Here is a 55,618-nt window from a genome sequence, read left to right as displayed (position 1 = left end):
CAGCTCGGCGCCCATGCCCCAGCGGCCGCGGTAGAGCGCGCCGTCGATGACGATGCCGCCGCCGATGCCGGTGCCGAGCGTCAGGCAGACCACGTGCGACTGGCCTCTGCCCGCGCCGAACCTGGTCTCGCCCCACGCCATGGCGTTGGCGTCGTTCTCGATGACGACCGGCAGGCCGACCAGGTCGCTGATCTTCTTCTGCAGCGGCTCCTCGCGCCAGGCGAGGTTCGGGGCGAAGCGGACGACGGACCTGGTCTCGTCCACGAAGCCCGCCGCGCCTACGCCGACGGCCTCGATCGTCCTGTCTCTGGACAGCTCGCGTACGACGTCGGCCACCGTCTCGGCGACCACGTCGGGGCGGTCGGCGGCGGTGGGCCTCAGCGTGTGTTCGACGATCTCGCCATTGTCGTCGACCACGCCGGCGGCCACCTTGGTCCCGCCGATGTCGACACCGATCGTGAGCATGCCCCGTGTCTCCCTAGTTCAGATCTATGTGTTCCACGTCGTCGCGCCCGCCCTCAGGCCGGTCGTCGCGCCGGGTGTCGCGCTGGTCGTCGCGCGGCCTGCTGGTGCGCGGGGCAGGCCTGCTCAGCACGTCGATGGCGCCCCTGAACGCGGCGAACAGCTCGCCGCCCGCCGCCATGAGGTGCCCCGTCACGTCGCCGCCCGACTCGCGTTGCGCCGCGATCGCCCGGCAGACGGGGCAGGCGCGGCAGATGTACTCGTCGTGGGGCTCGGAGACGGCCTCCTCCCAGACGTCGCGCTCCCTGCGCCCGCCGCCGGTGAAGGAGTTGAACACACTCCTGCCGACCTGGCGGGTGGCCCGCCCCTGGATCGAGTCGAACAGCTTGCGCGCCTCGTCGGCGACGGTCCCGAGCGGATCTCTGTCCTGGCTCTCGGTCATCCTGGCCCTCCCTGGCTCGTGGGGTCTCGCTCCTCCATGTTCAACTCCTCAGGTCGCGGATTCGCTCCCCGAGTCGAACGGTAGTGCAGACCCCGCCGCCGCGGGCGGGCTCCCGTCGGTGTGCCAGCGCACGCGCAGCACGCCGTCACGCAGCTCGGCGCCGCTGATCCGCCTGCGGGCCAGCGCCACGGGCAGCGCCAGGATCCTGCGGTACGGCCCGGCGGTGACGATCAGCTCGTCGCCCTTGCGGGCCAGGTCCACGTCGCCGCGATCGGCGCCGGGCAGGGCCAGGGTCAGCTCGTCGGCGCTCATCCGCAGCGGCGGCTCGACGGCGTGCGGGGCGAACGGGTCGGCCTCGCCGTACAGCGCGGCGCCCAGGGCGGCCAGGGCTTCCTTGCCGACGGGCTCGGCCGGCAGGTACGGCACGACGTGGATGGGCAGCGGCGCGAACGACTGCTCGGCCTCCGCCAGCAGCCGCGACTGTGCCTCGACCCAGCCGGCGCGCCACTCGTCGGCGCCGCCGTCGGGGAAGACCCGGTTGGCGATGACGGCGTCGACGCGGTAGCCGTACAGGCTGAGGGAGGTGAGCGTGCGCCTGGCCTCGGAGAGCACCACCGACTCCGGTGTGAGCACGAGGCGCACGGAGGCGTGGTCGCCGGTGAGCAGCTCGCGCACCTCCATCAGGCCGCGGTGGAAGCGCTCGCCCGCGCTCAGCACGTCCTCGCCGGGGGCGCTCACGCGGGCGACGCTGCGCACGAACGGCGCGACCAGCCGCACCAGCTTGCGCCCGACGGGCATCAGCCGGCTGACGTGCCAGTCGAGCGCCTCCGGCATGGCCAGCAGGCGCAGCGTCTCGGCGGTGGGCGCGCAGTCGACGACGATCACGTCCCAGCGGTGCTCGCGGGCGTGCTCGCGCAGCTCCAGCAGGGCGATGAGCTCCTCGGCGCCCGGCAGGACGGTGATCTCCTCGGAGGTGATCTGGTCGAGGCCCAGCTCGGCCAGCACTCCCCTGGCGTAGTCCTGCAGCTCGCCCCAGTGGCGCTCCAGCGTCTTCTGCGTGTCGACCTGGTGCAGGTGCAGGCCCGGCGCGATCTCCCCCGGCTCCGCGCCCAGCGCGTCGGACAGGGAGTGCGCCGTGTCGGTGGAGATGATGAGCGTCTTGAGGCCGCGACCGGCGGCGAGCGTGGCGGTGGCCGCGGCGGCCGTCGTCTTGCCGACGCCGCCCTTGCCGGTGAACAGCAGGACCCGCGGGCTCAACTCAGCGGCCTTCGACGCGCTTCTTGAGGCCCTTGAGCGCGGTGTCCACGATCACCTTCTCCGCCTTGCGCTTGATCAGGCCGATCATGGGCACGCTGAGATCGACCGTCAGCTCGTACGTCACCTCGGTGCCACTGCCCGCGCCGGCCAGCCGGTAACTTCCCCGGAGGTCGGAGACCATCTTTCCCGGCTCGGCCACCTGCCAGTGCACGTCGTCGCCCGCCCAGGTGTAGGCGAGGGCGTAGGTGTCGCTGATCGGGCCGGCGTCCAGGACGAACCGCACCGTCCGCGGCCTGCCCTCGGTGTCGGTGTCGAGGACCTCGGCGCGCTTGACCTGCCCGGCCCACTCCGGGTAGGAGGGGAAGTCCGCGATGACCGCCATCACGTCGGCCTGCGGGGCGCCGATGGTGATGCTCGAAGTGGTGCGATCAGACATGCGACCACCGTAGTGCACAAACCGCCGACCGCGGCGGACCGCTGCACGACGGCGGTCAGATCACCATTCGAGGACGTACGGCACGCCCTTCCCCCGGAAATGGCCCACGTTCACACATTCGGTACGGCCCACGCGGGCCCGCGCACGCAAAGGGTTGTGCACGTGGCCGAACAGGACGTAACGCGGCTGGGTGCGCCTGATCGCCTCCAGCGTCGCCTCGCTGCCGCGCTCGAACCGCCGCGCCACCACGTCGTACAGCAGCTCGGGCAGCGCGGGCGGGATGTGGCAGCACAGCACGTCCACCTCGCCGACCGCCTCCACCTTGGCGGCGTACTCCTCGTCGGTGATCTCGTGCGGGGTGCGGTACGGGGTCTTCAGCCCGCCGCCCACGAAGCCGAAGCGCAGCCCGCCGATCTCCGTCACCTCGCCGTCGAGCACCTGGTGGCCGGGCCTGAGGTAGTCGGCCCACAGGCGGGGCAGGTCGACGTTGCCGTACGTGAGGTAGGCCGGGGTGGGCATGGCGGCGAAGAGGGCGTCGTACTGGGCGCGCACGTTGCGCTCGATGTGCTCGCGCGGATCGCCGTCGAGCGACGCCCACAGCCGCGCCGACATGGCCCTGGCCTCGTCGAACCGCTTGGCCGTGCGCAGCGCGATGAACTCCGCGGCGTTCCGCGCGCCGAACAGGTCGGCGAAGATGCCCTGGGCGTGGTCGTCGTAGTCGACGAACAGGATCAGATCGCCCAGGCAGATCAGCGCGTCGGCGCCCTCCGCCGCGCCGGCCAGAGCGTCGGCTCTGCCGTGGACGTCACTGACGACATGGACCCTCATGGGGAGATCCTAAGCCCGCCCGGATCGGCCGATCTCGGTGCGCGTACGGGCGGGCGACGGCTGCTAGCGTGGGAAATGCCCTTCATAACGCCTCAATGACGGAGCTACCGGCGCGTAACTTAAGGCGGTAACGTCCAGGCGGTCCCCGAAGAGGAGTTGAGTTCGTGCGCGAGTACAGCGTCCCCGTCCTGGTCGACGTGCCCGCCTCCGCTGGCCTGGCCGACACCGTCTTCCGGCGCGCCGAGCAGGAGCCGGGCGCGGTCGTGATGCGCCGCAAGGTCGGCACGGGCTGGCCCGTCGTCACCGCGGCCGAGTTCCGCGACCAGGTGGTCGAGGTGGCCAAGGGGCTCATCGCGGCGGGCGTCGAGCACGGCGACCGGGTCGCGCTCATGTCGCGCACCCGTTACGAGTGGACGCTGGTCGACTACGCCATCTGGGCCGTCGGCGCGGTGACCGTCCCGATCTACGAGACGTCCTCCGTCGAGCAGGTCAGGTGGATCCTGCGCGACAGCGACGCCAAGGCGGCGTTCGTCGAGCTCGACGGGCACGAGGAGGCCGTCAGGGAGGCGGCGCCCGAGCTGAAGTCGCTGTGGCGGGTCGACGGCACGCTGGAGACCGGCGACGTCTCCGCCGCCGACGTCGAGGAGCGCAGGAAGGCCGTCACCTCCGCCGACCTGGCCACCGTCGTCTACACCTCGGGCACCACGGGCCGCCCCAAGGGCTGCCGCATCACCCACGACAACCTGCTGTTCACCGCGCTCAACGTGCTGCGCGGGCCGCTGGAGCCGCTGTTCGCCCGCAAGGACCCGGCCGCGCTGCTGTTCCTGCCGCTGGCGCACATCTTCGCCCGCATGATCCAGGTCGTGCTCATCGAGGCGGGCGCCGTCATGGCACACACCCCGAACATGAAGAACGTCGCCCCCGACCTCCAGGACTTCCAGCCCACGTTCCTTCTGGGCGTGCCGCGCGTGTTCGAGAAGGTCTACAACGGCGCCGAGCAGAAGGCCATCTCGGGCGGCAAGGGCAAGATCTTCGCCCGCGCGGTGGACGTGGCCGTCGCCTGGAGCAAGGCCGAGAGCTCCGGCGGCGCCCCGCTCGGCCTGCGGCTCCAGCGGGCCGTGTTCGACAAGCTCGTGTACGCCAAGCTGCGCGCGGCCACCGGCGGCCGGCTCTCGGCGGCGGTCTGCGGCGGCTCCGCCCTCGGCGACCGGCTCGGCCACTTCTTCCGCGGCGTCGGCATCGAGGTCTTCGAAGGCTACGGCCTCACCGAGACCTCGGCCCCCGTCTCCGTCAACATGCCGGGCGCCAACAAGATCGGCACCGTCGGCAAGCCGCTGCCCGGCGTCACCCTGCACATCTCCGACGACGGCGAGATCCTGGCCAAGGGCCGCAACGTCTTCCCCGGCTACTGGAAGAACGACGAGGCCACCGGCGACGTGATCGACGCCGACGGCTGGTTCCACACCGGCGACATCGGCGAGCTCGACCCCGACGGCTACCTGCGGATCACCGGGCGCAAGAAGGAGATCCTGGTGACGGCGGCGGGCAAGAACGTCGCCCCCGGGCCGCTGGAGGACGCACTGCGGGCGCACCCGCTGGTGTCGCAGGCCATGGTCGTGGGCGACGGGCGGCCGTTCGTCGCGGCCCTGATCACCCTCGACCTTGAGGCCGTCCCCGCGGGGGCCAAGGTGGCGGAGCTGCGCGGCGATCCTCAGGTGCAGGCCGAGATCCAGGGGGCGGTGGATCGGGCCAACCTGACGGTTTCCAAGGCTGAGCAGATCAAGAAGTTCGTGATTCTGGACGCGGACATCACTGAGGAGAGCGGGCATCTCACGCCTACGCTCAAGATCAAGCGGAACCTGGTGATGCGGGACTTCGCCAAGGAGATCGACGACCTCTACGGCGGGCACTGACCCCGAGCGGCAGGCCTTCCGGTTTTCAGGTGGCTTCTGCTTCTTCAGGCGGCCTTCTGCTTCGTCGCCTCTTCCTCCGTGGTCGCCACGAGCGCGGCCAGGCTGTCCCTGGTCGCCTGCAGCTCGGCGAGCTGCTCCTCCAGGCCTGACAGCCGGTCGCGCAGGTGGCCCAGCGTGCAGGCGTCCAGGACCTCGCCCGAGCCGGACGCGCACGGCAGCACGTCCTTGATGACCTTGGTCGGCAGGCCGGCGGCGAGCAGCGTGCGGATGCGGCGGACGACCACGGGGGCGTCCGTGTCGTAGCGGCGGTGGCCGCCCTCGCCGCGGTGCGACGTCAGCAGGCCCTGCTCCTCGTAGTAACGCAGCAGGCGGGGGCTGACCCCGGTCTCGCGCGACAACGCCCCGATCCTCATGCGACGCCCTCCCGGCACAAATCAGCCTTTTACTCTCGGCGATTACCTTACCGCGCGCAGGGTGCGCGACGCCTCCAGAGAATAAGAGGATTATTCCGAATTGGGTCCCATTTGTGCCGCCTGAGCAGGGGAATCTCCTTTCGATTCCCGCTTACAGACGGTCAATTCCGGGGTATTGTCGTCGCAAAGAACGGGACCGGAGATGCGGAAAATCCCCGGTCCCTCGCCTAACGTTAGGGGAACTTTCCATGACCATCAAGGACTCCGGGACTGAGTTCGCCACCAAGATCCACAACGAGCTGGTGCAGATCAGGGCAAACCAGATCGAGCTGGCTCAGGATCTGACCGAGCGCATCAACGACGTCGCCAACCGGGTCAAGAAGCTGGACAGCAGGGTCGAGGCCAGGTTCGACGCGGTCGACAAGCGGTTCGACGGCATCGACAGGCGACTCGACGCGATGGACACGAAGTTCGAAACCAAGTTCGACGCGGTCGACCAGCGGTTCGACGCCCTGGAGTCCTCACACAAATCCATGCTGACCCTCCAGCAGGAGATGCTGGGCGTCCTCGTCTCCATTCAGCGCAACCTCGACGTCAACTAACCCCTCCGAGGGCGGGCCTACACAGGCCCGCCCTCCTCACTCCCACCACCCAGCCGTCGTAGGAGTTCACTGTCAGGCGGGTGGATGCGCTGCGCCCCCCGGATCCAGGCCACGAGCTGCCCGTGACCTGGCGACACCTTCAGAGGACGTCCGGTGAGTGCTCCTGATAGCCGCTCGCCTGAACCCGGAACATCCGCGCATACGTCCCACCGGCAGCCATCAACTCCTCGTGCCCACCCAGCTCCACCACCTCCCCATCCACCAGCACCGCGATCACATCCGCCTCCCGCACAGCGTTCAGCCGGTGCGAGATCAGCAGGCTGGTCCGGTCGGAGCGGTAGCGGCGCATGCGCAGGTGCACGTCGTGCTCGGCCTCGGGATCGAGGCCAGAGCTGGGCTCGTCGAGGATCATGAAGTCGGCGTGGTCGCGCAGGAAGGCCCTGGCCAGCGCCACCCGCTGCCACTGCCCGCCCGACAGCACGACCCCGGTGGGCGGCGGTTTGGACGGCTTGAGCGCCATGATGAAGATCCGGGTCAGCGCCGTGTCGTAGCCCTCGGGCAGGTTCATGATGGCCTCGTCCACGCCGGCGTTGGCCGCGGCGGCGCGGATGCGGTCGAGGTCGTCGAGGGCGGTCAGGTCGCCGACGGCGATGTTGTCGCGGGCGCTGAAGTCGTAGGTCATGTGGTCCTGGAAGACGGCGCCGAGCCGGGCGCGCAGCTCGGACGGTTCGAGGTCGCGCAGGTCAACGCCGTCCCAGTGGATGGAGCCGCGCTCGGGGTCGTAGAAGCGGCACAGCAGTTTGGCGAGTGTGCTCTTGCCCGCGCCGTTGAGTCCGACGACGGCGACGGCCTGCCCGTACGGGATGGTGAGGGTGACGCCGCGCAGCACCCAGGGCAGGTCGGCGGCGTAGCGGAACCACACGTCGCGCAGCTCGACGCCGGTGGTGAGGGGGCGGGCGGGGGCGGGGTGGGCGGCGATGGGGAGGTCGGGTTCGGCGTGCACGATCTCGGCGTAGTGGCCGAACAGCAGCAGCCACTGGAGCGAGCCGGCGATGCCGCCGACGAGCGCGGCCAGCCCGCCTTGCAGCCCCGCGATGGCGGCGATGAACATGGACACGTCGCCGATCGTGATCGTGCCGTCCTTGGCGGCGAGGACGGCCCAGACCAGGCCGGCTCCGGCGACGACGGCGCCGAGCAGTTCGAGTGCCGTCTGGGTGCGCAGGTCCTTGCGGTCCAGGTCCCGTTCGGCGGCGTTGACGGACCTGCGGGCGTCGAGCATGCGTCCTCGCAGGAACGCCCCCAGGCCGAACAGCCGCACCTCCTTGGCGGCTTCGACGCTGCTGAGCAGGTGGGAGTAGAAGAACTCGCGGCGCTGTACGGGTGCGGTGTCCCAGAGCATCCTGGCCCGCCGCCTGGCCAGCGCGAGCTGCGCGACGAGGGCGGGGACGCCGGCGGCCAGCACGACCGCGGCCATCGGCGGGGAGATGACGACGACGGAGGCCAGGAAGCCGCCGAGGGTCAGGGCGGTCCTGGTGAGGTCGAAGGCGCTGTTGACGAGGCTTCTGGCCATCTGGCCGCCCTGCGTGGCCAGGCGGAGCCGGTCGAGGAAGGCGGGGTTCTCGAAGGGGCCGAGGCCGATGAAGCGTCCGACCGCGACGTAGAGGCGGTCGAGGGCGCGCAGCGCGACCTGCCTGCCCATCTCGGCCCCGAGGTAGGCGCTGAGCTGCGGCAGCACGGCCATGGCTGCCCCGACGGCGACCATCGGGACGAGCAGGACCGCCAGCTCGCTCAGCGGGGCGCCGCGGACGAGGTCGTCGAGGACGAGCTTGGTGAGCCAGGCGACGGCGACGGGCAGGCCGGCCTGGACCAGGGTGACGGACGCGTAGCACACCGCCCGGATCGGGCCGGCGCGCCAGACTAACCCGGCGGCTTCGGCGACGCTGCGCCGCGTCGAGCTCATACCGCCAGGCTAGGTCGCGAACCGGTGGAGGCCTGGTTTCGAGCGTTGACAGTCCGAAATGTTGGCTTTTCGATGGGGGAAGGTGAGCGAACTCGGGGGATTCTGACGGGTCCGGCAAGGAGGAACCCACCATGAACCAACGGCCGCCGATCTCACGCCGCCATCTGCTGCTCGGCACCGCCGCCGCGTTCGGCGTCCCGGCGGTCCTGGCCGGATGCGGCTCCGGCGAACCGGCCCCCGCGCCCGGCGGCGGGCCGGGCGCGAAGCTGGGCACGGTCACGATCGGCTCGAACGCCTCCGACGAGATCCCGAAGAAGACCCTCGAGACGGTGGTGAAGAGCTTCGCGCAGGCCACGACCAAGATCAACACGGTCGATCACAACACGTTCCAGGAGAACATCAACCGCTACCTGCGGGGCACGCCCGACGACGTGTTCACCTGGTTCGCGGGTTACCGCATGCAGTTCTTCGCCGAGCAGGGGCTGGCCGTGGACATCTCCGACGTCTGGCAGGAGATCGGCGGGAACTACACGCAGGCGTTCAAGGACCAGTCGACCGGCGTGGACGGAAAGCAGTACTTCATCCCGTTCACCTACTATCCGTGGGCGGTCTTCTACCGCAAGAGCGTCTGGCAGGAGAAGGGCTACGAGCCGCCGGCCACGCTGGACGAGTTCACCGCGCTGGCCAGGAAGATGAAGGCCGACGGGCTGATCCCGATCGCGTTCGCCGACAAGGACGGCTGGCCGGCGATGGGCACGTTCGACATCCTCAACCTGCGGACGAACGGCTACGACTTCCACATCGCGCTCATGGCAGGCAAGGAGTCGTGGACGGATCCGAAGGTCAAGCAGGTGTTCGAGACCTGGCGGGGGCTGATGCAGTACCACCAGCCCGCCGCGCTGGGCCGCACGTGGCAGGAGGCGGGGCAGTCGCTGGCGCAGAAGAAGACCGGGATGTACCTGCTCGGCATGTTCGTCGCCCAGCAGTTCCCCGAGGCCGACCGCGACGACCTCGACTTCTTCACCTTCCCGGAGATCAACCCGACCTACGGGACGGACTCGATCGACGCCCCCATCGACGGCTACATGATCTCCGCCAAGGCCAAGAACGTGGCGGGCGCCAAGGCGCTGCTGAAGCACTTCGCGCAGCCGTCCTCGCAGGACGTCGCCACCGAGCTGGACCCCGGCACGCTGGCGGCGGGCTCGAAGGCCGACACCTCCGGCTACAGCGCGCTGCAGAAGCGCGGCGCGGAGCTGGTGTCGCAGGCCACGCACATCGCGCAGTTCCTCGACCGTGACACGCGGCCCGACTTCGCCTCCACGGTGATGATCCCGTCGCTGCAGTCGTTCGTCAGCGAGCCGGACGAGATCGACCCCCTGCTGGTGAGCATCGAGAAGCAGAAGGCGAACATCTTCCGCTGATGGCCGTCAAGACCCGTCGCTACTCCGCCCGCGACGTGACCGTCCTGGTCATCGGGCTGGGGGTGGCCATCGCCGTCAACGTGAGCGTCATCTGGGGGCCCACGCTGGCCTCCGTCTGGCTGTCCGGCACCGACTGGAACGGGATCGGGCCCATCGAGTGGGTGGGCGGGCGGAACTACCACGACCTGTCGGCCGAGTACCCGCCGTTCTGGTCGGCGGTCCGCAACAACGTGTTGTGGCTGGGCTTCCTGGGGCTGGTCGCGACGCCGTTCGGGCTGTTCTGCGCGGTGCTGCTGGACCGGCGGCTGCGGCTGTCGCGCTTCTACCAGAGCGCCCTCTACATGCCGGTCGTGCTGTCGCTGGCCGTGGTGGGCTTCATCGCCCAGCTCGTCTACTCCTCCGACTACGGCGTGCTGAACGCGGTGACCGGGCTGAGCGTGGACTGGCTGGGCGACAGCTCGATCAACGTCTGGGTCGTCATGGTGGCGGCGGGCTGGCGGCACGCCGGGTACGTCATGATCATCTATCTGGCGGGGCTCAAGGCGGTCGATCCGGCGCTGAAGGAGGCGGCGGCCATCGACGGGGCGAACGAGCGGCAGGCGTTCTTCCGGGTGGTGTTCCCGACGCTGCGGCCGGTCAACGTGATCGTGCTGGTCATCACGGTGATCGAGGCGTTGCGGGCGTTCGACATCGTCTACGCCATCAACAAGGGCAGGAACGGGCTGGAGCTGCTGTCGGTGCTGGTCACCGAGAACATCGTGGGCGAGGCCAGCAGGATCGGGTTCGGCTCGGCGATCGCGGTGATCCTGCTGGTGATCTCGATGGGGTTCATCATCGCGTACCTGTCGCAGATGTTCAGGGAGCAGCGATGACCCTCACCGCTCCCGCCTCCGCTCCCCCCGCCCAGACGCGGCGGGCGCCGTCGCGGCGCCCGGTGCGGCCGCTGCGGGTCCTGCTGCACGCCTTCCTCCTGCTGGTGGCGCTGGGCTGGCTGCTGCCGCTTCTGCTGGCCGTGTACGCGTCGCTGCGCCCGTACGAGGAGACCGCCCGCCTGGGGTACGTCTCGCGGCCCGAGCACCTCACGCTCGACTACTACGCACAGGCGTGGACGCAGGCCGAGCTGCCCCGCTACTACCTCAACACGTTGATCATCGTGCTGCCTGCGGTGGCGGTGGTGCTGCTGCTGGCCTCGTTCACGGCGTTCACGATCGCACGGCTGCGCATCCCGGGCCGCAGGACGCTGCTGATCGTGTTCACGGCGGGCAACCTGCTGCCGCCGCAGGTGCTCATCACGCCCCTGTACACGCTCTACACGCTCGTCCCGCTGCCGGCGTGGCTGTCGGACTCGCAGTCGCTCTACGACTCCTACCTGGGGCTGATCCTCATCCACGTGGCGTTCCAGTTCGGCTTCTGCGTCTTCGTGCTGGCGAACTTCATGAGCACCATCCCCGAGGAGATCAACGAGGCGGCGCTGGTGGACGGGGCGGGGGTGTGGAAGCGGTACTGGCGGCTGACGCTGCCGCTGTGCCGGCCGGTGCTGGCGGCGCTGGCCACGCTGCAGTTCACCTGGATGTACAACGACTTCCTGTGGGCGCTGGTGCTGATGTCGTCGGGCGACAAGCTGCCCGTCACCTCGGCGCTGAACAACCTGCGCGGCCAGTTCTTCACCGACTACAACCTGCTGGCCGCCGGCTCGATGCTGGTGGCGCTGCCGACCCTGATCGTCTTCCAGTTGCTGCACAAGCAGTTCGTGGCCGGGCTCACGCTCGGCTCCACGAAGGGCTAGAGCAGTTGGTGGAAGCGGGCGGCCACCTGGTCCCACGCCCATTCGCGGGTGATCCAGTCGCGGCCGGCCGCGCCCATCTTGCGGCACTTGTCGGGGTCGGTGAGCAGCTCGACGATGGCCTGCGCCACCTCGCCGGCGTCCTCGCCGTTCACGACCAGGCCGGTCTCGCCCGGCCTGACCGCGTCGGGCGCGCCGCCGGACGCGCCCGCCACCACCGGCAGGCCGGTCGCGGACGCCTCCAGGAACACGATCCCGAGCCCCTCCACGTCCACCCCCCTGAGCCGGGTGCGGCACGGCATCGCGAACACGTCCGCCGCCGCGTAGTGGCCCGGCAGCTCCGCCGCCGGCACGGTGCCGGTGAACCTGATCGACTCGTGCCCGGCCGCCAGCCGCTCCAGCTTCTTTCTGTACGGGCCGCCGCCCACCAGCAGCAGCACCGCCTCGGGCACCGAGCGCAGCACCTGGGGCCAGGCCCTGATGAGCTGGTCCTGGCCCTTGCGCGGCACCAGCCGTGACACGCACACGACGACCGGCCGCCCGGCCAGGCCCAGCTCGGCCCCGGCCGTCGCGGGGTGGAACTGGGCGACGTCCACGCCGGGCGCGAGCCGGACGAGCTTGCCCGCCGGGATGACGGAGGCCAGCCGCTGGCGCGTGTACTCGCCCAGGTAGGTCACCACGTCGGCGTGCCCGCCGATCCTGCGCAGCACCGCGCGGAAGCCGGGCGAGCTCGCCCACGACGCCTCGTGGCCGTGGGTGAGCATCACCATCCGCCGCGCGCCCGCCCGGCGCAGGCGCGGCGCGAGCAGCCCCAGCGGCGCCGCCGCGCCGAACACCACGGTCCTGACACCGTGCTCGGCCACCAGCCCGGCCGCCGTGCGCGCGACGGCCGGGGTGGGCAGCATGAGCCGCGTCGGGTGCCGCACGATCCTGAACGGCTGGCGCCGGTCGAACTCCTCGGCGCCCGGCCAGGCGGGGGCGTAGACCGTGACGCCCGGCGTGCGCAGCGCGAGCCCGTGGACGAACGACTGGATGCCGCCCGGCCTGGGCGGGAAGTCGTTCGTCACGATGAGCACGCTGCCGTCGGCCGGGCGCACGGGTGGGGTCACGGCTCGGGGACGCCGTTCAGCTTCGCCCATGCGCGAGCCATCGCGATGCGCTCGGGGCCGGAGGGATGGGAGGCATAGAGGACATATTCCACCGCATCCGGCGACAAGTCGGAAATATTCGTTATGGCGAGCCGTTTCTGCATGGCGATGAACATGGCCGGATCGCCGGTCAGGTCGAGCGCGTGCACGTCCGCCCTGGCCTCGATGTGACGGCTGATCACGTTCTGCGCGGGGCCCATGAACAGCGAGCCGAACGTCATGAGACCCATGACCACGCCGACCGACCGCGGATCGGCGATCGAGGCGATCCCGGTGCGCCGCCGCAGCGGCCTGATGAGCAGGAACAGCGCGATCGCGCCGAAGCCCGCGCCCAGCGCGCCGACCAGCGTGCCGTACAGCACGTCGTCGTGCTTGGCGTGCCCCAGCTCGTGCGCCACGACCAGCTCGACCTCCCGCTGCGGAGCCTGCAGCAGTGTGTCGTAGACGACGATGCGGCGCGTGGCGCCGAAGCCCGACACGTACGCGTTGAGCGCCGTCGTGCGCCGCGAGGCGTCGGCGACCAGCACGTCCTCGACCGGAACGCCGTCACGCTCGGCCATCTCCAGCAGGTTCGTGCGCAGCGGCCCCTCCCGCATGGAGGAGAAGTCGTTGAACAGCGGCTCGAACACCACCGGATACACGAACGACGTCACCACCGTCAGCGCGAACGCGCCCACCGCGGCCGGGATCCACCAGCGCCGCACCTTGCGCGCCAGCGCCACCAGGGCCAGCAGCATGACGCAGAGCAGCACCGCCTCCACGCCGAGGTTCTTCAGCCGGTCGCCCGCCCAGGCGGCCCAGTCCTGCGTGGACAGGCCGAAGTCGCGCAGGATCGTCTCGACCCAGATGCCGAGCGGCCACCTGACCAGCTCGACCAGCGCGGTGATCACCAGCGTGCCGAGGACGACCCGCACCCACCACGGGCCCTTCAGCCTGCCCAGCACCCTGGCGCTGAACGGGGTGGCGACCAGGATGCCCGCGATGATGATCGTGAGGGCCAGCGCGATGTAGCTCGGCAGGGTGGTGGCCGCGTCGAACGCCCGCGCCCTGGCGAGCTGGGCGGCGCTGAAGTCGCGCGCCGGGTCGGGCGGGCCGCCGGACAGGACCTGCCAAGGGGTGCTGAACGCGGTCACGGCCAGGATCACCAGGCCCAGGAGGATCAGCGCGATGGCCGCCGGGCGCGTGGACGCGGCGTCCTCCGATTCCGCCGCCTCCGCCCGGCGCTCGCCCCCGGCCCCGCCTGCCGACGCGACCGTCTCCGGTGCCACCGGCTCCGGGGAGAACGCCGTCTCCGATGCCGCCGCCGTCTCCCGGGGACCGGCGCGCTCGCCGCCTGCCGCGTCCTCGTCCGGATGGCCGGCCGCGCAGACGGCGGCCATCGCCCCGTCCGTCACCTCCTCTTCCCGTGTCGCGTCGCCGATGTCTTCTCGATCGCTCATCTGCCTCCCCTTCACCCGAGCTGATCCCGCACGTACGCGCGCCACCGTGCCGTCAGTATGGCGACGGAGAGCCCCAGCGAGGCGAGCGCCTGATCGACGCCTCTGGCCCGGGCCGCACGGTAGAGCCACACCAGGGTCCCCTCACCGAAGCGGTCAGCGAGGAAGCGACACGCCAGCCAGGCCTCCTGGTACGCCCGGGCGAGCCGGTCCGGGTCGCGCCCGTCCGCCGCGAAAGCCGCAGGTCCGGGCAAAGCGTTCGGCAGCCGTCCGGCGCGCACCTCGGCGGCCAGTTCGGCGGCGGCGGTCTTCACGGGCAGTCCGGCGTCGCGGTAGCCGACGTAGTCGGCGAAACCCTCGTACAGCCAGACGGGCAGCCCTTCCGTGCCGGCCACGACGTGGGTCAGCTCGTGGGTCAGCACCACGTCCCTGCCGATGCGGCTGAGCGTGGCGAACGCCTCCGGCACGACGATCACGCGCCCGCCGTCGGCCACGGCGGCCAGCCCGTCGAGCCGTGCGGCCCCGGCCAGGCGGGCGGCGTCGCGATCCGACTCCGGCAGGACGATCAGGGGGCGTACGGGCCTGCCGAGCACGGCCGAGACCCGCGCGCCCGCGGCGTCGGCCCCGCGCGCCAGCTCGTCGAGCGGTTCGCGCCGGGCGGTTGCAGGGGCCACGACGTTTGCAGGGGCCGCGACGGTTGCGGGGGCCACGACGGTGGCGCGGCCTCCGCGGCTGACGGCCGTGCGCCGCCCCGGCCACAGGTCGCGCAGCTCGGGAGGGAGGATGGGGGCGTCCGGCAGCGGGGTGGCGGCGGCGGGAACGAGGAGCAGGAGGCCCGCCACCACGGCTCGCCGGCTCACCTGCTCGAACACGATGCCCGATCGTAGTGCCCCTGCCCGCGTGCGGGCGCCGGACGTGCGAGAGCCCCGTCCGAATCCAGGAAATACTCCAAGAATCCGGACGGGGCTTCTTCACATGCCGGGACGAACTGCGCCGACGAAGGACGATCGGCGCCATCCGCTCAGCTTGTCGATGCGTACCCGTTCACCTGTCCGCGGCGAGTGGATCATTTTGCCCTTGCCGACGTACATGCCCACGTGGCCGAGCCCGCTGAAGAACATCAGGTCACCGGGCTTCAGGTTGCGCCAGGAGACCTTCTGTCTGGTGCGGGCGAACTGGCTGCTCGCCACGCGCGGGAGCTTGACGCCGGCCTTCTTCCAGGCGAACTGGACGAGACCGGAGCAGTCAAACGAACCAGGCCCTGTGCCTCCGTACCGGTACGGGTCACCGATCTGGTTCTTGGCCACGGCGACGGCCTTGCGGGCCTTCGCTTTCTGCCGGGCGAGCTTGGCGGCCTTTAGCTGGGCCGTCGTGGCCTTCTGGGACGTCTTGGCGGTGGTTCGCGCCTTCACCGTCGTCAGAGTGGCCGCTTCGCTCGTCGTCTCCGCCTGAGCCGTTGGGGCATGGAGGATCAGACCTCCGGCCGTCACGGTCATCGTGAGTGCTACGCCACTCAGGGCAAGGCGGGACAGGCGGGGGTTCTGCAGGGGATTAGACAGGATTGCTCCTTGTGTCTTCCACGAACGCCTACCGGGTTAGCTGACGGATTCGGGCGTGGAAGTCGCCCTACGGCGCGATGGGCGCGCCGATTCACCCCTGATCCCTTGGGGAATTGGGATCGCTGGGTCCCCGGCTCCGTGCTCCTGGCTGCACGGATTCGGCAGGCCGCGTGCCCCGATCGAATGATGTGGGGATGCTCGGGGGAGCGGCCGGCGGATCTTTATCTGTCTCACATCGGGAGGGACCGATGCGGGTTCGCGGCGACATGGCTTGTGCACCGCGACGACGCCAGAAGGTACGCCGAAAGGTCAAGGATCGGCAAAGGGTGAGTCAGGTTGTAAAGATCAGATAGGGAGGTCAGTCAAGACGGAAACCCCTGCTGGAACACCAGGTTCTGTTACCATAATGTGACCCTGCTCACACTTCCGGATCGGCCTGGTTGTCAGGCGTCAATTGTCACCTAAGTCACATTTGACACGGTTTAAACGTGAGCCACGCCACTGGGAGCGCTCCCGCGCATGGAAAAGCCATCTACGATGCCGAATCGTAGATGGCCGGAAATGCGCGCGAGAGCAGGCCGAAACGGGCTCCGCGACTACGGGCGGATGGCTCCGACCAGGGAACGGCCGTAGGCGGAGAGCTTGACGACCTTGACGACGTCGCCGGTCTGCGGCGCGTGGACGATCTGCCCGTTACCCGCGTAGATGCTGACGTGTCCGAGCCCTTCACTGAAGATCAGGTCGCCGGGCTGCAGCGCGTCGAGCGACACCTTGCGGCTGGCCCCCCACGCCCACTGCTGCCACGTCGTCCGCGGCAGCGAGACTCCCGCCGCCGCCCAGGCCGCCTGCGTCAGGCCGGAGCAGTCGAAGCCGCGCGGCCCCGTTCCGCCGTAGATGTACGGCTTGCCCACCTGCGCGTACGCGAACCGCAGCGCCGCGGCGGCGCTGCCGGAGGCCGACCCGGTGTACTTGATGCCCGTGCTGTTGGGGTTGCCGGGGTTGTACGCACCCAGCTTGTCCAGCAGCTTCTTCTGCTGGGCGATCAGCTTGCGGATCTCGGCGCGCTCCTTCTCGACGGAGTCGCGCTCCTTCTCCGCGTCGTCCAGCGCCACCTCGGCCTTGTCGCGCTCGACCTTCAGCCCCTTGTTCTCACGGTCGAAGGCGGCCAGCTTCTCGGCGCGCTCCTGCGAGAGCTGCCCGGCGACCGCCCAGCCCGAGAGCATGGCGTTGGGGTCGTTGCTGTTGAAGAGGCCGGGCCAGGAGGTGACGTCCTCACCGAGCTTGTAACTCTCGACGGCCATCCCGATGACCTGCGCGCGCAGGTCCGCGACCGTCTCCAGCTTGCGCTTGTAGCTGTCGTTCAGCTTGGTGTAGGTGCTCTTGGCCTTCTTGTAGCGCTCGTTGGCCGTGTTGAAGCGATCGACGACCTTGTCGGCCTTGTCGTTGAGCTTCTCCAGCTTGGCCTTGGCCTGCGCCAAGGTGGGACGAGGATCAGCGAGAGCGGCCCCCGTCGGGGACAGCACCAGCCCGAACGCGAGACCCGCGGCCATCGGCACCCGGCCAAACCTCACTGTATCGCCTCCCAGGGATTACACCTGGGGCGAAATAGTACAGAAGTGGCAGGCGGGGTAGCACCAAACCTACCAATTCGTAATTTATGCGCGGCCTAGCCTGCGCAGCAGCAAACCAGACGGAACGGGTCTGGCGCCCATCCGCCTGACGGACTCGGCCACCTCGCGGTCGGACGACACCACCGCGATGGCCCTGCCGGGCGGCTCGGCGCGGACGAGCTGCCTGATGAGGTCGTCGGCGATCTCCCCCGGCGCGCTGAACAGCACCCGCACCCCGCGCGGCGCGACCACCTGCACGGGCGCGTTGAGCTCCGCGCCGTCGAACACCACGGTCACCTCGACCCTGGTCTGCGCCACCAGCCCGCCCAGCGAGGTCATCAGCCGGGTGCGCTGGTCGGCGAGGGTGAGGGAACCGTAGCCGGTCTTGGTGACGTTGTAGCCGTCGATGATCAGATGCACCTGCGGCAGCGCGAGGAGCTGGTCGAGCAACTGCGGGTCGTCGTCGGCCAGGGCCCGCGCGGGCACGCCGCGCACGTTCGGCCGCTCGCCGGTGACGGCCGCGACCGAGTCTGCGGGGCGGCTGATGGTGGTGGGCAGGGCCAGCTCGCGGCGCAGCCCCGCCGAGGCGTCCTGGAGGGCGTCGAGCAGCACCCGGATGCGGGCGTCCTCGATGCTCCTGCCCTCGCGGGCGGCGCGGCGCGAGGCCTCCAGCTGTTTCTCCACGTCGGCCAGCCGCTCGCGCAGCCGCCGCAGCTCGGACTCGCCGGCGCTGCCCGCGGCCGTGGCGGCCGACTTGGTCTCCTCGGCCGCCCGCTCGGTCTCCTCGGCGCGCCGGGCGGCGGCCTTGGCCCGCTCACGGGCGTCGTGCAGCTTGCGGCGCAGGTCGGAGTTCTCCGCGCGGGCCGCCTTGATCTGCTCGCGCAGCCGGTCGGCCTCCTCCTTGGCCGCGCTCTTCTGCGCGGCGAGCTGCTCGCGCAGCCGGGTGACCGTCTCCTCGCGCTCCAGGTCCTCGGCGGCCACCGCCGACTGCTCCAGGTCGGCGCGGGCGGTCTCGATCATCTCCGCCCAGCCCGGCGGCCGGGTGAGATAGGCCGCCGCGGCCACGAGCACGGGGTCGGCGGCCGGCGGCACGTTGCCCTCGGCCAGCGACGCGACCAGCTCGGGCCAGCCGGCGGCCACCGACTCGGCGACGATCTCGCGGAACTTCTTGTCGTTCTCGAGCTGCGCCGCGATGGGCGCACCGCCCAGTTTGGCCCGTTTGCGCGGGTCGAACTTGGCTATGCCGCGCAGCGGCGGCGGGATGGTGGCAGCGGGCATCGAACCGAGGACCTGGGAGGCCAGATCCACGACATTGAGCCGCACCTGCTCGGGAAGCGGGCGAGACAGGCCTTCACCCGCTGAACTCATCCCACTTGTCCCTTCGTGACATGCCCTTTCAGACAAGGGTACGGCTGCTGCGTACCTGACCGTAACGGCCACCTGTATATGGACAAGCGCTTGCTAGGGGGTATACGACTGTCGAAGGGCACATGTCCAACCGGGAGGCCCCCTGTGACGGAACAGCTGCGCACTTCCACCCGTGACCTGGAAGAACTGCGGAAACGCGCCACCGTCTGGCTCCGCGCCCGCGTCGGGGCGAGCGCCACGGTGTCCGAGATGTCCAGACCGTCGGAAAACGGCCTGTCAAGCGAGACCCTGTTCTTCACCGCCACCTGGGACGGGCGCGCCACCCGCTGCGTGGCCAGGCTCGCACCTGCGGTGGAAGCCGTTCCGGTTTTCCCCTCGTACGACCTGCGGGCCCAGTTCCAGATAATGCGCCTGGCCAGGGAAAAAGCTGGGATCCCAGCGCCCAGGGCCCTGTGGTTCGAGCCCGACCCCGGGCCGCTGGGCACGCCCTTCTTCGTCATGGAACGGGCCGACGGCGAAGTGCCGCCCGACGTGATGCCGTACACGTTCGGCGGCTGGCTGCACGACGCCTCCCCCGCCGACCAGCGGCGGCTCCAGGACGCCACCGTCGGCGTCATCGCGGCGCTGCACCAGACCGCCTTCACCCCTGACGAGCTGGCCCCGTTCGGCGCCGCCGGGCTGCGCGCGCACGTCGAGGCGCAACGCGCCTACTACGAGTGGGCGCACGGCAAGCACCGTGTCCCGCTGCTGGAGCGGGCCTTCGACTGGCTGGAGTCGCACTGGCCGGACGACCCCGGCCCCGACGTGCTGACCTGGGGCGACTCCCGGATCGGCAACGTCATGTACCGGGGCTTCGAGCCGGTCGCGGTGCTCGACTGGGAGATGGCCGCCATCGGGCCGCGCGAGCTGGACGTGTCGTGGATGATCTTCCTGCACCGCTTCTTCCAGGACATCACGGCCGGTGCGGGACTGCCCGGCATGCCCGGCTTCATGCGGCGTGAGGACGTCTGCGCCACCTACCGGGAGCTGACCGGCTACGAGCCGCGCGACCTGGACTTCTACGAGATGTACGCGGCGCTGCGGCACGGGGTCATCATGGCCAGGGTCTGGCAGCGCAGGATCCACTTCGGGGAGCAGCCCATGCCGGACGACCCCGACGACCTGGTGCTGCACCGGGCCACCATCGAACAACTCCTGACCGGCCCTCACTGACCGGCTACGAGGCGGCGTCGTAGACCAGTAGCGCCACCTGGACCCGGTTGTTGAGGCCCAGCTTGGTCAGGATGCGCGACACGTGCGCCTTCACCGTGGGCACGCTCATGTAGAGCTCGCGCCCGATGTCGGCGTTGGACTTGCCCTGCCCGACCGCCGTCGCCACCTCCCGCTCCCGCTCGCTCAACCGGCCGAGCAGCCTCCTGGCGCGCTCGCCCCGGTCCCCCGCCCCGCCGCCGTCCGAGACGTGCGTGATGAGCTGCCGCGTCACCGCCGGAGACAGGATCGGCTCGCCCGCCGCCACCTTCCTGACCGCCTGCACGAGATCACCCGGCGCGATGTCCTTCAGCAGGAACCCCGCCGCCCCCGCCCGCAACGCCCGCAGCACCTGCGCGTCGGCGTGGAACGTCGTCAGCACCACCACCTCCGGCGGCTCGGGGGCGCGGCGCAGCGTCTCGGTGGCGGTCAGGCCGTCGATGCCGGGCATCCGGATGTCCATCAGCACCACGTCCGGGCGGTGCGCGCCCACCAGCGGCGGCACCTCCGAGCCGTCGCCCGCCTCGGCGACGATCTCGATGTCGGCGACGCCGCCGAGGATCATCGACAGCCCGGCCCGCACCATCGCGTCGTCGTCCACGATCAGCAGCCTGATGGGCCGCCCGTCAACGTCCATGCGTCGTCCCCCTCCTCGCGTCGCCGTCAACGGCCATGCGCCGCCCGCCTCTCGCATCGCCGTCAACAACCATGCGCCGCCCGCCTCCTGCGTCGCCGTCCACGGCCATGCGCTGTCCCGTCTTTGCGTTCCGTCTTTGTGTCGCCGTCAACGCTCATGAGTCGTCGTCCTTCTCCGTGGTGGTCTCCACCGGCCACGGCAGGCAGGCCCGCACCACGAACTCCCCCTCCGGCGTCGCGCCGTGCTCCAGCGTGCCGCCCGCCAGCTCCGCCCGTTCGGTCAGCCCGATCAGCCCCGCCCCGGCCCCCGGGATGCGCCCCCCGTGCCGCACACCCAGCGGATGGCGTACCCCCAGCGGGTTGCGCACCTCCACCGACAGCGCCCTGCCCGCCGCGCCCTCGACCAGGACCGTCACCGGCGCGCCGCCCGCGTGCTTGCGCGCGTTGGTCAGCGCCTCCTGCACGATGCGGTACAGGTTGCGGCCCAGCCCCTCGGGCGCGCCCTGCGCCCGCAGGTCGAGCCGGACGTCCATGCCCGCGTGCCGGCACTCCTCGACCAGCGCGGGCAGGTCGGCGAGCGTCGGCTGCGGACGCTCCGGCACCATGCCGTCACCGCCGTCACCGCAGGCACCGCCGCCACCGTCGTCGTCGGAGGCGGAGTGGCGCAGCACGCCGATCACCCCGCGCAGGTCCTGCAGCGCCAGGTGGGCGTTGGTGCGGATCGCCCCGGCCGCCTTGGCGATCTCGGCGGGCGGCGCGTCGGGACGGAACTCCAGCGCGCCCGCGTGCAGGCTCAGCATCGAGATGCGGTGCGCCAGCACGTCGTGCATCTCCCGCGCGATGCGCTCACGTTCGAGCCGCTTGGCCTCCTCGGCGGCGTCGGCGGCGCGCTGCGTCAGCGACCAGATGAGCTGCCGCCTGGCCCTGATCACGATGCCCCACGCGAACACGGTCAGGGTGAACGCCACGCCGAGCGCCAGCGCCCAGGCGCGCTCCTCGTCGCTCTGCGGCCGGAGCACCACGTACGGGGCGATGGTGACGAAGCCGAGCAGTGTGATCGGCCCGGAGATCTTGATCGGACGGTGCACCGCCACCGTGAACATCGCCACCACGCAGGCCCCGCCGACCAGGTCGAGATAGGACGACAGCAGGCAGGTGACCACCGCGAGCCCGACCGGCCACCTGCGCCGCAGCCACACGCCCGCGCACGCCAGCGCCCCCGCCACCTGCTCGATCAGCACCAGCGGCTCCGGCTGGCGCTGCGCCTCCAGCTCGATCAGCGACAGGAAGGTCAGGCCGCACGCGAACAGGAACAGGAGGAAGTCGACGATCCAGTCGCGCGTCGAGCGCCGCACGCGCCCGCCCGCACGCCCGTCGCCGAGCAGCACCGACGGCAGCGCCCACCGGTATTCGTGGGTGGCGGCGCCGTCTCCCCGCAGTTCCGTCACGTTCACCGAGGTTAAGCCCTCCAACCGGTACGACGACAGCGACCAAAGTCGATGCCTGCCGAGACCAACGGACGACGCGGCCGGCCGGGTGCCCGCGCGAGGCTGGACGGCATGCAAGCGGTGTTGAAGGTGCTCGGCTGGCTGCTGATCCTGCAAGGCGTCGGCGGCCTGGTGAACGGCCTGCTCGGCTGGTGGCGGTGGGCGCACGACCTGCTCGTGGTCAATCTGCTGCCGGTTCTGAAGGGATATGAGGTGTTCGCGGCCATCGTGATGGGGGTGCTCGGGTTCGCGCTGGTGGCCGTGGCCGAGTCCATGGACCGGGCGTCCGGGGAGAGGACGGAGGGGTTCGAATGAGCGCGACCAGGCTGCGTCCGCCGCGCCACCAGGTCGACCGGCGGGCGGTGGCGTGGTGGACGGTGCAGTGGCTGATCCTCATGGTGCCGGTGGCGGGGGCGTCCGTGGCGGCGTACTGGCTGTTCACGGAGCGGCCCGCGTTGCTGGGCGCGGTCGTGACCGTGTTCGCGGCGGGCTGCCTGGCGCTGGCCGTCGCGGCGCCGCGGGCCGCGTACCGGGTGGAGCGGTGGGAGGTCACCGACCAGGCGGTCTACACGCGCAAGGGGTGGGTGACGCACACCTGGCGGGTGGCGCCGATGTCCAGGATCCAGCGGGTCGACACCGCGCGGGGGCCGGTGCAGCGGCTGTTCGGGCTGGCGGACGTCACGGTGACCACGGCGTCGTCGGCGGGGGCCGTCAAGATCGAGGCCCTCGATCATGAGGTGGCGGCCGAGCTGGCCGAGCGGCTGACCGCAATCACTCAGGCTACTGCGGGGGATGCCACGTGAGTTCGTACGAGGGAGAGGCTTGCCCGGTGGGACGGCACGGCAGGCTCCCGGGCGGCGGCCCGCCCACGGCGGGGAGCGACGCTTCTGGGCCTGCCCATCCGGAGAACGGCGCTTCCGGGGCGAGCAGCGGCGCGGCCCGGCCGGTCCGTGGGGCGTTCCGGCCGGAGAGCGAGGGGTCGCAGCCGGAGAGCCGCGTGTCCCGGCCGCAGAGCGAGGCATCGCCGCCGCAGAGCCGGGCGTACCGACCGGAGAGCGAGGCGGCCTGGGCGGAGAGCGAGGTGGGCCGGGCGGAGGGTGGGGCTTTTGGGTGGACTTCCCGCCAAGGGACGGCACCCCGTGCGGAGGTGAGCGTGGCGGAGGTGGGGAGTGGCGGCGGCGGGTGGGAGGGGCTGGCGCGGCGGAGCCTGTGGGCGTCGGGCGTCAAGTCGCTGGCGATCGTGGCGGGCGTCACGGCCGGGATGGCGCGTTTTCTGCTGGGCCGCGACTGGCCCCCTGCCGCGATGGTGGCCGCCTGCGTGGCCGCAGCGCTCGTGACGGTCGCCGCGGTGGTCACGTACGACGTGTTCAGGCTGCGCACCACGCGCTGGCGCCTCACTCCCGAACGCCTGGAGCTGCGCTCGGGCATCACGGTCCGCCAGCACCGCTCGATCCCGCGCGACCGCGTCCGCAGCGTGGACCTCCGCGCCGACCCGGTGAACAGGATGTTCGGCCTGACGGTGGTCAAGGTAGGCACGGGAGAGCACGCGGACAAGGACGCGGAGCTCAAGCTGGACCCGCTGACCAGGCACGACGCCGAGGCGTTGCGGCACGTGCTGCTGCACCAGGGCGAGGCGGCCGAACAGGCGGGTGACGGGCCGCTGGCGGAGCTGAGCTGGTCGTGGATCAGGTACGCGCCGCTGTCGGTGTGGACGTTCACCGGTGCGGCGGTGGTGATGGGCGCGTTGTACAAGGCGCTCGACGCGTTCGGGCTGAAGTCGTTCACGACGCGGCTGGCGACGGGGCTGTGGGAGTGGCTGGTGGGGCAGCCGCTGGTGACCGTCCCGCTGGTGCTGGGGGTCAACGTGGTGGTGGGGGTGCTCGGCGCGGTGCTGCTGTTCGCCGAGTCGTGGGGACGGTACCGGCTGGAGCGCGAGCCCGGACGGCTGCGGATGCGCAGAGGGCTGCTGACCACCCGGTCGCTGACGCTTGAGGAGCGACGGCTGCGTGGGGTGGAGATTCATGAGCCGCTGCTGCTGCGGCTGGCGGGGGCGGCGCGGCTCAGGTCCGTCGCCACCGGGCTGGGCAGGAGCGCCGACGACGAGAGCGAGGACGCGGCGGCGCTCACCCCGCCGATGCCGCACGCCCTGGCGATGCGGGTGGCGTCCGCGATCGCCGGCGCCGACGTGCCCACGTCGGCAGCGCGACCCCGCGCCACGAACACCAGTGCTGGCGTGCACACGTCGGCAGCGCAGCTCGACGCCACGAACACCGGTGGCGGCGTGTCGGCGGCGCAATCCCGCGCCACACTCGCCGATGACGGCGTGCCCAGGTCGGCAGCGCGCCCCGGCGCCACGAACACCGGTGGCGGCGTGGCCGCGTCGGCGGCGCGCCCCGGCGCCACGATCGCCGATGACGGCGTGCCTGCCCTGGTGACGCATCCGGCGGCGGCCAGGCGCAGGCGGCTCGTGCGGGCGATGGTGGCGGCCCTCGCCACGGCGCTGGTCGTCGGGCTGGTCACCTGGCCGATCCCCACGCTGGTGACCGGCGGGGGCAGCGAGGGGCCGTGGCCGCTGGTGAGTGGGTGGGTGGACGCCTGGGTGGGGGGCTGGGTGTGGCTGGTGCCCGTGGCGGTGCTGGCGTACGGGATGTGGCTGGCTGTGGCGAGTGCCGCGAGTCTCGGGCACGCGCTGAGCCCCCGTCATCTGGTGTCCAGGAGAGGCGCGGTGGTGCGGCGCACGGTGGCGCTCGACCGCAGGGGCATCGCGGGCTGGACGATCACCGAGTCGTTCTTCCAGCGGCGCTCCGGCCTGCTGACGGTCTCGGCGACGACGGCGGCGGGAAGGGGTCACTACGAGGTGGTGGACGTGGGCCGCGGCGACGGCTTGGAGATGGCCGCGCAGGCTGTCCCCGGCCTGCTGGAGCCGTTCCTTGTCCGGGAAAAGCAATGAGCCGCGTGATCCCCCACGGTTTGCCCATGCCCCTGTACTGGACAAACATGATCGCGCGGCTCAGGTGCTTGCAGACATAACCGTATTTGTCCCGCTTGCAACCGGGTTGCAGCCGCATTAACCGTTCCCGCAAATCATGAGTCAGGGTCACGATAGGCGGGGGATGGAAGCCCGCCCGGTCAGTTGCCGGCCGCCAGCTTCTCCATGTAGGCCCTGGCCAGGGTGAGCGAGCCCGTCATCGCTTCTTTCTGCGGCATGAGCTCCACCTTCGGCGAGTTGACAGCCTCGTCCTCGGGCCGCTGGTGTCCGGAGAAATCGACGGTGACGACGAACGAGCCCTCGCGGATGGTGACGGAGCCGCTGGAGGCGGAGATCTCCCGGCCCTCGGTCTCCACGTACTGCTGGTACGCCTGGTCGCCCATCCCCTTGACGTCGATGACCGCGCCCCAGGTGATGCCGCCCATGGAGGACTTCGCGGTGTTCTTGGTACGCCCGTACGCGCTCGCGTAGTACGCCTTGGCCGCGGGCTCGTCCACCTCGCCGGCCCGGTTCGTGAAGCGGTGCACGGTGATCAGCGCGCTGCGGATCTTGATGATGCCCGGGCCGCCGGACAGCTCACGGTTGAGCCAGCGGCACTCGGTCTGGTTGTCGTCGCCGACGGAGGTGCCGCGCGCGCGGGTCGTGGGCTCGGGCACCAGCTTTGCGGCCGTCTCCGTCACGGCCTGGCAGTCGGCGGGGAAGGAGGCGAGCACGGTGGGTGAGGGCGTCGCGGTGGCGGTCGGCGAGACGGTGGCCGCCGCCGTCGGCTGCGCCTTGGCCAGCACGCCGGGGTGCTGCGCCTGCCAGGCCGCGACCCCCTTGGCGAAGTGCCCGATCAGCCCGCTGACCTCGCGGATCGCGTTCTCCTCCGTGACGGCCTTCGTGCTCTCGTTGGACAGGATCTCCGCGTCCTTCCGCTGCTGGCTCGCCTGGAACCTGACCTTGATCGTCATGTCGCCGACGCGGGCGTACGCGGTGCCGTAGGCGTACCAGAGCAGCTTGCCGTCGCGGCGCCAGGTGTACTGCGCGAACGCGGCGTCACCGACGCCGGGCACGTCCTTGACCTGGGAGACGTACTCCTTCTCGTCGGGGTCCAGCGACGGCTTGGCGGTCTCGCCGTACTTGCCGCCGCGGTACTCCATCTCGTACGACGTCTGCGCCATCGCCCGGCCGGTCTTGACGCCCTCGCCCTTGTGCTGCTCGACCTTGACGTCGATCTCCCTGCTGCGCCAGAACTCGCCGAACGAGATGCGCTGGTTGATCCAGTTGCAGCCGAAGTTGACCGTGTAGTCGCCGTCCCTGGACGAGTTGGCCACGGTCGCGCCCGGCACGAGCCGCTCGATCTCCTCCTTGGGCAGCATGGCGCACACGTCCGGGGGTGCCGCGGCGGCTCCGGGCTGCTGGGCGGGTGACGACGAGCGGGTGCCTGACGGGGCCGGGCCGCCGGAGACGCCGCCGTACAGGAAGTAGGCCCCCACGCCACCCGCCGCGACCAGCACGACGAGGGCGGCGGCGAGCGTGGGCAGGAGCCAGGCGGGGCGACGCGGCGACGGGGGCTGCGGCATGGGGGGCATGGTCGAGGGCAGGCCGGGCGGCACGTTCGGCGGCATCCCAGGGGGCATTCCGGGGGGCGTCCCGGGCGGCATCCCCGGCAGGCCACCAGGCGGCATCCCCGGCGGCATCCCCGGCGGGCCACCAGGCGGCATCCCCTGCGGTGGCCCCGCCCACATGCCCGGTGGCAGGCCCTGACCCGGCTGCATGCCCGGCGACGCTCCAGGCCCCGGCGGCCCGAACCCGCTGCCTGGCACCTGGTGAGGGGTGGTGGGCGGCTCGGACTCGCTACCGGGGTTCACTGGGACTCCTGGGGTTGCCCTGACTTGCGGGGAGACATGGTAGTCACACCCCTTGCAAGCTGCTTGCAGCATCTTCGACGGTTACAGGTCATTTCGCCAGCGCCGCCACGATCATCCGGGCCGCCGCGACAGCCGTCTGAGGGTCGGCCACCGCCTCGGCCGACTTGCCGGGCGCGGCCTCGACGTCCACGTCCTCGCGGTGCCACACCACCTCCACGAGCAGGTTGCTCGTGCGGAGGAGCAGGATGCTGTCGGCCATGCCGCTCTGGTCGGAGTCGAGGTAGAACTTGAAGCCGTTCTGCCTGATCGCCGCCTCGCCAAGGCCGGGGACCTCGCGGATGGGCCCGTACGCCTGCCGCTGGCTGACGCCCTCGGCGGCGGCGCGCGTGCTTTTCTCGCTGGCGAAGCGGCGCTGCGCCACGGCGGGGCCGTCGAGGTCGCGGGTGGGCTGCTCAGCCCAGACGCGCACGATGAGGCGGCGTGCCGGGTACGTGCTCTCGCGGACGAGCCACTGGCACTCGCCGGGCCGGGTGAGGCTGCGTTCCGGCTTGCTCTTGGTGAAGCCGGTGACCTGGGCGTCGGTGAGCAGGGTGCACGGGTCGGGCGCGGTGGCGTACCGGCCGATGTCCTTGCCGCCGAGCGCGGCGGCGGCGTACCAGCCGCCCGCGCCCAGCGCCACGACGGCGGCGAGCACGGCGGGCAGCAGCCACCACCTGCGCCTGCGCGCGGGGCGCTGGGGGGCCGCGCCCGGGCCGGCCAGCCCGCTCAGCACCTGGCGGACCTGGGCGGCGGTGGGACGGGCGGCGGGGTTCTTGGCGAGCATGGCCATGAGCAGGCCGCCCAATTCGCGCCCGGCCCTGGCGGGGAACGGCGGCTCGTGCAGCAGCACCGCGGCGGCGACGGCGGCGGGCAGCGCCCGCTCGAACGGCGCGCGCCCCTCCACGGCCGTATAGAGGCTCGCGCCGAGTGACCACAGGTCGGCGGACGGGCCCGACGGCTGCTCGTTGAGCCGTTCCGGAGCCATGTAGCCGGGCGATCCCGCGCTGCCGAACATGTCGCCCCTGCCGCCCATCGGCGCGGCGATGCCGAAGTCGGTGAGCATGGCGGAGCCGTCGGCGTCGAGCAGGATGTTGGCGGGCTTGACGTCCTGGTGCAGCAGGCCGTGCGCGTGCGCGACCTCCAGCGCCGACAGCACGCGCAGCCCGACGGCGGCCACGAAGCCCGGCGGCAGCGGCCCCCGCTCCTTGATCACCTTGTCGAGGGAGCGGCCGGTGGTCAGGTCCATGATGATCCACGGCTGGCCGCCTTCGAGCACCACGTCGTGCACGAGGACGATGGCCGGGTCGCGCAGCCGTCCGGCGGACCTGGCCTCGTGCATGGCGCGGTCGGCGAACTCCGCCCGCTCCCGCTGGTCCAGCCCGTCGGGCACGCGCACCTGCTTGACGGCGACCTGCCGGTCGAGCATCTCGTCGATGGCCCGCCACACGGTGCCCGCGCCGCCCTGCCCGAGCCGCTCGATCAGCCGGTAACGGCCCGCCAGCAGGTAGAGGTCACCCGGCATCGCGCAACGCCTGCTCGCTCGCCTGCGCGGCTTTCAGGGCCGCCTGCTTGATGTCCTCGTCGGTCGGCTTGTCGGACAGTGTCGTGTATTCGACGCTCACCACCAGGTTGGCCAGCCGGTAGTAGACGTGCGCCGAGACCAGGCGGCCCGACGGCCCCTTCAGCTCGAAGCCGAACGCCTCCTCGCCGACGCCGGCGACCTGGCGCACCGGCGTGCGCGTCGCCCGCGTCGACTTGGTCACCCCGATCTCGGGCCAGTTCCAGTCGATGGTGTCGTACTTGGCCCAGTAGCGCTGCTGGTTCGTGAACAGCCTGCGCGCCGAGGCCTCGGTCATGGACCAGGGGTCCACGGTGTCGGAGTCGCGCTGCACCTGGAGGCCCACGCCGGTGCCCTGCAGCGGCCAGCCGCACTTGGGGCCCGCCTCGTCGGAGTCGGGCTTGCCCGCGGGCGGCTGCTGGGTGCGGAGCAGCCCGCCGACCGCCTGCGGGGCGATGAGCGTGCACACGTCCATCGGCACGGTGAACGCGCCGGCGGCGCCCGCGCCGCGGTTCATCAGCACGAACCCCGTCGCGCCCGCTCCCCCGAGCACCACCACCGCCGCCGCGGCGATCCAGAGCACGGCCCGGCGGCGCCCCTTGACCGGCGCCGTCACCTCGGCGCCGGTGGGCAGCCGCGGCGCGGGACGGCCCGCCGCGACCTGCCGCAGCACCTCCACGGCCACGCGCGGGTCGGGACGGGCGGCGGGCTGGTAGGCCATCATCGCGGTCACCACCGGCCCCAGCTCGCCCTGCACGGGCGGCACCGGCTGCGTCAGCGTGGCGCGGATGCGCTGGGCCGCCGAGCCCTCGTAGGCGGGCGCGCCCCTCAGCGCCATGTGCAGCGTCGCGCCGAGCGACCACACGTCGCTGGCCGGGCCGCCGGGCTGGCCCTCCAGCCGCTCGGGCGCGATGAACCCCGGCGAGCCGATCGTCAGCCCCTGCTCGGTGATCGTGGTCTGGCCCTCCTGCCTGGCGATGCCGAAGTCGGTGAGCACCACCCGGCCGCTCTCGGTCAGGAACACGTTGCCCGGCTTGACGTCGCGGTGCTGCATGCCCTGGGCGTGCGCGACCGTCAGCGCCTCCAGCACGTCGGCGCCGATCCTGGCGACGTACTCGGGCGGCATGGGGCCGAACTCGCGCACGGTGTCGGCGAGCGTGCGGCCCCGCAGCAGCTCCATGACCAGCCACGGCCGCTCGTGCTCGACGACCACGTCGTGCAGCGCCACGATGCCCGGGTGGCGCAGCCGCGCCATCGCCTGCGCCTCGCGCACGGCCCTGGTCACCAGGTCGTGGCGCTCCTTGTCGGACATCCCCTCGGGCAGCGTGAGCTCCTTGACCGCGACGTCGCGATCAAGCATCTCGTCCCTGGCCAGCCACACTTTTCCCATGCCGCCCGCGCCCAGCGGACGAAGCAGGGTATATCGGCCGGCAAGTCTTCCCGCGGACATAAAGGGAAGGGTAACTAAGGATCAAGAGGGGTGCTTACTCGTTCCTGTCGGTCGTTCTCTCTATGGTCTTGGTTCGTGGACGCGGTACAAGGCACTCTCGACGAGCTCGGCACGCCGCTGAGCGAAGTCACGTTCGTCGTGTTCGACCTCGAGACGACCGGCGGCTCGCCGGCGGAGGACGCCATCACCGAGATCGGCGCGGTCAAGGTGCGGGCGGGCGAGGTGCTCGGCGAGTTCTCGACGCTGGTAGACCCAGGGGGGCCGATCCCGCCGTTCATCTCCGTGCTGACCGGCATCACCGACGCGATGGTGATGGCCGCACCCAAGATCGAGTCGGTGCTGCCGAGCTTCCTGGAGTTCATCCGGGGGTCCACGCTGGTGGCGCACAACGCCGGGTTCGACACCCGTTTCGTCAAGGCCGCGTGCGCCGCGCTCGGCTATCCCCCGCCGGGCAACCCGGTCGTCGACACCGTCGATCTGGCCAGGCGCGTGCTGACCCGCGACGAGACGCCCAACGCCAAGCTGGCCACCCTGGCCAGGTTCTTCCGCAGCCCCACGGAGCCGTGCCACCGCGCCCTGCAGGACGCCAGGGCCACGGTCGACGTGCTGCACGGGCTGATCGAGCGGGCCGGGTCCTTCCAGGTGCACACGCTGGAGGAGCTCAAGTCGTTCGTCCGCGCCCCCACCCCCGAGCAGCAGCGCAAGCGCCACCTCGCCGAGTCGGTGCCGCACGCCCCCGGCGTCTACCTGTTCGAGGACGAGCGCGGCGAGGTCCTCTACATCGGCAAGAGCACCAACCTGCGCAACCGCGTGCGCTCCTACTTCACCGCCGGCGAGACCCGCCCCCGCATCCGCGAGATGATCGGCATCGCCGAGCGGGTGCGCCACATCGTCTGCGCCACCGCGCTGGAGGCGGAGGTGCGCGAGCTGCGCCTGATCGGCGGCGCCAAGCCGCGCTACAACCGCCGCTCCCGCTTCCCCGAGAAGATGGTGTGGCTCAAGCTCACCACCGACGTCTTCCCCCGGCTGTCGATCGTGCGCGAGGTCAAGGACGACGGCGCCACCTACCTGGGCCCCTTCACCAGCACCCGCCAGGCCGACGACGCCCGCATCGCCCTGCACGAGGCCGTCCCGCTGCGCCAGTGCACCCAGCCGGTCACGCTGCGCACCAGGCGGGCGGCGTGCGTGCTGCACGAGATGGGCCGCTGCGGCGCGCCCTGCGAGGGCAGGCAGAGCCCCGAGGAGTACGCCGTCCACGTCGAGAGCGCCCGCCGCGCCATGACCCTCGACGCCTCCCCCGTCTTCAGCGCCGTGTCGGCCCGTATGGAGCGCCTGTCGGTCGAGCAGCGTTACGAGGAGGCGTCGGTCGATCGTGACCGGCTGGCCTCCTTCGTCCGTACGGCGGCGCGCATGCAGCGGCTCAGCGCCATCACCCGCATCCCGCAGCTCGTGGCCGCCAGCCCGGCCTTCGGCGGCGGCTGGGACATCCACGTGGTCCGCTACGGTCGGCTCGCCGCGGCCGGGGTCATGCCGAAGGGCACCCATCCGACCGCCTTCGTCGCCTCCCTGAAGGCCGCCGCCGAGGTCGTCATCCCCGGCCCCGGCCCCGTGCCCGCGGCCAGCGCCGAGGAGACGGAGTGCATCCTGCGCTGGCTGGAGTCGCCGGGGCTGCGGCTGGTGGAGGTGGACGGCGAATGGAGCCTGCCGGTGCACGGCGCGGGCCGGCACAAGGCTCGCATTGACCTCGCTTACCGGCATCTCGACCAACGCCGCCCTCGGGAGGGGCGACCTTTGAGGTGAAACGATAGAGTTGATACATGGTCACGGCTATCGTCCACATCAATGCAGAGGTAGACCGGATCCCGGAGGTCGCCCAGACGATCGCCGAGATCGAGGGGGTCAGCGAGGTCTACTCCATCACCGGCGAGTACGACCTGCTGGCGATGGTGCGGGTCGCGGCGTACGAGGAGATCGCCGAGGTGGTGCCCGGGCGGATCAACAAGGTCGCCGGGGTGCTGCACACCGAGACGCACATCGCCTTCCGCGCCTACTCCAAGCACGACCTGGACGCGGCCTTCTCGATCGGCTTCCCCGAGTCCGACTGACCGCCCTCTTACGGCCCGCGCCCACCCCGCCCAGGGCCGCCGTGCGTCACAGCGCTGACCGCATGCCGCCGCCCTGGCCCCGCGTGCGCCACACCACCGGCCGCCACGCCCCGCGCCACCGCCCCAGCGCATCGCGCCACCGCGCACCGCCCTCGCACGCCACGCCACCGTCCATCGCGCCGCACGCCATGACTCCGTAGGCCGCGCTCGCCTCGCCCCATGGGGCCGGCCGAACGAGGGCGGCAACGCCGACGGGCCCGGACGAGTTTCTCGTCCGGGCCCGCGGTGTGTGGCGTCAGGATCAGTGCGTGATGCTGCGGTCCTCGCCCCCACCACTGCCGATGGCGGCGTGCTCGTCATCGTGCTCGTGCCCGTGCCCGTCCTCCAGCGGGATCTTCTCCCCGCCGTAAGCCTTGGACATGCGCCCGCGCAGCTTGCCGAGCGGCCCGCGCATGCCCTTCGGCGGGATGCCCGAGGTGTCCTCGCCCACCGGCAGCATCGGCACGGCTTCCTTGCCGCGCATGTGCGCCTCGATGTCGTCCGACGGCGGCGTGTGGACCTCGATGAACTCACCGTGCGGCAGGCGCTTGATCACGCCGGACTCCACACCGTGCGAGATGATCGCCTGGTCGGAGCGCTGCAGGCCGAGGCAGATGCGGTAGGTGATCAGGTACGCCAGCGCCGGCGCGACGAAGATCAGCACACGGCCCGCGTAGGTCGTGTGGTTCAGGCTGACGTGGAAGTTGGCCGCGATCTCGTCGTTGGCGCCGAGCAGCCACAGCACACCGTAGAACGTCATCGCGGAGATGCCGATCGAGGTGCGGTGCGGGTTGTTGCGCGGGCGGTCGGCGATGTGGTGCTCGCGGTTGTCGCCGGTCACCCACCGTTCCAGGAACGGGTACAGCGCCAGGCCGGTCATGATGATGCCCATCGGCACCAGCGCCGGGATGATGACGCTCAGCGGCAGCGTGCCCGCGTGGGACGTGCCGAAGAGGTTGATCTCCCACGGCGGCATGATGCGCAGCGCGCCTTCGAGGAAGCCCATGTAGAAGTCGGGCTGCGAACCCGCCGACACGTCGGCCGGCGTGTACGGGCCGAACAGCCAGATCGGGTTGATCTGGGTGAACGTGGCCAGGCCGCTGATCACGCCGAGCGTGAACAGGAAGTAGGCGCCGGCCTTGAGCATGAACGCCGGGTAGAACGGGGCGCCCACGACGTTCTGGTTGGTGCGGCCCTTGCCCGGCATCTGCGTGTGCTTCTGCACCCACATGAGCACCATGTGCGCCGTGACCAGCGCCAGGATGATGCCCGGGATGAGCAGGATGTGCAGCGAGTAGAAGCGGGCGATGACGTCCTCGCCCGGATACTCCCCGCCGAACAGGAAGAACGTGATGTACGTGCCCACCAGCGGCAGCGAGATCGCCACGCCCTCGGTGATCCGCAGACCGGCGCCGGAGAGCAGGTCGTCGGGGAGGGAGTAGCCGGTCAGGCCCTCGGCCAGCGCCAGCGTCAGCAGGAGCACGCCGATGATCCAGTTGATCTCGCGCGGCTTGCGGTACGCGCCGGTGAAGAACACCCGCAGCGCGTGGACCATCATGCCGGCCACGAAGAGCAGGGCCGCCCAGTGGTGCATCTGCCGGATGAGCAGACCACCCCGGACGTCGAAGCTGATCTCCAGCGACGACGCGTAGGCCTCGGACATCATGACGCCCTTGAGCGGCGCGTACGAGCCGTCGTAGGCGACCTCCATCATGCTGGGCTTGAACCAGAGCGTCAGGAACGTGCCGGTCAGCAGCAGGATGACGAACGAGTAGAGCGCGATCTCGCCCAGCAGGAACGACCAGTGGTCAGGGAAGATCTTGCGCAGGTTGCGCTTGAGTGCGTTGGCGCCGCCGAGGCGCTCGTCGAGGAAGTTCGACGGCCCGGCGATGGCCTTCGGTACGGCCTTCAGCTCACTCATGCCTGGCCTCCCTTCTCCCTTGCCGCGGCCTCCGCGTCACCGCGCTCCCAGTAGCTGGGACCGACCGGCACCTCGAAGTCGCCCTGGGCGATGAGGTAGCCCTCGGCGTCGACGGAGATCGGCAGCTGCGGCAGCGGCCGGGCGGCCGGACCGAAGATGACCTTGGCGCCGTCGGCGGCGTCGAACGTCGACTGGTGGCACGGGCAGAGGATGTGGTGGGTGTTCTGCTCGTAGAGTGCGGCGGGGCAGCCCACGTGGGTGCAGATCTTGGAGTACGCGACGATGCCGTCGTGGGTCCAGTTGAGCCTGGTGCCGCCCTTGATCTCGTCAGGACGGAACTTGATCAGGATCAGCGTGGCCTTGGCCAGCGCGTTCAGATCGTGCTCGTAGCCCTCGGGGACGACCGACAGGATGCCGCCGGGCGAGTTGAAGTCGGCGGCCCTGATGGGCTGGCCGGTGCCCTCGACGACGAGCCTGAGCGGCTTGCCCTCCTTGTTCTTCTCGCCCCACACCGTGTGCCTGAGCTCGTCGTTGAACCGAGCGCCGGGCATCCGGCTGTTGTCGAGGTCGCGCAGCAGCACCAGCGGCACGAGGCCGAGCGGCGCGGCCGCCAGCAGCAGCGTGCGGCGCAGCAGCTTGTGCTTGACGAAGCCGCTCTCGTTGGCGCCCCGGACGAACGTCTCCGCGACGACGTCGCGGTCGCGCTCGTCGGAGGCCATCGGGTGGCGCTCCTGGATCAGGGAGTACTTCGGCATGATCTGGCGGACCCAGATCACGATGCCGACCGCCAGACCCAGGATCGCGATGGTGAGCGAGCTGCCCAGCGCCAGGTTGGAGGTGCCCGTCGCCTCGGGGCTGCCGACCTGGAAGTACACGTAGGAGATGATGAACGCGATGGCCGCGAGGAACGTGATCGTGAAGCAGAGCGCCACGATCTTCTCGGCCTTGCGGGCCTTGGCCGGGTCCTGCAGCGTCACGCCGGGGACTTCCTGGTCGGCCTCCGCCGTTTCCGCGGTGCCGAGCATCGAGGTGCCCGGTGCGGGAGTGCCGATGACGCGCTTGGGCACGCGCTCATCCGGCTGCTCGATCTCGTGCTCGTTGTCTGTCATGACTTCTGTCGCTTCTTCGCGGTGATCCAGATGGCGGCTAGTGCGAGGGCTGCGATGCCCACCACAAACGCTACGAGACCTTCGGTGACCGGGCCAATGCGGCCGAGGCCGAAACCACCCGGGTCGCGCTGCTCGCGCACCTGGGTGATGTAGGCGATCATGCTGCGCTTCTCTTCGGGCGTGATCGTCGTGTCGTTGAAGACCGGCATGGCCTGCGGACCGGTGACCATGGCCTCGTAGATCTGCGTCGGCGTCGCCTCGTTGAGGTTGGGCGCGTACTTGCCCTGCGTCAGCGCACCACCGGCGCCGACCCAGTTGTGGCACTGGATGCAGTTGGCGCGGAACAGCTCGCCGCCCTTGCCGGCGTCACCGAGCTTGGCGTCGACGTGCTCCGCGGGCGGGACCTGCGGGCCGCCGCCGAGCGACTGCACGTAGGCCGCGATCTGCCGCGTCGTGGTCTCGTTGACCCAGGGGGCCAGCGGCTTGCGCGGCGCCTGCGGGCCGGGCGCGCCGGCCGGCATGCGGCCGGTGCTCATCTGGAAGTCGACGGCCGCGGCGCCGACGCCGATGAGCGTGGGCGCCGTCTGGGTGCCCTGCGCGTTGGTGCCGTGGCAGCTCATGCAGTGCGCTTCGAACAGGCTCCTGCCCTCGGCCACGTCATCGACCTTGCCTGTCGCCAATGCCGCGTCGGCAGGCTTACCCGCCTGGACAAAGGCGGCGTATACCATCCCGACCAGCGCCAACGCCAAAATCAGGACGGCATATCTCGCGAGGGGATGCCGCCGCCAAGCGGTGATCCTAGTCACAGAGATCCCGTTCCTTAACGAATGATGTAGATGGTCGCGAAAAGACCGATCCAGACGACGTCTACGAAGTGCCAGTAGTAGGACACGACGATCGCGCTGGTGGCCTGCTCATGCGTGAAGCGCTTCGCGGCGTACGTGCGTCCCAGCATGAACAGGAACGCGATCAGGCCACCGGTCACGTGCAGGCCGTGGAAGCCCGTCGTCAGGTAGAACACCGAGGTGTAGGCGTTAGCGGACAAGGTCGCGCCCTCTGACGCCAGCTCCATGTACTCGTACAGCTGACCGGCGACGAAGACGGCGCCCATCAGGAAGCTGACGATGTACCAGAAGCGGAGCTTGCCGACCTGCCCCTTCTCCGCGGCCCACACACCAAGCTGGCACGTCACACTCGACAGAACCAGGATGATCGTGTTGGCCGTCGCGAACGGGATGTTCAGGTGAGCGCCCTCGGCGAGCTCCATGCCCGCCTGGTGCAGTGAAGGACCCCACTCGAGGCCCTTGCCCACGCTCACCGACCGGATGGTGAAGTACATCGCGAACAGCGCCGCGAAGAACATGAGCTCAGAGGACAGCCAGACGATCGTGCCCACACTGACCAGGTTCGGTCTGCGGTACGACTGTGCTGTCGTCGTCGAAGTTATTGCGGATGCTGTCGCCACGGGCAGCATTATTGCGGCTCCGGTGGTCGGTCCGGCGCACGACCCCCCGTTAGCAGGTCCAAACCGGTAGCCAAGCTGGGATAATTGCCGCATAACACCCACCAGGCATGGTGCCCTGGGTATGCATCCCGGCACACCGGTACGATCCCAGGTGACCATACCGCTTCGACTGATAGTGAGCGCGACCGATGTCCACTGGGAGCACCGACGAGAAGATGAAGGTCCTCGTCTACAGCGACGACGCCGCCACCCGGGCCGAGGTGAGCCAGGCCATCGGCAGGCGCCCCGCGGCCGACGTACCCCTCGTGGAGATCGTGGAGTGCGCCACCGAGCCCAAGGTCCACCAGTGGCTGGGCTCCGGCGAGATCGACGTGGCGATCCTCGACGGCGAGACGCAGCCCGCCGGCGGCATGGGCGTCTCCCGCCAGGCCAAGGACGAGGTCTACGACTGCCCGCCCATCTGCCTGATCATCGCCAGGCGCGACGACCGCTGGCTGGCCGACTGGTCCAAGGCCGACGCGGTCGTGTCGCAGCCCCTGGAGCCCATGGTCCTGGCCGACACCGTGGCCGACCTGATGCGCCGCCGCAACTCCACCCGTCTCAACGCTAAGTAGGTGCCCATGGACTCCCGGACGACCTGGCCCACCCTGCTTTCCGCTCTCCTGTCCGGAGAGCACCTCACTTCCGACGAGTCGGCCTGGGCGATGCGGGAGATCATGTCCGGCGCCGCGACGCCGTCCCAGATCGCCGGCTTCGTGATCGCGCTGCGCGCCAAGGGCGAGACCGTGGCCGAGGTCGTCGGGCTCGCCCGCACCATGCTCGACCTGGCCACGCCGCTGACCGTCGAGGGGCCCGTGGTCGACATCGTCGGCACCGGCGGCGACCGGGCGCACACCGTCAACGTCTCCACCATGGCCGCCGTCGTGGCCGCCGCGGCGGGCGCCAGAGTCGTCAAGCACGGCAACCGCGCCGCCTCCTCCTCCTGCGGCGCCGCCGACGTGCTGGAGCACCTCGGGATCCGGCTCGACCTCACGCCCGAGCAGACGGCGCAGGTCGCGCGCGACGCGGGCATCGCGTTCTGCTTCGCGCCCGTCTACCACCCCGCGCTGCGCCACGCCGGCCCCACGCGCAAGGAGATCGGCGTTCCCACGATCTTCAACTTCCTCGGCCCGCTCACCAACCCGGCCCGCCCTGCCGCCCAGGCCATCGGCGTCTACGACGCCGGCATGCTGCCGGTCCTCGCGGGCGTCTTCGCCGAGCGCGGCGTCTCCGCCCTGGTCTTCCGCGGCGACGACGGCCTGGACGAGCTGACCATCGCCGCCACCTCCACCGTCTGGGTGGTCAAGGACGGCACCGCGACCCAGACCTCGTTCGACCCGGCGGTGCTCGGCATCCCGCGCGCCGACGTGGGCGCGCTGCGCGGGGGTGACGTGGCGTTCAACGCACAGGCCGTGCACGACCTCGTCCGCGGCAAGACCGGGCCCGTGCGCGACGCCGTGCTGCTGAACGCGGCCGCCGCTCTGGTGGCGCTCAACGGGCCCGGTGAGGATCTCGACTCGGCGATGATCGACGGGTACGCGCGGGCGGTGCAGGCGGTGGACTCCGGGGCCGCGGCGGCCGTGCTCGATCGGTGGATCGAGGCCAGCGGGTCCTTCCGGCCCGCGTCCTGACGGCACCCGGCCGTCCCGGGCTCCGCACCGCTCCGGAGCCCGGCCCCGCGCCGCTGGCGCACGCCGCACACGCACGCCCGCGCCGCACCCGTACGCCACACGCGCACGCCCGTACGCTGCACGCGCACGCCGCCCGCCACTCAGCACACGCGCATCACCGAACGCGCGCACGCACCCCACACGCGCCGCTGAGGCGCGCACAGGCACCGCTCGTGGCACGACCGCTCAGGGCACGGCCGCTCAGCCTACGCAGGCGCGAGGTGCCGGACGGCGGGCGCGTGTGGTGGCCGGCGCGTGGCCAGGTCGCGGGGCGGCGGGCGGCGCGGCACGTGGAGGGCCGTCAGAAGGCTCTCAGCGCAGCGCCAGCGTCGGCCCCGCCTTCAGCGAGCTCCATTTGAGCCACTGCCTCCAGTTCTCCTGCCAGTGCCCCCACCCGTTGGTGGGCTCCAGCTTCCGCGGCGTCCCCGTGATGATGATCGGATCCCCGATCAACGTGTTCTTGATGAACCACGACGCGTTGTCCGGGCTGATGTTCACACACCCGTGGCTGACGTTCGAGTTCCCCTGCGACCCCACCGACCACGGCGCGCTGTGCACGTACTCGCCGCTGTTGGAGATCCGCACGGTGTTGTAGACGGTGAGCCGGTAGTACCCCGCCGACCCGGGCCCGATGCCCGGCGAGGTCATCACGGTGACGGGCTCGCGGGACATGGCCAGGTGGATGCCCGAGGTCGTGTAGTACTTCCACTGCCCGCCCTGCCCGGCGCTCATCGGCATGGTGCGGATCTTCTTGCCGTTGCGCCGGACGACGAGGACGTGCTCGTCGGTGCTGCCCTTGGTGATCTGCGAGCGGCCGATCTTGAAGTCGACGCGGACGTTCCGCTTGCCGTACATGCCGGGCGCGCCGCGCACTCCGGCCAGGTTGGCCTCGACCCGGACCTTGGTGTGGGCGGGCCAGTACTTCTCGGGACGGAAGTCCACGTGCTGGTTGTCGAACCAGTGCCAGGCGCCCTCGACCGGCTTGGAGCTGTGCACGGTGAGGTTGCGCTCGATGGCGATCCGGTCGGCGACGGGCTTGTCGAAGGCGATCATGACGGGCATGCCGACCCCGACGGTCAGACCGGTGTCGTCCTTGTTCGGGGTGATGGTCTCGATGTCGAAGACCTTGTCGCCCTTGGCCGTGGTGAACGCGCTCCTGGTCTCGAGCGACCGCCCCGAGGTGTCCAGGGAGACCGCGGTGACCGTGTAGGAGGTGCCTGGCCTGGCGGTGCCGACGCTGCGCCAGCGGGAGCCGTCGGAGCTGAGGACGCCCCGCAGCGGGCCGGCCTTGCCGCCGTCCACCTGGACGCTCTTCAGCCTGCCCCCGTGGACCGACACGACCACGGGCTGGTCCGTGGGCACATTCGCGCTCTTGTCCGCCGGAGAGACGCCTACAGGGGCGCCACGCGCCCCGCCTGCCATGGCGACCCCGTTCGGCTTCTCGGCGGGGCCCGCCGAGCACGCTGTCAGCAGCGCCAGGGCCAGCAGGCCGGCCGTTCCATACGCTCCGCGCCCCACGAGTACTCCCTCGTCCACGATCGAGCCACTTCTGCCTCCTTTATTACCCTGAGTGGTTGAATCACCACATCCGGACACTGGCAAAGAACACCAAAAAGCGGGCGTCCTCCCCCAAGGGAGAACGCCCGCTCCAGGCAGGTGCGGGTCAGTGCGAGAAGTGACCCCTGTAGTACTGGAAGACGAACCCGATCATGGCCATGATCACGAGGAAGACCCCGATCAGGAACATCCAGAAGCCGATCACGAACCCGGCGAAGGCGAAGGCCGCCGCCAGGCACAGGAACAGCGGCCACCAGCTGCTCGGGCTGAAGAAGCCCAGCTCGCCCGCGCCGTCGCTGATCTCGGCCTGCTTGTTGTCCTCCGGCTGGGCGCCGATGCGCCGCGCGGTGAACATCAGGTAGTAGCCGACCATGAACGCGAAGCCGACCGAGATGGCCATGGCGGTCGTGCCGACCGGCTCACCCTTGCCCGTGGCGGCCTTCGTCCAGAACCAGTAGGCGATGTCCACGCCGGCGAAGAAGACGCCGCACAGCAGGAACAACCATCCCTGCACCTTCATCAGGACTCAACCTCCGGGTGGTCGGACTTGGCGGTGGCGTGCGGGAACCGCTTGTCGAACGCGGGACGCTCGGACCGGATGCGCGGCAGCGAGGTGAAGTTGTGCCGCGGCGGCGGGCAGCTCGTGGCCCACTCCAGCGAGTTGCCGTAACCCCACGGGTCGTCGACGGTGACCTTGGGCGCGCTGCGCCAGGTCTTCCAGACGTTGTAGAAGAACGGCAGCGTCGAGGCGCCCAGCACGAACGCGCCCACGGAGGAGAGCAGGTTGAGGTCGGTGAAGCCGTCGGCCGGGCTGTAGTCGGCGTAACGGCGCGGGAAACCGGCCATGCCCAGCCAGTGCTGGACGAGGAACGTCGTGTGGAAGCCGATGAACAGCAGCCAGAAGTGCAGCTTGCCCAGCTTGTCGTCGAGCATCTTGCCGGTGAACTTGGGCCACCAGAAGTAGAACCCGGCGAACATCGCGAACACCACGGTGCCGAAGACCACGTAGTGGAAGTGGGCGACGACGAAGTAGGTGTCGCTGATGTGGAAGTCGAGCGGCGGCGAGGCCAGGATGACGCCCGTCAGACCGCCCAGGAGGAAGGTGATGAGGAAGCCGACCGAGAACAGCATCGGCGACTCGAAGCTGAGGTGGCCGCGCCACATCGTGCCGATCCAGTTGAAGAACTTCACCCCGGTGGGCACCGCGATGAGGAACGTCATGAACGAGAAGAACGGCAGCAGCACCTGCCCGGTCGGGAACATGTGGTGCGCCCAGACCGTGATGGACAGACCGGCGATCGAGATCGTCGCGGCCACCAGGCTGATGTAGCCGAAGACCGGCTTGCGGCTGAACACCGGGATGACCTCGGTCACGATGCCGAAGAACGGCAGCGCGATGATGTACACCTCGGGATGGCCGAAGAACCAGAACAGGTGCTGCCAGAGCAGCGCGCCGCCGTTGTCGGAGGCGAAGATGTGCGTGCCGAGCTTGCGGTCGGACTCCAGCGCCAGCAGCGCGGCGGCCAGCACCGGGAAGGCCATCAGCACGAGCATGCTGGTGAGCAGGATGTTCCAGGTGAACAGCGGCATCCGGAACATGGTCATGCCGGGCGCCCGCATGCAGATGATCGTGGTGATGAAGTTGACCGCGCCGAGGATCGTGCCCAGGCCGGACAGCGCCAGACCCATGATCCACAGGTCGCCGCCGATGCCGGGCGAGTTGATCGCGTTGGACAGCGGCGTGTAGGCGAACCAGCCGAACGAGGCCGCGCCGCCCGGGGTGAAGAAGCCGGAGACGGCGATGAGGCTGCCGAACAGGTAGAGCCAGTAGCTGACCATGTTCAGCCGCGGGAACGCCACGTCGGGGGCGCCGATCTGCAGCGGCATCAGCTCGTTGGCGAAGCCGGCGAACAGCGGCGTCGCGAACATCAGCAGCATGATCGTGCCGTGCATGGTGAACAGCTGGTTGAACTGCTCGTTGCTGGTGAACTGCAGCCCCGGCTGCGCCAGCTCGGCCCGCATGACGAGGGCCATCACGCCGCCGATGAGGAAGAAGGCGAACGACGTGATCAAGTACATGTGCCCGATGATCTTGTGATCAGTCGAGGACAGCCACTTGGCGATGATCTGACCCTTGGGGCTTCCCGTGGGCCGGACCGGCGCGGTCGTCAGGGGTTCGTGAATGGCGGTCACTGGGCACTCCCAGCCTGGTTGGTCGCGACGTACTGGTCGAACTCAGCCTGCGGAACGAGCTTCACGGAGAACAACATCCGGCTGTGGTCGACACCGCACAACTCGGCGCAGCGGCCGGCGTAGACGCCAGGCTTGTTGAGCGTCGTGATCTGGAACTTCCGGCCGGGGTCACCCTCGGGGATGCCCGGGATGACGTCCCGCTTGAACAGAAACTCCGGCACCCAGAACGAGTGGATGACGTCGTCGGTCTGCAGGTCGAACTCGACCTTCGTGTTCACCGGGAGGACGAGCTGCGGGCCGGCCTTGTAGTCGCTCACCGGCACGCCGGCGACGGGCTTGGTGCCCTTGCCCTGGACCGTGGTGGTGAAGCGCCAGCTCCACTGGAAGGCCTCGACCTTCACCTTGACCGGCGCGTTCCCGTCGACGCGGGCCAGCGCCTCGCTGTCGCGGGCGGTGAAGAAGAAGAACACCGACACCATCACCAGCGGGATCAAGGTGTAGAGCATCTCGATCGGCAGGTTGTAACGAACCTGCGGCGGCAGCTCTGCCTTGGCCCTGCGCTTGCGGTGGAAGATGCACGCCCAGATGATCAGGCCGATGACGACGGCACCCGTGGCGAGTGCGGCGATCCAGGCCCCGTTCCACAGATTCTGGACGATTTCGCCCTGCTCGGTGATGTGGTCGGGAAGAAGGCCGCGAGACCAGTTGGCCTCGGGGACGTCATTAGCACACGCCGTAGCAGTGGCCAGCAGCAACGCCAAAGCGGCGGCGCGCGGCACCCTGCGCCGGGCCAACGAACGCCGCGTCGTACGGCGAGTCGGACTCACGGATCGCCTACCCCACAGATGAAGCCCAAGAGTCTTTCCCTTGGGCGCTCGTATTGCTCTTTCTGCATCAAGCACAGACTGACAAGCAGACACATTAGCGTGCAGGGGCCTCGCCCCACCGCGCGACCCCTCGGTGGCGCCGCAAGTGGGACGATGAGTCTCGTGGCTTACTTCGACGCGGCTTCGAGCGAACCGCTTCACCCCGAGGCGCGCGAGGCGCTGGTGGCGGCGATCGACACCGGCTGGGCCGACCCCGCGAGACTCTATGGCCAGGCCCGCCGCGCGCACCTGCTGCTTGAGCAGGCTCGCACGGAGGTGGCCGAGGTGCTCGGCGCGCGCCCCGACGAGGTGGTGTTCACCTCGTCCGGCACGCAGGCCGTGCATCTCGGCGTCCTCGGCACCCTACACGGAAGGCGCAGGGCCGGACGCCATCTCGTGACGAGCGCGGTCGAGCATTCAAGCGTGCTGCACGCGGGCGAGGTGCACGAGCGTGACGGCGGCACGGTGGAGACGGTCGGCGTGGCGCTGAGCGGGCGGGTGGATCTCGACGCGTTCGCCGAGGCGGTGGCGCGGCCCGGCACCGCTCTGGCCTGCCTCCAGGCGGCCAACCACGAGGTGGGCACGTTGCAGCCGGTGGAACTGGCCGCCGAGGCGTGCCGCGAGCACGGTGTGCCGCTGCTGGTGGACGCGGCGCAGACGGCCGGCCGGATGCCGCCGCCGCAGGGCTGGTCGGCGCTGACGGCCAGCGCGCACAAGTGGGGCGGCCCCGCCGGGGTGGGCGTGCTGGTGGTGCGCAAGGGCACGCGGTTCCGCTCGTACCTGCCGGAGGACGAGCGGGAGCGGCGGCGGGTGCCCGGCTTCGAGAACGTGCCCGCCATCGTCGCCGCGGCGGCGGCGCTGCGCGCGACGGCGGCCGAGGCCGAGCAGGAGCAGGCCAGGCTTTCCCGGCTCGTCGACAGGATCAGGCGGACCGTCCCGGAGATCGTGCCGGACGTGGAGGTCATCGGCGACCCCGTTGACCGGGCGCCGCACATCGTGACCTTTTCGTGCCTGTACGTTGACGGGGAGGCGCTGCTCACGGAGCTGGACAAGGCCGGATTCGCCGTATCGTCCGGAAGTTCGTGCACCGCTAGTACGCTTCGTCCATCGCACGTCCTTGAGGCGATGGGCGTGCTGACGCATGGGAATGTCCGGGTGTCGCTACCCAGGGGGACTTCCGCGGCCGAGGTCGACTCCTTCCTCGCCGTGCTGCCCGATCTGGTGCGCCGCATCCGCCAGGACGCGGGAGTCGCATGACAGAGGTGACGCAGCCGGCTTTGACGATCGACGCGCTCGGGAAGAAGTGCCCGATCCCGATCATCATGCTCGCCGAGCAGATCAACTACGTCCCGCTGAACGCCGTGGTGGCCGTGCTGGCCGACGATCCCGCGGCGTACACGGACGTGCCGGCGTGGTGCAGGCTGAAGTCGCACCGGCACGTCGGGTCGTACGAGCTGCCCGGCGGTGGCTGGGCGATCCACGTCATGCGGAACTACTGATTTCCGGTCGTCCGCAAATCCCCGATTCAGCTCCGCACGGTGGGTAGGGGTTCCCGTACGAGTCCATCGACATGCAGGGGAAAGCCATGATCAGCGGACAACCCAACGAGACCGCCCGCGACGTCATGAGCACGGGAGCGGAGTGCATCGACGCGCACGAGACCCTCGACCGGGCGGCGCAGATGATGCGCAACAGCGACGTGGGCGCCCTGCCCGTGTGCGGTCCCGACGACCGCGTGACGGGCATCATCACCGACCGCGACATCGTCGTGAAGTGTGTCGCGGCCGGTCACGACCCCGCCCAGGTGACGGCCGGTGAGCTGGCCACCGGGCTGGTGTGGGTCCCGTCGGACGCCACCGTGGAGGAGGCGCTGGCGCGCATGGAGGAGCACCAGATCAAGCGGCTGCCGGTCATGGACGACGGTCACATCGTCGGCATGATCAGCGAGGCCGACCTGGCCAGGCACCTGCCCGACGACCAGCTCGCCGAGTTCGTGCACCGGGTCTACGCCTTCCACTGACCGCCGCACGCCCGAAGGCCGTCCCCCGTACTCCTGGGGGACGGCCTTCGGACGTGTTCAGGCGTGCTCAGACGCGGTCGCACCGCACGTGGCCGCCCGTCCCGGCATGCTCGCGGCGTGCTCAGGCCTGCTCAGGCGTGGTAGCAGCGGACGTGCTCGCCGATCTCGGCGGCGGCGTCGGCCCCGTAGGCGGCGCCGAAACGCTCCAGGAAGGACGCCTGCCCCAGCTCGTACTCCTGCCCACCAACCCGCTCCAGCACGTGCGTGGCGGTGAGGTTGCCGATCTGCCCGCACCGCTCCAGCGACAGGCCCCAGGCCAGGCCGGACATGAAGCCGGCGCGGAAGGCGTCGCCGACGCCGGTGGGGTCGGCCTTGCCGCGCTCGGGGGCGGGGGCGACCTGGATGGACGGCTCGCCCTGACGGTCGATGACGGCGCCCTTGGGGCCGAGCGTGGTGATCCGGACGCCGACCCGGCCGAGGATCTCCTCGTCGGACCAGCCGGTCTTCTGCTCGATGAGCCCCTTCTCGTAGTCGTTGGAGAACAGGTAGGCGGCTCCGTCGACGAGCTGGCGGATCTGCTCGTCCGCCATGCGCGCGAGCTGCTGGGAGATGTCGGCGGCGAAGGGGATGCCGCGCTGGCGGCACTCCTCGGTGTGGCGCAGCATCGCGTCGGGGTCGTTGGGGCTGATCAGCACCAGGTCGAGCCCGCCCACGCGGGCGGCGACGGGCTGCAGCTCGATGAGCCGCGCCTCGGCCATGGCGCCGGTGTAGAAGGAGGCGATCTGGTTGTGGTTCTCGTCGGTGGTGCACAGGAACCGGGCGGTGTGCTGCGTCTCGGAGATGTGCACGGAGTCGCAGTCCACGCCGTGACGCTCCAGCCAGGAGCGGTAGTCCGCGAAGTCGTTGCCGACGGCGCCCACGAGGATCGGGTTGAGACCGAGGCAGGCCATTCCGAAGGCGATGTTCGCGGCGCAGCCGCCGCGACGGATCTGGAGATCATCGACCAGGAACGAGAGTGACACCCTGTCGAGCTGCTCGGCGATGAGCTGATCGCCGAAGCTCCCTGGGAAGGTCATCAGATGGTCTGTCGCGATTGAGCCGGTCACGGCAATGCGCACGGGATTCTTCTTCCTCGTTGTCAGCAGGCCAAAGGGCCCCACGAGAATACGCGAAGGCCCCGCTCGCACAAAGCGAACGGGACCTGCCTCGAGCGCCGGTCGAGCCCTAGTTGAAGGAGTCTCCACAAGCACACGAGCCGGTCGCGTTGGGGTTGTCGATCGTGAAGCCCTGCTTCTCGATCGTGTCGACGAAGTCGATGGAGGCGCCCATGAGGTAGGGGGCGCTCATCCGGTCGGTGACCACGCTGACACCGCCGAAGTCCGACACGACGTCGCCGTCCATCGAACGGTCGTCGAAGAAGAGCTGGTAGCGCAGGCCGGAGCAACCTCCCGGCTGCACGGCGACCCGCAGCTGCAGACCTTCCTCGCCCTGCTGCTCGAGCAGGCTCTTGACCTTGGCGGCGGCCGCGTCAGTCAGGATCAGGCCCTGTGCCGTGGTCTCGCTGCTCTCAACCGTCATCTGCTGACTCCCTAACCCGGCTGTCTGTTTCCGACGTCCTACTAATGACGCTACCAACACCTGGGCGATGCCACACATTCCCGGGGCGCACTCCCCCGGAATAACCACGGGAGGCCATGTGTCATGATGAGTATCGTCAAAGCGACGATAAGGGGGTTTGGCCATGGCTACCCAGACTGGACTGCCGCTCTACGTCCTCGGTCAGGGCGCCGATCCGCACAGCGAGAAGGGGGTCGACTGTCCCGGCGAGCTGCCGCCCGCCTCTGACCCCGAGCTGGTGGACCGCGCGCGCAGGGCGAAGCAGGCGCTCGGCGACCGCCTGTTCGTGCTCGGGCACCACTACCAGCGTGACGAGGTCATCCAGTTCGCCGACGTGACGGGTGACTCCTTCAAGCTCGCGCAGCAGGCCGCCGCGCGGCCGGAGGCGGAGTTCATCGTCTTCTGCGGCGTGCACTTCATGGCCGAGTCGGCCGACATCCTGACGACCGACGCCCAGAAGGTGATCCTGCCCGACCTGGCGGCCGGTTGCTCGATGGCCGACATGGCCACGTTCGACCAGGTCGAAGAATGCTGGGAAGCCCTGGAGGACGCCGGGCTGGCCGACCAGGTCGTGCCGGTCACGTACATGAACTCCAGCGCCGACATCAAGGCCTTCTGCGGCAGGAACGGCGGCGCGGTCTGCACCTCCTCCAACGCCCGCCGCGCCCTCGACTGGGCGTTCGAGCAGGGGCAGAAGGTGCTGTTCCTGCCCGACCAGCACCTGGGCCGCAACACGGCGGTGCTGGAGATGGGCATGTCGCTGGACGACTGCGTGGTGTGGAACCCGCACCGCCCCAACGGCGGCCTGACCCAGGAGCAGCTCCAGCGTGCCAGGATGATCCTGTGGCGCGGCCACTGCTCGGTGCACGGCCGCTTCACGGCCGAGTCCGTGGACGACGTACGCGCGCGCATCCCCGGCGTGAACGTGCTCGTGCACCCCGAGTGCCGGCACGAGGTCGTGCTCAAGGCCGACCACGTGGGCTCCACCGAGCACATCATCAAGACGCTGGAGGCCGCCCCCGCCGGGTCGAGCTGGGCCATCGGCACCGAGCTGAACCTGGTCAAGCGGCTGGCCCAGACCTTCCCCGACAAGAACATCTCGTTCCTGGACCGGACGGTCTGCTACTGCTCCACCATGAACAGGATCGACCTGCCGCACCTGGTGTGGGCGCTGGAGTCGCTGGTGCTGGGCGACGTCGTCAACCAGATCACCGTCGACTCCGACACCACCCACTGGGCCAAGGTCGCCCTCGACCGCATGCTGGCCCTGCCGTAGCCGCCTGAGTCAGGCGAATTCGTAGCCGAGCCGCACGTGCACGGTTAGGCTCTGGCGGCCGGGGCTGATCGAGGCGTCGCCCCCGGCCGCCATGGTCTCGGCGGCCATCATCTGCCGCATCGGCACCGGCGGCGCACCCGTCACCTCCTGCACCTCCACCACGCGGCCCAGCGGCCGGCCGGCCAGCTCGGCGTACTGGGCCGCCTTGGCCGCGGCCTGCCTGAACGCCTTCACCCTGGCCTCCGCCAGCGCCTCACCCGGCTCGGCCACCTCGAACGCCACGCCGTGCAGCCTGGCCTCCTCGCCCACCCCCACCACGGTGTCGATGACCTGGTCGCCCTGGCCGAGGTCGCGGACGACGACCTGGAGCCCCTGCGCCGCCCGGTACGCCGACACCTTCGGGTAGGACTCGTACTCGGGGCCGAGGAACAGCTCCGCCGTGGACATGTCGTCCGGCGCGATGCCCACCTGCCTCAGCGCCTCCGCCAGCCGGGCCGCGGCGGCCCGCACGGCGGCGAACGCCTCCCCCGCCGAGGCCCTGCGGACCTCGACCCCCGCGTGCAGCCGCAGCATGTCGGGCGCGACCAGGACGGAGCCCTCGCCGCTCACGGTGATGTCCACGGGCCCAGCTCCCTCCGGGATGCCTCAGGCCTTGATCCTAGAACGGCGCGCGAAGTCACGGGGAGACCCGGCTGAACCGGAAGCCCATCTTGTCGAACTCGGCCTTCTCCGGCGCCGTCGCCAGCACCCTGCCGACCTGCCCCGACAGGTCCACCACGACCGCCTCGTACCCGGCGCCCCTGCTGCGCCAGACCGCCAGGTGGTCGTCGTCCCACCAGCCGATCAGCCGGTTGCTGGTGACCGGGATCCTGATCGGCTGCGCGTCGCCGCCCGAGGTGGTCCTCGCGCACAGCGCGGTGCCCGCCGGCGTGCAGTGCGCCAGGAAGCGGGTGCCGGACGGCGAGACGTCGTCGCCCTCCACCCACACGGGCGTGCCCACGCCGGACAGGGTGCGCACCGCCTTGCCGTTCAGGTCGTAGAAGCGCATCCGGCCGCCCGTCCAGGTGCCCACGGATCGGCCGCCGGCGTCCCAGAAGAAGCGCCACTCCCCCGCGCCCGCGTCGCCGATCTCGAATGCCCGGCCCGTCCCCGCGGCCACGTCGATGATGCCGAACCCGTACTCGGCCGAGTCTCCGTCGCTGCCCTTGTAGAGGGTGACCAGGCCGTACTTGCCGTCCGGCGACCAGCGGGGGGTGGTGGGGAAGATCGGCTTGGGGCTGAGCGGGACGACGCGGCTCCTGTCGCTGACGTGGTCGACGATGGACACGGTGGAGTACAGGTCGGCGCTGTAGTCCACGTCGGTGCCCAGGGCCATGTTGGTCGCGGGGTCGAGTGCGTACTCGAAGTAGCGCAGGTCGGGGGCGAACTGTCCGGTGGCGAACTTCCTGACGTAGAGGCGCTTGCCGCTGTCCACGGTGTAGGAGGCGAGCCTGATCGGGTCGCCGTCGCGCTCCTCCAGCTTCACGGACGTGCCGGGCAGGGTGAGCGGGCGGCCGGCGGGCGGGGCCGGGGCGGTGGTGATCGCCGCGTTGCTCGGGGTGGGGGACGTGGTGCGCTCGGGGATCCCCGACAGGCGTACGGCGGCGAACGTGGCCGCCGCGGCGAGCACGAGCACCCCCACGACACCACCGGCGACCACCCACCCGGTACGCCCGCGCCCCGCCCGCCGCGTGACCTGGCCCTGAGGGTGGGGCGCCAGCCCGTACGCACCCGCCGCGCCTCCATATGTGCCGGCTCCGCTTTCGTACGAGCCTGCGTCCCCTTCGTACGAACCTGCGGCGGCCCCGTGCGTGCCTGCGGCGGGCCCGTACGTGCCTTGGGCGGCTGCGGCCGTGCCTTCTCTGAGCAGGCCCGAGGCGGCGGCGGGCGGCGGCGTGCCCAGACCGGGAGGCTCCACGGGCGCGGCGGCCGGGACGTGGCCGAGCAGGCGCATGAGCGCCTCGCTCGACGTCGGCCGCCGGGCGGGATCCTTGGCCAGGCAGTCCGTGACCAGCGCGCGCAGGGCGGGATCGGTCAAACAGGAGGTGTCGGGCTCGGCGTGCAGGATCCGGTTGACCACCGCCGGCACGCTGTCCTGCCCGAACGGCGCCTGCCCCGACGCCGCGAACAGCAGCGTGCACGCCCACGCGAACAGATCCGACTTCGGGCCGGGCCCCGACTCCGTGAGCTGCTCCGGCGCCATGTACGAGGGCGTGCCGATCACCGCGCCGGTGAGCGTGGAGCTCAGGTCGAGCGCCTTGGCGATGCCGAAGTCGATCACGCGCGGGCCGTCGGGCGCGAGCAGCACGTTCGACGGCTTGAAGTCGCGGTGCACGATCCCGGCCTGATGGATGGCCACCAGCGCGGTGACCGTGCCGATGGCCAGCCGGTGCAGCGGGGTGCCGGAACGCGGGCCCTGCTCGCGTACGACGTCGGTCAGGGTGGGGCCGTCGATGTACTCACTCACGATGTACGGCCGGCCGCCGAACAGGCCCGTCTCCACAACCTGGGCGGTGCAGAACGGCGCCACCCGCCTGGCCATCGCCACCTCACGGACGAAACGCTCCGACGCCTCGGCGTCGCCCGCCAGGTCGGCGCGCAACAGCTTGAGCGCCGCCTTCGTGCCGCCGGGGCCCGTGGCCAGGTAGACAATGCCCTGGCCGCCCTCGCCCAGCCGCCCGGCCAGGCTGTACTCACCCACCGTCGCGGGGTCCCCTGGCCTCAGGGCCGCGAGGTCCGGCATTTGGCGACTCCCCTATATGGCGTCTTTCCCGCCATTGTGGTGGCTGGTCCGGGGATCCGTCATGTGTTCACGCAAGGCACCCCACCGGGCACGCGGCGGCGGGCTCAGGTAACGGCGTCGACGCACGCGACCCCGGCAGCGCACGTAAGGCGCACGCGACCCAGGCGGCGCACGTGACCCAGCGGCGCACGTGACCCCAGCGGCGCCACCTTCCCCGGACGCCGGCGTGCCACGGGCGGCACACCGGACGCGCAGGGCGCATGATCCGACGGCGCACCCGAACCGAGCACCGTACGACCCGGGCAGCGCAGCCCACCCAGAGGCACGCGATCCGGCGGGCGGCGCGCGATCCGAGCGGCGGACGCGACCTGGGCGGGCGCAGGCGTGGACGGCCGGTCTGCGGAGTGCGGCTCAGGCTGGTGCGACGGCGTCGGCGACGGCCTGCGGGGCGCGGAGCTGGAGCCGGGGGCCGGTCTGCGGCAGGTGGACGTGTTCGGCGCCCAGCTCGCCCGCCAGCCGCTCCACGCACCCGTCGGGATCGCCGGAGCTGAGCACGGTGACCGGCACGTCAGGGAACGGCTTCTCGGCCCGCAATGTACGCAGGTCGAGCGCCATGCGACGCCGGGCCAGCCACTCCCCCGCCACCGCCGCCAGCACCCGGCCCGTGCCGTAGACCCCAGACGGGTCGGGCACCCCGGCGAGCAGACGGTGGGCGGGCGGGCCCGTCAGGCGGGCCAGGGCGGCGGCGCCCCAGGTGCGGCCGAGCGCGGGCAGCCACCTCCCGGCGGTCCCGGCGAACGGCAGGGGCCGGCGCTCGCCTGCGCAGGCCGGCTCCACCAGCACGAGTCTGGCCAGGCAGAGGGGGTGCAGCCTGGCGAACGCCTCCGCGTGCCAGCACGCCACCCCGTGCGCGACGAGTGTGACCTGCTGGGGGTGTGCGGGCGACAGCGCGGCCAGGCGGGCGGCCTCGCCGTACAGGGTGGGCGGGACGGGCGCGCACGGGCTGAGCCCGAGCCCTGGCCGGTCGAACCGGATGACGCGATGGCCTGCGGCGAGCCGCGCCGCCACCGCGTCCCAGTGGAACCAGGCGCCCGCGAGCCCGGCCGTGATCAGGACCGCGGGCCCCTCACCCTGCACCACGACGTGCGGCTCCCCACCTCCGCCGCCTGTCTCTACGTGGCCCGCACAGGCAGCCGACGCGTGCTCAGCCCCGCCGTCACCGTCACCGCTCCAGGCGGGTGCGTCATCGGCGCGGACGCGTGCGCCGCCCACCCCGCCCAGCCGCCCGGGCGCGATCCGGGGCCCGGTCTCGTCGGGTTCGTCGGCGACGAGCAGCCGCAGCGCGACGTACACCAGCCAGACGGCGACCATCGTGAGCTGAGCCCGGTGCGCGAGCCCGACCCCGCGCCCGACGACCAGCGTGACGACGGTGAGCAGGGTGGCGGCCAGGGTCAGCCAGGTGAACAGCCACGACGCCCGCGCCCCCCACCGCGCGCTGAGCAGCACCATGGCGCACAGCACGGCCCCCGTGCCCAGCACCCGCGTCAGAGCGTGCGCGACGTGCGCGGGGGACGTCCCCCGCTGCCCGCACAGGGGGTCGCTGAGCGCGGCGCAGTCCAGCGGGAACAGCCCGCCCGCGGCGGTGAGCAGCCCGAACGCGGCCAGCGCCAGCCAGCCCGCCCACTCCCAGGAACACTCCCGGGAACGCTCCGGGAAAGGCTCCTGGGAACGCTCGCGGGAAGTTCTGGGCACCAGGGCCACCCCGGCCAGGCAGGCCACCCCGGACAGCACGTCGCTGATCCGGAACAGCCGCGTCCACGGCTGGTCGACGGCGGCGAGCTCGCTGACGTACCCCTCGGTCCTGTCGACGGTGGGCGTGGTGAACTGGCCGGTCACCCAGGCGCTGCCGAGCACCGCCGCCACGATGAACGCGCCGGCGGCGAGCACGAACAACCTTCGCTCCACGTGACAATTAGATCACCATGGGTCACTGGAGCCGATGAGTGCCCCGGTCAGAGACCTGGAGCGCCCCAGACGGGGAACCAGCGGCTGAGGTCCTTCTCCAACGGCAGCTCGCCCTCCAGAGCGCCCCTGGCCTGGAGTTCGAGCGGGTTGTCGCGCTTCTGCCCCGGCAGCGGGGCGAACGGGTAGAAGGTGCCGCGTTTGTACAGGTACACGACGGCCAGCCGCTTGCCGTCCGGGTCGGCGAACGACACCAGCGAGCACAGCAGCGACGGCCCGAACCCGGCCCCTTCCAGCGTGGAGTTGACCGCGTGCAGCTCGGTGACCAGGTCGCCGAGCGACTCCGGCGTGCGGCGCACCAGCAGCCAGGTGTAGCCGTATCCGTCGTCGGACTCCTCGACGCGCTCGCCCAGCAGCGCCTTGGCGTCGCTCTCCGCCGTGGCGAAGGCGCCGCCCTCCGCGGCCCTGAACGCCACGGAGCCGAGACCGGTGGGCGCCAGCCCGGTCGCCGCCTGCAGCGTCACGGCCGCCGACGGCAGCGCGAACAGCGCGTCGAGGTTGGGTTTGACCGGCTTCGACCGGCCCAGCAGCGCGTCGAGCCAGCCCATGTGCGTGCTCAGCCCCTTCCGAGTTGGCGTGAGATGTCGGAGAGCTGTTCGAGCCGGCGCTCCAGCGACGGGTGCGTGGAGAACAGGTTCGCCACGCTCTGCCTGTTGGCCAGCGCCGGGGCGAAGTAGAAGGCGTTGAACGGCTCCGCCTCGCGCAGGTCGCGGGTCGGGATCCTGGCCATCTCGCCGCTCACCTTGGTCAGCGCGCTGGCCAGGGCGGAGGGCCGCTGCGTGAGCAGGGCGCCCGCCCGATCGGCCGCCAGCTCGCGGTAGCGCGACAGGGCGCGGGTGAGCAGGAAGCTGACGGCGTACACGATGACGGAGACGAGCAGGACGATCGCGCCGACGGGCAGCCCTCCCTGGCCGCCGTTGCGGCGGCCACCGAGCCCGGAGTAGAGCGCGAACCTGGTCATCAGCCCCGCCACGATCCCGAGGAACGAGGCGATCGTCATGACGGCCACGTCGCGGTGGGCGACGTGGGACAGCTCGTGAGCGATCACGCCTTCGAGCTCCTGTGGCTCCAGGCGGCGCAGGATGCCGGTCGTCACACAGACGACCGCCTTCTTCTGGTTGCGGCCGGTGGCGAACGCGTTGGGGACGTCTGAATCCGCGATCGCCACCCGCGGCTTGGGCATATCGGCCAGCGCGCACAGCCGGTCGATCAGGCCGTGCAGCTCCGGGGCCTCCTGCGGGGAGACCTCCCGCCCATGCATCGCGAACAGGGCGATGCGGTCGGACAGGAAGTACTGCACCAGCAGCAGGCCGCCCGCCAGCAGCAGGACGGTCAGCGCCCGCACGCCCAGGGCGATCAGGACGCCGACGAACACCACGTAGAGCAGCCCGAGCAGGAACATCGTCACGACCATGCGGCTGGTCAGGCCACGGTCGGACGCGAACCGCGTACGCACGCGATCAGCCCGGGATGAGGCCTTGGTCGCCCAGCATCTCCCGGACCTCCTCGATCGAGGCGTCCGCGGGGGGAAGGATCAGCTCTGACGGCTCAAGGCTGTCGTCGGGGAGCGCCTTGCCCACGTGGCGCACCTTGTCGAGCAACGCGTGCAGCTTGACCCTGAAGGCCTTCTCGTCGGCGGCCTCGATGGCCGCCTCGAGCTCGCTGTCCAGCTCGTTGAGGACCGAGATGTCGTCGGCGGAGATCTCCACCTGACCCTCGCCCATGATCCTGACGATCATGCGCCCTCCCCAGGCTGGCGGTACTGCTGGGTGCCGCCCTGCTGCTGGGGCTGCGCCTGCGGCTGCGGCTGGGCCTGCTGCTGCGGCTGGCCCTGCTCGATCGCCGACTTCGGCGCCGGGCCCTGGCCCAGCTCGGCCTTCATCCTGGCCAGCTCCAGCTCGACGTCCATGCCGCCGCCCATGCGGTCGAGCTCGGCCTGGATGTCGTCGCCGCGGGTGCCGCTGAAGTCGTCGAGCGCGCCGCTGGCCAGCAGCTCGTCGATGGCGCCCGCACGGGCCTGCATCTGCGCCGTCTTGTCCTCGGCGCGCTGGATCGCCAGGCCGACGTCGCCCATCTCCTCGGAGATGCCGGAGAACGCCTCGTTGATGCGCGTCTGCGCCTCTGCGGCGGTGTACGTGGCCTTGATGGTCTCCTTCTTCGTGCGGAAGGAGTCGACCTTGGCCTGCAGCCGCTGGGAAGCCGTCGTCAGCTTCTCCTCCTCGGCCTGCAGGTTGTCGTGCTGCACCTTCAGGTCGGCCATCTGCGTCTGCAGACTGGACCGGCGCTGCAGCGCCTCACGGGCGAGATCCTCGCGCCCCACGGACAGCGCCTTGCGGCCCTGCTCCTCCAGACGCCTGGCCTGGTTCTCAAGACCGTTGATCTGCAGCTCCACCCTCTTGCGCGAGGTGGCGACGTCGGCCACCCCACGACGCACCTTCTGCAGCAGCTCGAGCTGCCGCTGATAGGAGTAGTCAAGGGTCTCGCGCGGATCCTCCATCTTGTCCAGGGCCTTGTTGGCCTTGGACTTGAAGATCATCGAAAGTCTCTTCATCACGCTCATGCGCGTCGGCCGTCCCCTTCTAGGTCGTGCTGGTGTCAATCCCAAATGCAGCGCAGCCGCCTTGGGATTACCCTACGCATAACGCACGGGGGCGTCACTAAGTTGCACTCCAGGTAGGGTTGACGCGTGTTGCGACGCCGTTCCCAGACCTCCGTGGACGACACCCCCGTCCCCGTTGACGATCCTAAGCCCCAGGGTAAAGGTCGTCCCACACCCAAGCGCCGTGAAGCCGAGGGCAAGCGGCGCCAGTACGTCTCCGCGCCGAAAGACCGCAAAGAGGCGTACAGGCAGATGCGGGCCAAGCAGGCCGCCGAGCGCGATCGGGCCCGTCAGGGCATGCTCGCAGGTGACGAGCGGTATCTTCCCGTTCGAGACAAGGGCCCGGCGCGCAAGTTCGCGCGCGACTGGGTCGACTCGCGGCGGCTGCCGAGCCAGTATTTCCTGCCGTTCTCGCTAGTCATCCTGCTGGCCACATGGGT

The 55,618-nt window shown here is 70.6% G+C and carries 54 protein-coding genes and 1 riboswitch (2 of these 55 cut by a window edge); of the genes, 19 read left to right on the top strand and 35 right to left on the bottom strand.

Translation table 11 applies throughout. From position 1 onward, the window contains the following. The 5 genes in view from ABD331_RS33005 to ABD331_RS32985 are tightly spaced (at most 60 nt apart) and all read right to left on the bottom strand, a layout consistent with a single transcriptional unit that may run on beyond the window. A protein-coding gene (locus tag ABD331_RS33005; RefSeq protein WP_344483372.1) for an ROK family glucokinase crosses the window boundary here: on the bottom strand, positions 1-465 show its 5' portion. The gene continues 468 nt to the left of window position 1, outside the view; 465 of the gene's 933 nt are visible here — the first part of the coding sequence; it begins with the start codon at positions 463-465; its stop codon lies off the left edge, out of view. A 13-nt stretch (positions 466-478) separates the two neighbouring features. Next, complete coding sequence (locus tag ABD331_RS33000; protein WP_344483369.1) at positions 479-904, bottom strand: DUF5304 family protein; 426 nt, start codon at positions 902-904, stop codon at positions 479-481. A 48-nt stretch (positions 905-952) separates the two neighbouring features. Beyond that, on the bottom strand, positions 953-2,161 hold the full coding sequence (locus ABD331_RS32995; protein WP_344483366.1) for an ArsA family ATPase: 1,209 nt from the start codon (positions 2,159-2,161) through the stop codon (positions 953-955). Position 2,162: 1 nt separating this feature from the next. Beyond that, positions 2,163-2,597 (bottom strand): SRPBCC family protein, encoded by a 435-nt coding sequence (locus tag ABD331_RS32990; protein ID WP_344483363.1) that lies wholly within the window; start codon positions 2,595-2,597, stop codon positions 2,163-2,165. A gap of 60 nt (positions 2,598-2,657) precedes the next feature. After that, the gene (locus ABD331_RS32985) at positions 2,658-3,425 is read right to left on the bottom strand and encodes a metallophosphoesterase family protein (RefSeq protein WP_344483360.1); all 768 of its coding nucleotides are present in this window, start codon (positions 3,423-3,425) and stop codon (positions 2,658-2,660) included. A gap of 164 nt (positions 3,426-3,589) precedes the next feature. On the opposite strand from ABD331_RS32985, the gene ABD331_RS32980 reads away from it, so the two are divergent. Then, positions 3,590-5,338, top strand: a complete 1,749-nt coding sequence (locus ABD331_RS32980; RefSeq protein WP_344483357.1) for an AMP-dependent synthetase/ligase — start codon at positions 3,590-3,592, stop codon at positions 5,336-5,338. A gap of 44 nt (positions 5,339-5,382) precedes the next feature. Here the strand turns inward: ABD331_RS32980 and ABD331_RS32975 are convergent, their stop codons facing one another. Continuing rightward, positions 5,383-5,751, bottom strand: coding sequence for a MerR family transcriptional regulator (locus ABD331_RS32975; protein ID WP_344483354.1), 369 nt, complete (start codon positions 5,749-5,751; stop codon positions 5,383-5,385). Positions 5,752-5,999: 248 nt separating this feature from the next. On the opposite strand from ABD331_RS32975, the gene ABD331_RS32970 reads away from it, so the two are divergent. After that, the gene (locus ABD331_RS32970) at positions 6,000-6,353 is read left to right on the top strand and encodes a hypothetical protein (RefSeq protein ID WP_344483351.1); all 354 of its coding nucleotides are present in this window, start codon (positions 6,000-6,002) and stop codon (positions 6,351-6,353) included. 139 nt (positions 6,354-6,492) lie between these two features. Here ABD331_RS32970 and ABD331_RS32965 read toward each other — a convergent pair whose 3' ends face one another. Further along, entirely contained in the window at positions 6,493-8,313 is a 1,821-nt protein-coding gene (locus ABD331_RS32965; RefSeq protein ID WP_344483348.1) for an ABC transporter ATP-binding protein, read from the bottom strand. 131 nt (positions 8,314-8,444) lie between these two features. On the opposite strand from ABD331_RS32965, the gene ABD331_RS32960 reads away from it, so the two are divergent. The 3 genes from ABD331_RS32960 to ABD331_RS32950 are packed head-to-tail and all read left to right on the top strand — an operon-like array spanning position 8,445 to position 11,520. Continuing rightward, positions 8,445-9,734: an ABC transporter substrate-binding protein gene (locus ABD331_RS32960; RefSeq protein ID WP_344483345.1), complete on the top strand. Its 1,290-nt coding sequence runs from the start codon at positions 8,445-8,447 to the stop codon at positions 9,732-9,734. Further along, complete coding sequence (locus ABD331_RS32955; protein WP_344483342.1) at positions 9,734-10,606, top strand: carbohydrate ABC transporter permease; 873 nt, start codon at positions 9,734-9,736, stop codon at positions 10,604-10,606. Before ABD331_RS32960 ends, ABD331_RS32955 begins: the two co-directional genes overlap by 1 nt. After that, entirely contained in the window at positions 10,603-11,520 is a 918-nt protein-coding gene (locus tag ABD331_RS32950; RefSeq protein WP_344483339.1) for a carbohydrate ABC transporter permease, read from the top strand. The genes ABD331_RS32955 and ABD331_RS32950 overlap by 4 nt, the downstream gene beginning before the upstream one ends. Here the strand turns inward: ABD331_RS32950 and ABD331_RS32945 are convergent. From ABD331_RS32945 to ABD331_RS32920, 6 genes are all read right to left on the bottom strand, one after another. Beyond that, entirely contained in the window at positions 11,517-12,626 is a 1,110-nt protein-coding gene (locus tag ABD331_RS32945) for a glycosyltransferase family 4 protein (RefSeq protein WP_344483336.1), read from the bottom strand. The two genes, ABD331_RS32950 and ABD331_RS32945, sit on opposite strands and share 4 nt — an antisense overlap. Next, entirely contained in the window at positions 12,623-14,104 is a 1,482-nt protein-coding gene (locus ABD331_RS32940; RefSeq protein ID WP_344483334.1) for a M48 family metallopeptidase, read from the bottom strand. Before ABD331_RS32940 ends, ABD331_RS32945 begins: the two co-directional genes overlap by 4 nt. Before the next feature lie 11 nt (positions 14,105-14,115). Continuing rightward, positions 14,116-14,973 carry a gluzincin family metallopeptidase gene (locus ABD331_RS32935; protein WP_344483331.1) on the bottom strand — a complete coding sequence of 286 codons (858 nt, stop codon included), beginning with the start codon at positions 14,971-14,973 and terminating at the stop codon, positions 14,116-14,118. Between the two features lie 99 nt (positions 14,974-15,072). Then, positions 15,073-15,597 carry a C40 family peptidase gene (locus ABD331_RS32930; protein ID WP_344483329.1) on the bottom strand — a complete coding sequence of 175 codons (525 nt, stop codon included), beginning with the start codon at positions 15,595-15,597 and terminating at the stop codon, positions 15,073-15,075. 73 nt (positions 15,598-15,670) lie between these two features. Beyond that, positions 15,671-15,834: riboswitch (cyclic di-AMP (ydaO/yuaA leader) on the bottom strand. Positions 15,835-16,256: 422 nt separating this feature from the next. Beyond that, on the bottom strand, positions 16,257-17,210 hold the full coding sequence (locus ABD331_RS32925) for a C40 family peptidase (protein WP_344483326.1): 954 nt from the start codon (positions 17,208-17,210) through the stop codon (positions 16,257-16,259). Between the two features lie 105 nt (positions 17,211-17,315). Then, positions 17,316-18,638: an NYN domain-containing protein gene (locus ABD331_RS32920; protein ID WP_344483323.1), complete on the bottom strand. Its 1,323-nt coding sequence runs from the start codon at positions 18,636-18,638 to the stop codon at positions 17,316-17,318. Between the two features lie 144 nt (positions 18,639-18,782). On the opposite strand from ABD331_RS32920, the gene ABD331_RS32915 reads away from it, so the two are divergent. After that, the gene (locus tag ABD331_RS32915; RefSeq protein ID WP_344483320.1) at positions 18,783-19,850 is read left to right on the top strand and encodes a phosphotransferase family protein; all 1,068 of its coding nucleotides are present in this window, start codon (positions 18,783-18,785) and stop codon (positions 19,848-19,850) included. Positions 19,851-19,854: 4 nt separating this feature from the next. On the opposite strand, the gene ABD331_RS32910 is transcribed toward ABD331_RS32915, so the two are convergent. Continuing rightward, a complete protein-coding gene (locus ABD331_RS32910; RefSeq protein WP_344483317.1) occupies positions 19,855-20,523 on the bottom strand; it encodes a response regulator in 669 nt (222 codons plus the stop codon). Between the two features lie 154 nt (positions 20,524-20,677). Then, positions 20,678-21,970: a sensor histidine kinase gene (locus tag ABD331_RS32905; RefSeq protein WP_344483315.1), complete on the bottom strand. Its 1,293-nt coding sequence runs from the start codon at positions 21,968-21,970 to the stop codon at positions 20,678-20,680. A 111-nt stretch (positions 21,971-22,081) separates the two neighbouring features. Here ABD331_RS32905 and ABD331_RS32900 point away from each other — a divergent pair, with 111 nt between their 5' ends. The 3 genes from ABD331_RS32900 (at position 22,082) to ABD331_RS32890 (ending at position 24,959) form a co-directional block, all read left to right on the top strand. Further along, positions 22,082-22,324 carry a hypothetical protein gene (locus ABD331_RS32900; protein WP_344483312.1) on the top strand — a complete coding sequence of 81 codons (243 nt, stop codon included), beginning with the start codon at positions 22,082-22,084 and terminating at the stop codon, positions 22,322-22,324. Beyond that, positions 22,321-22,812 (top strand): PH domain-containing protein, encoded by a 492-nt coding sequence (locus ABD331_RS32895; protein WP_344483309.1) that lies wholly within the window; start codon positions 22,321-22,323, stop codon positions 22,810-22,812. Before ABD331_RS32900 ends, ABD331_RS32895 begins: the two co-directional genes overlap by 4 nt. Positions 22,813-23,162: 350 nt before the next feature. After that, entirely contained in the window at positions 23,163-24,959 is a 1,797-nt protein-coding gene (locus tag ABD331_RS32890) for a PH domain-containing protein (RefSeq protein WP_344483306.1), read from the top strand. A gap of 179 nt (positions 24,960-25,138) precedes the next feature. Here the strand turns inward: ABD331_RS32890 and ABD331_RS32885 are convergent, their stop codons facing one another. Further along, positions 25,139-26,563, bottom strand: a complete 1,425-nt coding sequence (locus ABD331_RS32885) for a hypothetical protein (RefSeq protein WP_344483303.1) — start codon at positions 26,561-26,563, stop codon at positions 25,139-25,141. On the opposite strand from ABD331_RS32885, the gene ABD331_RS32880 reads away from it, so the two are divergent. After that, positions 26,562-26,747, top strand: a complete 186-nt coding sequence (locus ABD331_RS32880; RefSeq protein WP_344483300.1) for a hypothetical protein — start codon at positions 26,562-26,564, stop codon at positions 26,745-26,747. The genes ABD331_RS32885 and ABD331_RS32880 overlap by 2 nt on opposite strands. Positions 26,748-26,939: 192 nt before the next feature. On the opposite strand, the gene ABD331_RS32875 is transcribed toward ABD331_RS32880, so the two are convergent. Next, the gene (locus ABD331_RS32875) at positions 26,940-28,412 is read right to left on the bottom strand and encodes a serine/threonine-protein kinase (RefSeq protein ID WP_344483298.1); all 1,473 of its coding nucleotides are present in this window, start codon (positions 28,410-28,412) and stop codon (positions 26,940-26,942) included. Beyond that, positions 28,402-29,898 carry a protein kinase domain-containing protein gene (locus ABD331_RS32870; RefSeq protein WP_344483295.1) on the bottom strand — a complete coding sequence of 499 codons (1,497 nt, stop codon included), beginning with the start codon at positions 29,896-29,898 and terminating at the stop codon, positions 28,402-28,404. Before ABD331_RS32870 ends, ABD331_RS32875 begins: the two co-directional genes overlap by 11 nt. Positions 29,899-29,973: 75 nt before the next feature. Here ABD331_RS32870 and ABD331_RS32865 point away from each other — a divergent pair, with 75 nt between their 5' ends. Further along, positions 29,974-31,698: a DEDD exonuclease domain-containing protein gene (locus ABD331_RS32865; RefSeq protein ID WP_344483292.1), complete on the top strand. Its 1,725-nt coding sequence runs from the start codon at positions 29,974-29,976 to the stop codon at positions 31,696-31,698. Positions 31,699-31,715: 17 nt separating this feature from the next. After that, positions 31,716-32,003 carry an Lrp/AsnC family transcriptional regulator gene (locus ABD331_RS32860; protein ID WP_148438053.1) on the top strand — a complete coding sequence of 96 codons (288 nt, stop codon included), beginning with the start codon at positions 31,716-31,718 and terminating at the stop codon, positions 32,001-32,003. Between the two features lie 301 nt (positions 32,004-32,304). Here ABD331_RS32860 and qcrB read toward each other — a convergent pair whose 3' ends face one another. The 4 genes from qcrB to ctaE are packed head-to-tail and all read right to left on the bottom strand — an operon-like array spanning position 32,305 to position 36,546. Beyond that, the gene (gene qcrB / locus ABD331_RS32855; RefSeq protein ID WP_344483289.1) at positions 32,305-33,963 is read right to left on the bottom strand and encodes a cytochrome bc1 complex cytochrome b subunit; all 1,659 of its coding nucleotides are present in this window, start codon (positions 33,961-33,963) and stop codon (positions 32,305-32,307) included. Next, positions 33,960-35,072, bottom strand: coding sequence for a cytochrome bc1 complex Rieske iron-sulfur subunit (gene qcrA / locus ABD331_RS32850; RefSeq protein WP_344483286.1), 1,113 nt, complete (start codon positions 35,070-35,072; stop codon positions 33,960-33,962). Before qcrA ends, qcrB begins: the two co-directional genes overlap by 4 nt. Beyond that, on the bottom strand, positions 35,069-35,878 hold the full coding sequence (qcrC, locus tag ABD331_RS32845) for a cytochrome bc1 complex diheme cytochrome c subunit (RefSeq protein WP_344483283.1): 810 nt from the start codon (positions 35,876-35,878) through the stop codon (positions 35,069-35,071). The genes qcrA and qcrC overlap by 4 nt, the downstream gene beginning before the upstream one ends. A 14-nt stretch (positions 35,879-35,892) precedes the next feature. Then, positions 35,893-36,546 (bottom strand): aa3-type cytochrome oxidase subunit III, encoded by a 654-nt coding sequence (gene ctaE / locus ABD331_RS32840; protein WP_344483280.1) that lies wholly within the window; start codon positions 36,544-36,546, stop codon positions 35,893-35,895. 179 nt (positions 36,547-36,725) lie between these two features. Between ctaE and ABD331_RS32835 the strand changes: the two genes are divergently transcribed. Together ABD331_RS32835 and trpD are read left to right on the top strand one after the other, a co-directional pair. Continuing rightward, complete coding sequence (locus tag ABD331_RS32835; RefSeq protein WP_344483277.1) at positions 36,726-37,151, top strand: response regulator; 426 nt, start codon at positions 36,726-36,728, stop codon at positions 37,149-37,151. 6 nt (positions 37,152-37,157) lie between these two features. Beyond that, the gene (gene trpD / locus ABD331_RS32830) at positions 37,158-38,207 is read left to right on the top strand and encodes an anthranilate phosphoribosyltransferase (protein WP_344483273.1); all 1,050 of its coding nucleotides are present in this window, start codon (positions 37,158-37,160) and stop codon (positions 38,205-38,207) included. A gap of 351 nt (positions 38,208-38,558) precedes the next feature. Here the strand turns inward: trpD and ABD331_RS32825 are convergent, their stop codons facing one another. The 4 genes from ABD331_RS32825 to ctaC form a co-directional block, all read right to left on the bottom strand. After that, positions 38,559-39,764 (bottom strand): L,D-transpeptidase, encoded by a 1,206-nt coding sequence (locus ABD331_RS32825; protein ID WP_344483270.1) that lies wholly within the window; start codon positions 39,762-39,764, stop codon positions 38,559-38,561. A 145-nt stretch (positions 39,765-39,909) separates the two neighbouring features. Then, the gene (locus tag ABD331_RS32820) at positions 39,910-40,323 is read right to left on the bottom strand and encodes a cytochrome c oxidase subunit 4 (protein WP_148438045.1); all 414 of its coding nucleotides are present in this window, start codon (positions 40,321-40,323) and stop codon (positions 39,910-39,912) included. Beyond that, on the bottom strand, positions 40,323-41,996 hold the full coding sequence (ctaD, locus tag ABD331_RS32815; RefSeq protein ID WP_344483265.1) for an aa3-type cytochrome oxidase subunit I: 1,674 nt from the start codon (positions 41,994-41,996) through the stop codon (positions 40,323-40,325). Before ctaD ends, ABD331_RS32820 begins: the two co-directional genes overlap by 1 nt. Continuing rightward, the gene (gene ctaC / locus ABD331_RS32810) at positions 41,993-42,790 is read right to left on the bottom strand and encodes an aa3-type cytochrome oxidase subunit II (protein ID WP_262379926.1); all 798 of its coding nucleotides are present in this window, start codon (positions 42,788-42,790) and stop codon (positions 41,993-41,995) included. The genes ctaD and ctaC overlap by 4 nt, the downstream gene beginning before the upstream one ends. 186 nt (positions 42,791-42,976) lie before the next feature. Here ctaC and ABD331_RS32805 point away from each other — a divergent pair, with 186 nt between their 5' ends. The 3 genes from ABD331_RS32805 (at position 42,977) to ABD331_RS32795 (ending at position 44,882) form a co-directional block, all read left to right on the top strand. Beyond that, the gene (locus ABD331_RS32805; protein WP_344483262.1) at positions 42,977-44,119 is read left to right on the top strand and encodes a cysteine desulfurase family protein; all 1,143 of its coding nucleotides are present in this window, start codon (positions 42,977-42,979) and stop codon (positions 44,117-44,119) included. Further along, positions 44,116-44,361, top strand: coding sequence for a sulfurtransferase TusA family protein (locus ABD331_RS32800; protein WP_344483260.1), 246 nt, complete (start codon positions 44,116-44,118; stop codon positions 44,359-44,361). The genes ABD331_RS32805 and ABD331_RS32800 overlap by 4 nt, the downstream gene beginning before the upstream one ends. Before the next feature lie 86 nt (positions 44,362-44,447). Beyond that, a complete protein-coding gene (locus tag ABD331_RS32795) occupies positions 44,448-44,882 on the top strand; it encodes a CBS domain-containing protein (RefSeq protein WP_344483258.1) in 435 nt (144 codons plus the stop codon). 131 nt (positions 44,883-45,013) lie between these two features. On the opposite strand, the gene ABD331_RS32790 is transcribed toward ABD331_RS32795, so the two are convergent. Next, complete coding sequence (locus tag ABD331_RS32790) at positions 45,014-46,000, bottom strand: carbohydrate kinase family protein (protein WP_344483255.1); 987 nt, start codon at positions 45,998-46,000, stop codon at positions 45,014-45,016. A 106-nt stretch (positions 46,001-46,106) separates the two neighbouring features. Next, complete coding sequence (gene erpA, locus ABD331_RS32785) at positions 46,107-46,460, bottom strand: iron-sulfur cluster insertion protein ErpA (protein ID WP_043638338.1); 354 nt, start codon at positions 46,458-46,460, stop codon at positions 46,107-46,109. Between the two features lie 163 nt (positions 46,461-46,623). Between erpA and nadA the strand changes: the two genes are divergently transcribed. Then, complete coding sequence (gene nadA / locus ABD331_RS32780) at positions 46,624-47,775, top strand: quinolinate synthase NadA (RefSeq protein WP_344483237.1); 1,152 nt, start codon at positions 46,624-46,626, stop codon at positions 47,773-47,775. A 9-nt stretch (positions 47,776-47,784) separates the two neighbouring features. Here nadA and ABD331_RS32775 read toward each other — a convergent pair whose 3' ends face one another. The 7 genes from ABD331_RS32775 to ABD331_RS32745 all read right to left on the bottom strand — a co-directional run bounded on the left by ABD331_RS32775 (position 47,785) and on the right by ABD331_RS32745 (position 55,139). Beyond that, positions 47,785-48,396 carry an SIMPL domain-containing protein gene (locus ABD331_RS32775; RefSeq protein ID WP_344483234.1) on the bottom strand — a complete coding sequence of 204 codons (612 nt, stop codon included), beginning with the start codon at positions 48,394-48,396 and terminating at the stop codon, positions 47,785-47,787. A gap of 55 nt (positions 48,397-48,451) precedes the next feature. Beyond that, positions 48,452-50,557 (bottom strand): protein kinase domain-containing protein, encoded by a 2,106-nt coding sequence (locus ABD331_RS32770; protein WP_344483232.1) that lies wholly within the window; start codon positions 50,555-50,557, stop codon positions 48,452-48,454. A 411-nt stretch (positions 50,558-50,968) separates the two neighbouring features. Further along, on the bottom strand, positions 50,969-52,522 hold the full coding sequence (locus ABD331_RS32765; RefSeq protein WP_344483229.1) for an alpha/beta fold hydrolase: 1,554 nt from the start codon (positions 52,520-52,522) through the stop codon (positions 50,969-50,971). 47 nt (positions 52,523-52,569) lie between these two features. Next, positions 52,570-53,127 (bottom strand): PspA-associated protein PspAB, encoded by a 558-nt coding sequence (gene pspAB, locus ABD331_RS32760; protein WP_344483226.1) that lies wholly within the window; start codon positions 53,125-53,127, stop codon positions 52,570-52,572. Between the two features lie 8 nt (positions 53,128-53,135). After that, positions 53,136-54,035, bottom strand: coding sequence for a zinc metalloprotease HtpX (gene htpX, locus ABD331_RS32755; protein WP_344483223.1), 900 nt, complete (start codon positions 54,033-54,035; stop codon positions 53,136-53,138). A 4-nt stretch (positions 54,036-54,039) separates the two neighbouring features. Further along, positions 54,040-54,318 (bottom strand): PspA-associated protein PspAA, encoded by a 279-nt coding sequence (gene pspAA / locus ABD331_RS32750; RefSeq protein ID WP_148438034.1) that lies wholly within the window; start codon positions 54,316-54,318, stop codon positions 54,040-54,042. Continuing rightward, entirely contained in the window at positions 54,315-55,139 is an 825-nt protein-coding gene (locus tag ABD331_RS32745; RefSeq protein ID WP_344483218.1) for a PspA/IM30 family protein, read from the bottom strand. Before ABD331_RS32745 ends, pspAA begins: the two co-directional genes overlap by 4 nt. Before the next feature lie 153 nt (positions 55,140-55,292). Between ABD331_RS32745 and ABD331_RS32740 the strand changes: the two genes are divergently transcribed. Further along, a protein-coding gene (locus ABD331_RS32740) for a DUF3043 domain-containing protein (RefSeq protein WP_262379922.1) crosses the window boundary here: on the top strand, positions 55,293-55,618 show its 5' portion. It continues 259 nt past the right edge of the window; only the first 326 of its 585 coding nucleotides appear in the window; the start codon lies at positions 55,293-55,295; its stop codon lies off the right edge, out of view.

The organism is Nonomuraea monospora (genome assembly GCF_039531895.1).
Lineage (GTDB): Bacteria > Actinomycetota > Actinomycetes > Streptosporangiales > Streptosporangiaceae > Nonomuraea > Nonomuraea monospora.
This window is presented reverse-complemented; position numbering and strand designations above follow the sequence as displayed.

Bases quoted from the DNA above. Each gene is read 5' to 3' on its own strand.
- ABD331_RS33000 (WP_344483369.1), bottom strand. From the start codon at position 904: ATGACCGAGAGCCAGGACAGAGATCCGCTCGGGACCGTCGCCGACGAG.
- ABD331_RS32990 (WP_344483363.1), bottom strand. From the start codon at position 2,597: ATGTCTGATCGCACCACTTCGAGCATCACCATCGGCGCCCCGCAGGCC.
- ABD331_RS32985 (WP_344483360.1), bottom strand. From the start codon at position 3,425: ATGAGGGTCCATGTCGTCAGTGACGTCCACGGCAGAGCCGACGCTCTG.
- ABD331_RS32975 (WP_344483354.1), bottom strand. From the start codon at position 5,751: ATGAGGATCGGGGCGTTGTCGCGCGAGACCGGGGTCAGCCCCCGCCTG.
- ABD331_RS32970 (WP_344483351.1), top strand. From the start codon at position 6,000: ATGACCATCAAGGACTCCGGGACTGAGTTCGCCACCAAGATCCACAAC.
- ABD331_RS32965 (WP_344483348.1), bottom strand. From the start codon at position 8,313: ATGAGCTCGACGCGGCGCAGCGTCGCCGAAGCCGCCGGGTTAGTCTGG.
- ABD331_RS32960 (WP_344483345.1), top strand. From the start codon at position 8,445: ATGAACCAACGGCCGCCGATCTCACGCCGCCATCTGCTGCTCGGCACC.
- ABD331_RS32955 (WP_344483342.1), top strand. From the start codon at position 9,734: ATGGCCGTCAAGACCCGTCGCTACTCCGCCCGCGACGTGACCGTCCTG.
- ABD331_RS32950 (WP_344483339.1), top strand. From the start codon at position 10,603: ATGACCCTCACCGCTCCCGCCTCCGCTCCCCCCGCCCAGACGCGGCGG.
- ABD331_RS32940 (WP_344483334.1), bottom strand. From the start codon at position 14,104: ATGAGCGATCGAGAAGACATCGGCGACGCGACACGGGAAGAGGAGGTG.
- ABD331_RS32930 (WP_344483329.1), bottom strand. From the start codon at position 15,597: ATGACCGTGACGGCCGGAGGTCTGATCCTCCATGCCCCAACGGCTCAG.
- ABD331_RS32925 (WP_344483326.1), bottom strand. From the start codon at position 17,210: ATGGCCGCGGGTCTCGCGTTCGGGCTGGTGCTGTCCCCGACGGGGGCC.
- ABD331_RS32920 (WP_344483323.1), bottom strand. From the start codon at position 18,638: ATGAGTTCAGCGGGTGAAGGCCTGTCTCGCCCGCTTCCCGAGCAGGTG.
- ABD331_RS32910 (WP_344483317.1), bottom strand. From the start codon at position 20,523: ATGGACGTTGACGGGCGGCCCATCAGGCTGCTGATCGTGGACGACGAC.
- ABD331_RS32900 (WP_344483312.1), top strand. From the start codon at position 22,082: ATGCAAGCGGTGTTGAAGGTGCTCGGCTGGCTGCTGATCCTGCAAGGC.
- ABD331_RS32895 (WP_344483309.1), top strand. From the start codon at position 22,321: ATGAGCGCGACCAGGCTGCGTCCGCCGCGCCACCAGGTCGACCGGCGG.
- ABD331_RS32880 (WP_344483300.1), top strand. From the start codon at position 26,562: ATGGGGGGCATGGTCGAGGGCAGGCCGGGCGGCACGTTCGGCGGCATC.
- ABD331_RS32885 (WP_344483303.1), bottom strand. From the start codon at position 26,563: ATGCCGCAGCCCCCGTCGCCGCGTCGCCCCGCCTGGCTCCTGCCCACG.
- ABD331_RS32875 (WP_344483298.1), bottom strand. From the start codon at position 28,412: ATGCCGGGTGACCTCTACCTGCTGGCGGGCCGTTACCGGCTGATCGAG.
- ABD331_RS32870 (WP_344483295.1), bottom strand. From the start codon at position 29,898: ATGTCCGCGGGAAGACTTGCCGGCCGATATACCCTGCTTCGTCCGCTG.
- ABD331_RS32860 (WP_148438053.1), top strand. From the start codon at position 31,716: ATGGTCACGGCTATCGTCCACATCAATGCAGAGGTAGACCGGATCCCG.
- qcrB (WP_344483289.1), bottom strand. From the start codon at position 33,963: ATGAGTGAGCTGAAGGCCGTACCGAAGGCCATCGCCGGGCCGTCGAAC.
- qcrA (WP_344483286.1), bottom strand. From the start codon at position 35,072: ATGACAGACAACGAGCACGAGATCGAGCAGCCGGATGAGCGCGTGCCC.
- ctaE (WP_344483280.1), bottom strand. From the start codon at position 36,546: ATGCTGCCCGTGGCGACAGCATCCGCAATAACTTCGACGACGACAGCA.
- ABD331_RS32835 (WP_344483277.1), top strand. From the start codon at position 36,726: ATGTCCACTGGGAGCACCGACGAGAAGATGAAGGTCCTCGTCTACAGC.
- trpD (WP_344483273.1), top strand. From the start codon at position 37,158: ATGGACTCCCGGACGACCTGGCCCACCCTGCTTTCCGCTCTCCTGTCC.
- ABD331_RS32820 (WP_148438045.1), bottom strand. From the start codon at position 40,323: ATGAAGGTGCAGGGATGGTTGTTCCTGCTGTGCGGCGTCTTCTTCGCC.
- ABD331_RS32805 (WP_344483262.1), top strand. From the start codon at position 42,977: ATGAGTCTCGTGGCTTACTTCGACGCGGCTTCGAGCGAACCGCTTCAC.
- ABD331_RS32800 (WP_344483260.1), top strand. From the start codon at position 44,116: ATGACAGAGGTGACGCAGCCGGCTTTGACGATCGACGCGCTCGGGAAG.
- ABD331_RS32795 (WP_344483258.1), top strand. From the start codon at position 44,448: ATGATCAGCGGACAACCCAACGAGACCGCCCGCGACGTCATGAGCACG.
- erpA (WP_043638338.1), bottom strand. From the start codon at position 46,460: ATGACGGTTGAGAGCAGCGAGACCACGGCACAGGGCCTGATCCTGACT.
- nadA (WP_344483237.1), top strand. From the start codon at position 46,624: ATGGCTACCCAGACTGGACTGCCGCTCTACGTCCTCGGTCAGGGCGCC.
- ABD331_RS32770 (WP_344483232.1), bottom strand. From the start codon at position 50,557: ATGCCGGACCTCGCGGCCCTGAGGCCAGGGGACCCCGCGACGGTGGGT.
- pspAB (WP_344483226.1), bottom strand. From the start codon at position 53,127: ATGGGCTGGCTCGACGCGCTGCTGGGCCGGTCGAAGCCGGTCAAACCC.
- pspAA (WP_148438034.1), bottom strand. From the start codon at position 54,318: ATGATCGTCAGGATCATGGGCGAGGGTCAGGTGGAGATCTCCGCCGAC.
- ABD331_RS32745 (WP_344483218.1), bottom strand. From the start codon at position 55,139: ATGAGCGTGATGAAGAGACTTTCGATGATCTTCAAGTCCAAGGCCAAC.